At 47.5% G+C, this 57,671-nt stretch carries 48 protein-coding genes (2 of these 48 cut by a window edge); 39 read left to right on the forward strand and 9 right to left on the reverse strand.

The window, feature by feature from the left end; all coding sequences use genetic code 11:
• From ACDJ59_RS08430 to ACDJ59_RS08450, 5 genes are all read left to right on the forward strand, one after another.
• Nucleotides 1-572 carry the 3' portion of a hypothetical protein gene (locus ACDJ59_RS08430; RefSeq protein WP_413408347.1) on the forward strand. It extends 1,114 nt beyond the left edge of the window, so the window shows 572 of its 1,686 coding nt (coding positions 1,115-1,686); its start codon lies off the left edge, out of view; it ends in the stop codon at nucleotides 570-572.
• Between the two features lie 160 nt (nucleotides 573-732).
• The gene (locus ACDJ59_RS08435) at nucleotides 733-1,155 is read left to right on the forward strand and encodes a cell wall hydrolase (RefSeq protein WP_076217086.1); all 423 of its coding nucleotides are present in this window, start codon (nucleotides 733-735) and stop codon (nucleotides 1,153-1,155) included.
• A 75-nt stretch (nucleotides 1,156-1,230) separates the two neighbouring features.
• A complete protein-coding gene (gene gerQ, locus ACDJ59_RS08440) occupies nucleotides 1,231-1,689 on the forward strand; it encodes a spore coat protein GerQ (protein WP_036673979.1) in 459 nt (152 codons plus the stop codon).
• Between the two features lie 226 nt (nucleotides 1,690-1,915).
• Nucleotides 1,916-3,499, forward strand: coding sequence for a sigma-70 family RNA polymerase sigma factor (locus ACDJ59_RS08445; protein WP_413408348.1), 1,584 nt, complete (start codon nucleotides 1,916-1,918; stop codon nucleotides 3,497-3,499).
• A gap of 375 nt (nucleotides 3,500-3,874) precedes the next feature.
• Nucleotides 3,875-5,191 (forward strand): hemolysin family protein, encoded by a 1,317-nt coding sequence (locus tag ACDJ59_RS08450; RefSeq protein ID WP_036613746.1) that lies wholly within the window; start codon nucleotides 3,875-3,877, stop codon nucleotides 5,189-5,191.
• A 69-nt stretch (nucleotides 5,192-5,260) separates the two neighbouring features.
• On the opposite strand, the gene ACDJ59_RS08455 is transcribed toward ACDJ59_RS08450, so the two are convergent.
• On the reverse strand, nucleotides 5,261-5,911 hold the full coding sequence (locus tag ACDJ59_RS08455) for a hypothetical protein (protein WP_413408349.1): 651 nt from the start codon (nucleotides 5,909-5,911) through the stop codon (nucleotides 5,261-5,263).
• 232 nt (nucleotides 5,912-6,143) lie between these two features.
• Between ACDJ59_RS08455 and ACDJ59_RS08460 the strand changes: the two genes are divergently transcribed.
• A complete protein-coding gene (locus ACDJ59_RS08460; protein ID WP_413408351.1) occupies nucleotides 6,144-6,656 on the forward strand; it encodes a hypothetical protein in 513 nt (170 codons plus the stop codon).
• Nucleotides 6,657-6,658: 2 nt separating this feature from the next.
• Here ACDJ59_RS08460 and ACDJ59_RS08465 read toward each other — a convergent pair whose 3' ends face one another.
• The 4 genes from ACDJ59_RS08465 to ACDJ59_RS08480 all read right to left on the reverse strand — a co-directional run bounded on the left by ACDJ59_RS08465 (nucleotide 6,659) and on the right by ACDJ59_RS08480 (nucleotide 10,982).
• The gene (locus ACDJ59_RS08465; protein ID WP_413408352.1) at nucleotides 6,659-7,612 is read right to left on the reverse strand and encodes a hypothetical protein; all 954 of its coding nucleotides are present in this window, start codon (nucleotides 7,610-7,612) and stop codon (nucleotides 6,659-6,661) included.
• Nucleotides 7,590-8,180: an RNA polymerase sigma factor gene (locus ACDJ59_RS08470; RefSeq protein ID WP_017688141.1), complete on the reverse strand. Its 591-nt coding sequence runs from the start codon at nucleotides 8,178-8,180 to the stop codon at nucleotides 7,590-7,592. The genes ACDJ59_RS08465 and ACDJ59_RS08470 overlap by 23 nt, the downstream gene beginning before the upstream one ends.
• Before the next feature lie 246 nt (nucleotides 8,181-8,426).
• On the reverse strand, nucleotides 8,427-9,659 hold the full coding sequence (locus ACDJ59_RS08475; protein WP_413408353.1) for an aminopeptidase: 1,233 nt from the start codon (nucleotides 9,657-9,659) through the stop codon (nucleotides 8,427-8,429).
• Nucleotides 9,660-9,749: 90 nt separating this feature from the next.
• Complete coding sequence (locus ACDJ59_RS08480; protein ID WP_413408354.1) at nucleotides 9,750-10,982, reverse strand: aminopeptidase; 1,233 nt, start codon at nucleotides 10,980-10,982, stop codon at nucleotides 9,750-9,752.
• 244 nt (nucleotides 10,983-11,226) lie between these two features.
• On the opposite strand from ACDJ59_RS08480, the gene ACDJ59_RS08485 reads away from it, so the two are divergent.
• The 19 genes from ACDJ59_RS08485 to ACDJ59_RS08575 all read left to right on the forward strand — a co-directional run bounded on the left by ACDJ59_RS08485 (nucleotide 11,227) and on the right by ACDJ59_RS08575 (nucleotide 38,477).
• Entirely contained in the window at nucleotides 11,227-11,499 is a 273-nt protein-coding gene (locus ACDJ59_RS08485) for a hypothetical protein (RefSeq protein WP_047843332.1), read from the forward strand.
• Between the two features lie 180 nt (nucleotides 11,500-11,679).
• Nucleotides 11,680-12,489, forward strand: coding sequence for an MBL fold metallo-hydrolase (locus ACDJ59_RS08490; RefSeq protein ID WP_413408355.1), 810 nt, complete (start codon nucleotides 11,680-11,682; stop codon nucleotides 12,487-12,489).
• Nucleotides 12,490-12,683: 194 nt separating this feature from the next.
• The gene (locus tag ACDJ59_RS08495) at nucleotides 12,684-13,694 is read left to right on the forward strand and encodes an aldose 1-epimerase (protein ID WP_076250330.1); all 1,011 of its coding nucleotides are present in this window, start codon (nucleotides 12,684-12,686) and stop codon (nucleotides 13,692-13,694) included.
• A 132-nt stretch (nucleotides 13,695-13,826) separates the two neighbouring features.
• Nucleotides 13,827-15,215 (forward strand): class II fumarate hydratase, encoded by a 1,389-nt coding sequence (gene fumC, locus ACDJ59_RS08500; RefSeq protein ID WP_017688147.1) that lies wholly within the window; start codon nucleotides 13,827-13,829, stop codon nucleotides 15,213-15,215.
• 176 nt (nucleotides 15,216-15,391) lie between these two features.
• Nucleotides 15,392-18,136 carry a CHASE3 domain-containing protein gene (locus ACDJ59_RS08505; RefSeq protein WP_413408356.1) on the forward strand — a complete coding sequence of 915 codons (2,745 nt, stop codon included), beginning with the start codon at nucleotides 15,392-15,394 and terminating at the stop codon, nucleotides 18,134-18,136.
• Between the two features lie 427 nt (nucleotides 18,137-18,563).
• Entirely contained in the window at nucleotides 18,564-20,186 is a 1,623-nt protein-coding gene (locus ACDJ59_RS08510; protein WP_413408357.1) for a PucR family transcriptional regulator, read from the forward strand.
• Nucleotides 20,187-20,424: 238 nt separating this feature from the next.
• Nucleotides 20,425-21,930 carry a factor-independent urate hydroxylase gene (gene pucL, locus ACDJ59_RS08515; RefSeq protein WP_413408358.1) on the forward strand — a complete coding sequence of 502 codons (1,506 nt, stop codon included), beginning with the start codon at nucleotides 20,425-20,427 and terminating at the stop codon, nucleotides 21,928-21,930.
• Entirely contained in the window at nucleotides 21,930-22,307 is a 378-nt protein-coding gene (uraH, locus tag ACDJ59_RS08520; RefSeq protein WP_413408361.1) for a hydroxyisourate hydrolase, read from the forward strand. The genes pucL and uraH overlap by 1 nt, the downstream gene beginning before the upstream one ends.
• 43 nt (nucleotides 22,308-22,350) lie before the next feature.
• Entirely contained in the window at nucleotides 22,351-23,754 is a 1,404-nt protein-coding gene (allB, locus tag ACDJ59_RS08525; RefSeq protein WP_413408363.1) for an allantoinase AllB, read from the forward strand.
• Nucleotides 23,751-25,058 (forward strand): Zn-dependent hydrolase, encoded by a 1,308-nt coding sequence (locus tag ACDJ59_RS08530; RefSeq protein WP_413408365.1) that lies wholly within the window; start codon nucleotides 23,751-23,753, stop codon nucleotides 25,056-25,058. Before allB ends, ACDJ59_RS08530 begins: the two co-directional genes overlap by 4 nt.
• A 6-nt stretch (nucleotides 25,059-25,064) precedes the next feature.
• Nucleotides 25,065-26,306 (forward strand): pyridoxal-phosphate-dependent aminotransferase family protein, encoded by a 1,242-nt coding sequence (locus ACDJ59_RS08535; RefSeq protein WP_076250345.1) that lies wholly within the window; start codon nucleotides 25,065-25,067, stop codon nucleotides 26,304-26,306.
• A complete protein-coding gene (ggt, locus tag ACDJ59_RS08540) occupies nucleotides 26,300-27,895 on the forward strand; it encodes a gamma-glutamyltransferase (protein WP_413408367.1) in 1,596 nt (531 codons plus the stop codon). Before ACDJ59_RS08535 ends, ggt begins: the two co-directional genes overlap by 7 nt.
• A 95-nt stretch (nucleotides 27,896-27,990) precedes the next feature.
• Complete coding sequence (locus ACDJ59_RS08545) at nucleotides 27,991-29,313, forward strand: 5'-deoxyadenosine deaminase (RefSeq protein ID WP_413408369.1); 1,323 nt, start codon at nucleotides 27,991-27,993, stop codon at nucleotides 29,311-29,313.
• Nucleotides 29,314-29,343: 30 nt separating this feature from the next.
• Nucleotides 29,344-30,636: an XdhC family protein gene (locus ACDJ59_RS08550; protein WP_413408371.1), complete on the forward strand. Its 1,293-nt coding sequence runs from the start codon at nucleotides 29,344-29,346 to the stop codon at nucleotides 30,634-30,636.
• On the forward strand, nucleotides 30,608-31,249 hold the full coding sequence (locus tag ACDJ59_RS08555; RefSeq protein ID WP_413408372.1) for a nucleotidyltransferase family protein: 642 nt from the start codon (nucleotides 30,608-30,610) through the stop codon (nucleotides 31,247-31,249). The genes ACDJ59_RS08550 and ACDJ59_RS08555 overlap by 29 nt, the downstream gene beginning before the upstream one ends.
• Nucleotides 31,250-31,539: 290 nt before the next feature.
• On the forward strand, nucleotides 31,540-32,457 hold the full coding sequence (locus tag ACDJ59_RS08560; RefSeq protein ID WP_413408374.1) for an FAD binding domain-containing protein: 918 nt from the start codon (nucleotides 31,540-31,542) through the stop codon (nucleotides 32,455-32,457).
• A 33-nt stretch (nucleotides 32,458-32,490) separates the two neighbouring features.
• Nucleotides 32,491-35,016 (forward strand): molybdopterin cofactor-binding domain-containing protein, encoded by a 2,526-nt coding sequence (locus ACDJ59_RS08565; RefSeq protein WP_413408376.1) that lies wholly within the window; start codon nucleotides 32,491-32,493, stop codon nucleotides 35,014-35,016.
• On the forward strand, nucleotides 35,013-35,531 hold the full coding sequence (locus ACDJ59_RS08570) for a (2Fe-2S)-binding protein (RefSeq protein ID WP_413408377.1): 519 nt from the start codon (nucleotides 35,013-35,015) through the stop codon (nucleotides 35,529-35,531). Before ACDJ59_RS08565 ends, ACDJ59_RS08570 begins: the two co-directional genes overlap by 4 nt.
• Nucleotides 35,532-35,897: 366 nt before the next feature.
• The gene (locus ACDJ59_RS08575; RefSeq protein ID WP_413408378.1) at nucleotides 35,898-38,477 is read left to right on the forward strand and encodes a X2-like carbohydrate binding domain-containing protein; all 2,580 of its coding nucleotides are present in this window, start codon (nucleotides 35,898-35,900) and stop codon (nucleotides 38,475-38,477) included.
• An 82-nt stretch (nucleotides 38,478-38,559) separates the two neighbouring features.
• On the opposite strand, the gene ACDJ59_RS08580 is transcribed toward ACDJ59_RS08575, so the two are convergent.
• Nucleotides 38,560-39,204 carry a YczE/YyaS/YitT family protein gene (locus ACDJ59_RS08580; RefSeq protein ID WP_413408379.1) on the reverse strand — a complete coding sequence of 215 codons (645 nt, stop codon included), beginning with the start codon at nucleotides 39,202-39,204 and terminating at the stop codon, nucleotides 38,560-38,562.
• A 124-nt stretch (nucleotides 39,205-39,328) separates the two neighbouring features.
• On the opposite strand from ACDJ59_RS08580, the gene ACDJ59_RS08585 reads away from it, so the two are divergent.
• From ACDJ59_RS08585 to ACDJ59_RS08610, 6 genes are all read left to right on the forward strand, one after another.
• Nucleotides 39,329-39,847, forward strand: a complete 519-nt coding sequence (locus ACDJ59_RS08585; protein ID WP_413408380.1) for a GNAT family N-acetyltransferase — start codon at nucleotides 39,329-39,331, stop codon at nucleotides 39,845-39,847.
• Nucleotides 39,848-40,537: 690 nt separating this feature from the next.
• Nucleotides 40,538-41,614 carry a class II fructose-bisphosphatase gene (gene glpX / locus ACDJ59_RS08590; RefSeq protein WP_413408381.1) on the forward strand — a complete coding sequence of 359 codons (1,077 nt, stop codon included), beginning with the start codon at nucleotides 40,538-40,540 and terminating at the stop codon, nucleotides 41,612-41,614.
• A gap of 279 nt (nucleotides 41,615-41,893) precedes the next feature.
• Nucleotides 41,894-42,943, forward strand: coding sequence for a LacI family DNA-binding transcriptional regulator (locus tag ACDJ59_RS08595; RefSeq protein ID WP_413408383.1), 1,050 nt, complete (start codon nucleotides 41,894-41,896; stop codon nucleotides 42,941-42,943).
• A 54-nt stretch (nucleotides 42,944-42,997) separates the two neighbouring features.
• Nucleotides 42,998-44,170, forward strand: coding sequence for a Gfo/Idh/MocA family protein (locus tag ACDJ59_RS08600; protein ID WP_413408384.1), 1,173 nt, complete (start codon nucleotides 42,998-43,000; stop codon nucleotides 44,168-44,170).
• A 70-nt stretch (nucleotides 44,171-44,240) separates the two neighbouring features.
• Nucleotides 44,241-44,966 (forward strand): ThuA domain-containing protein, encoded by a 726-nt coding sequence (locus ACDJ59_RS08605; protein WP_047843313.1) that lies wholly within the window; start codon nucleotides 44,241-44,243, stop codon nucleotides 44,964-44,966.
• 96 nt (nucleotides 44,967-45,062) lie between these two features.
• On the forward strand, nucleotides 45,063-46,169 hold the full coding sequence (locus tag ACDJ59_RS08610; RefSeq protein ID WP_047843312.1) for a Gfo/Idh/MocA family protein: 1,107 nt from the start codon (nucleotides 45,063-45,065) through the stop codon (nucleotides 46,167-46,169).
• A gap of 168 nt (nucleotides 46,170-46,337) precedes the next feature.
• On the opposite strand, the gene ACDJ59_RS08615 is transcribed toward ACDJ59_RS08610, so the two are convergent.
• Together ACDJ59_RS08615 and ACDJ59_RS08620 are read right to left on the reverse strand one after the other, a co-directional pair.
• Nucleotides 46,338-47,156: a radical SAM protein gene (locus ACDJ59_RS08615; RefSeq protein WP_413408386.1), complete on the reverse strand. Its 819-nt coding sequence runs from the start codon at nucleotides 47,154-47,156 to the stop codon at nucleotides 46,338-46,340.
• Nucleotides 47,153-47,737 carry a bifunctional transcriptional activator/DNA repair enzyme AdaA gene (locus ACDJ59_RS08620; protein ID WP_413408388.1) on the reverse strand — a complete coding sequence of 195 codons (585 nt, stop codon included), beginning with the start codon at nucleotides 47,735-47,737 and terminating at the stop codon, nucleotides 47,153-47,155. The genes ACDJ59_RS08615 and ACDJ59_RS08620 overlap by 4 nt, the downstream gene beginning before the upstream one ends.
• Nucleotides 47,738-47,929: 192 nt before the next feature.
• Here ACDJ59_RS08620 and ACDJ59_RS08625 point away from each other — a divergent pair, with 192 nt between their 5' ends.
• From ACDJ59_RS08625 to ACDJ59_RS08635, 3 genes are read left to right on the forward strand one after another with little or no spacing between them, the layout of a single operon-like run.
• Entirely contained in the window at nucleotides 47,930-48,910 is a 981-nt protein-coding gene (locus ACDJ59_RS08625) for a Gfo/Idh/MocA family protein (protein ID WP_413408390.1), read from the forward strand.
• Between the two features lie 45 nt (nucleotides 48,911-48,955).
• On the forward strand, nucleotides 48,956-49,711 hold the full coding sequence (locus tag ACDJ59_RS08630; protein WP_413408391.1) for an SAM-dependent methyltransferase: 756 nt from the start codon (nucleotides 48,956-48,958) through the stop codon (nucleotides 49,709-49,711).
• Between the two features lie 12 nt (nucleotides 49,712-49,723).
• Nucleotides 49,724-50,617: an NAD-dependent epimerase/dehydratase family protein gene (locus ACDJ59_RS08635; RefSeq protein ID WP_413408392.1), complete on the forward strand. Its 894-nt coding sequence runs from the start codon at nucleotides 49,724-49,726 to the stop codon at nucleotides 50,615-50,617.
• 234 nt (nucleotides 50,618-50,851) lie between these two features.
• On the opposite strand, the gene ACDJ59_RS08640 is transcribed toward ACDJ59_RS08635, so the two are convergent.
• Nucleotides 50,852-51,868, reverse strand: a complete 1,017-nt coding sequence (locus ACDJ59_RS08640; RefSeq protein ID WP_413408393.1) for a LacI family DNA-binding transcriptional regulator — start codon at nucleotides 51,866-51,868, stop codon at nucleotides 50,852-50,854.
• Between the two features lie 412 nt (nucleotides 51,869-52,280).
• Between ACDJ59_RS08640 and ACDJ59_RS08645 the strand changes: the two genes are divergently transcribed.
• The 5 genes from ACDJ59_RS08645 to ACDJ59_RS08665 form a co-directional block, all read left to right on the forward strand.
• Nucleotides 52,281-54,071, forward strand: coding sequence for an L-fucose isomerase (locus ACDJ59_RS08645; protein ID WP_413408394.1), 1,791 nt, complete (start codon nucleotides 52,281-52,283; stop codon nucleotides 54,069-54,071).
• Nucleotides 54,072-54,196: 125 nt separating this feature from the next.
• On the forward strand, nucleotides 54,197-55,687 hold the full coding sequence (locus ACDJ59_RS08650) for a rhamnulokinase (RefSeq protein WP_413408395.1): 1,491 nt from the start codon (nucleotides 54,197-54,199) through the stop codon (nucleotides 55,685-55,687).
• 70 nt (nucleotides 55,688-55,757) lie between these two features.
• A complete protein-coding gene (locus ACDJ59_RS08655; RefSeq protein ID WP_413408396.1) occupies nucleotides 55,758-56,420 on the forward strand; it encodes a class II aldolase/adducin family protein in 663 nt (220 codons plus the stop codon).
• A 232-nt stretch (nucleotides 56,421-56,652) separates the two neighbouring features.
• On the forward strand, nucleotides 56,653-57,390 hold the full coding sequence (locus tag ACDJ59_RS08660; protein ID WP_413408398.1) for an FCD domain-containing protein: 738 nt from the start codon (nucleotides 56,653-56,655) through the stop codon (nucleotides 57,388-57,390).
• Between the two features lie 41 nt (nucleotides 57,391-57,431).
• Nucleotides 57,432-57,671: the beginning of a hydantoinase/oxoprolinase family protein gene (locus ACDJ59_RS08665; protein WP_413408400.1), read on the forward strand. Its footprint extends 1,809 nt past the window's final position; only the first 240 of its 2,049 coding nucleotides appear in the window; its start codon is at nucleotides 57,432-57,434; the stop codon falls past the right edge of the window.

Below are 57,671 nucleotides of genomic sequence, written 5' to 3' on the forward strand. Positions count from 1 at the left end.
CACGTATTAAGCGCTTGATTGATTATGTGAAAAACTATAATGCTGAATCCGAGCCGGATGAACGATTTGAAGGCATCCATCTGGATATTGAGCCTTACACATTGCCAGAGTGGGAGAATAGTCGGGACACCTTATTAACCGAATGGGCTGCCAACATTACATTTTTCCAGGAAGAAACAAAGAAGGACAGTGATCTCGAAACAAGCGCAGACCTTGCTGTATGGCTGGATAGCTTCGCGTTGCCAGGAAAGGATACATCTGTGGCTGAATTTATGATCCGTACACTCGATCATGTGTCGCTGATGGCTTTCCGTAACAACGCCGAAGGTTCCAATGGGATTGCTGCTATTGTGAGTCAGGAGATGGAGATCGCGGATCGTTTCGGTAAAAGGTTGATGATTTCGGTTGAAATGAAGCAGAACCACGAAGGTCCTCATATTTCTTTTTATGAAAAAGGGGCAGCGGAGATGGAACTTCAGCTTGCCAAGCTTCCGGATCTGCTGGCCGAATATCAGGCTTATCAAGGCAACATTGTTCATGCCTATGATTATTGGATTGAAGCCAAGCCTTAAACAGGCGAGTATTATAAGAAATGAGTTGCTTCGGGACTTCACCTTGGGTGAGGTTCCGGGCTTTTTTTTATGGAAAAAAGATGGAATCGTGTCACCGAATGGGCTCCTGCACAATACGATGTACGGTGATGAACAGCTGAAACAAGGGAGGAAACAGACTATGGCTGTTATTAAAGCCAACTCAGAGGACGTCAAGCTGCTGGCTAGGCTCATGAGGGCAGAGGCTGAAGGTGACGGCGAACAGGGTATGTTGCTTGTGGGCAATGTAAGTGTGAACCGGGTGCTGGTGGATTGTCTGGATTTTAAGGATATTCGCGATATCAATCGTATGGTATTCCAGAATCCAGGAGGCTACGAGTCAACACAGAAGGGGTACTTTTACCAACGGGCAAGACAGTCCGAGATTCGTCTCGCACAACGGGTGATCAATGGAGAGCGCTTCTGGCCTGCCAGCAATTCATTGTGGTTCTTCCGACCTGTGGCCGAGTGTCCGGCAACGTGGTATGACCAGCAAAATACAGGACGTTTCAAAGCGCATTGTTTCTTCAGTCCTTCAGGCGAAGACTGTCCGGAAGTATATTAAATTTTGGGAGGAATCATCATGATTAATCAGCCTTATCAACCAACAACTCAAACACTGGGTCAGCAAGCAAATTCTGTGATGGGTCAACAAGCCAATTCTCAGGTTCAAGGTACGTCTTACAAAATCGGTAACGGAATGCCTGCCATGTCACCAACGCCAGGGATGGTATCACCAAGCTCCACAAGTGTACCCCCACTCGTATCCAGTGGAAGCCCAATGACACCAACGGGTGCAGTGATTACAACAACAGCTCCACAGTTTGAGCAGTCATACATTGAGAATATTTTACGTCTGAACCTTGGTAAATTCGGTACGTTCTATATGACATATGAAGGCAACAAAGAATGGAACGCTCGCATATTTCAAGGTATTATTGAAGCAGCGGGCCGTGACCATATTATCATCAGTGATCCGAAGACAGGTAGACGAATCATGCTGTTGATGGTCAACTTCGACTATGCTACATTTGATGAGCCGTTGTTGTATCAATATCCGGGCGTAGTAGGCAATTACCCGCAAGCTCCAAGCAGATAATCATTGGCACCTCATGATTTTGATTGATAACTGACATGTCTAACACATACTGATTTACTTCGCTGTCCTGAATGTGGAGGTAATCCGCAGACAGGACAGCTTTTTACATAAACATATATACGAAGGTTACTATAGATTTAGAGTCATACGTAACCTTTTGGGGATAACATGGCACTTATACATGAACAGAACAAGCAGCATGCTTATATGAAGGGAGTCCATAGCATTGAATTCATGGATTGAAGGAGCGATGAAGGGCGAAACCGAAGCTTACGCACAACTGATGTCTCAATATCGCGGGATGGCTCTTGCTGTTGCCTACAATCGTTTAGGAGATACATTTTGGGCTGAAGATGTCGTACAGGAGGCATTTACTGAAGCCTTTGGCAATCTGTCCAAGCTGGAAGCTCCTGAGGCTTTTCCCGGGTGGTTCAAGGTAATCGTGGAGAGGCAGTGTTATCGCTGGCTAAGACGCAAGCAACATACCATGATCCCAGTTCAGGAGCTGGATCATGTATTCCATGAAGAGGATCAGGCGCATAATCCGGAAAAACAAGCGGTGCAAAATGAAATGCATCGTACGCTTCGTGATTCTATTGCAATACTGCCATCATCGATGCGGATTGCTGTTGAACTGTTTTATTTGGAAGGATACTCGCTCAAGGAAATATCGGATTTCCTCGGGGTCAAAGTACCTGCATTAAAGAAAAGATTGTTCGATGCCCGATCCAAACTCAAGCGCTCTATGCCAGTGAGGGATCTGGTCTCTGTATTCAGTGACTTGTATGAAGGGGGAAAAGGATTGTTACACATTATGAATGGGGATCACGCTGCCAATCGTTTAAGAGAGAGTGGAATTCAAGGAGACATCCTGGTATGGAGAGAGTTGTACACGTTCGGCCCGGTAGCCAAAGAGATGGGAGATACAAAGGAGCGGCAGAATCGGGCATCTGTGTTAGAGCAGCAGTTGGGCATTCCACAGGCGGAATACTTGAAGATTAAGGAACTTGAACGCAAGTTGCATTCGTTTCAACAATACAAGGAAATTGTCTTATGGTTCGAATACGATCTCTATGATCAGACGATGTTATCGTATCTGTTACATTATTTCAAAGGACAAGCACTCCAGAATACAAAACTGAATCTGCTCTGTATTGACTCGTATCCAGAGATTGAGCATTTTAGAGGACTGGGACAGCTTACCTCCACACAGATTGAACGTCTGTCCGGTAGTTGGCATGTGATTGAGAAAAACGAGTTACAAGCTGGTGCACAGTTCTGGGAAGCCTATACGTCGACTGATTTCCGGCATCATCTGGATTACTTGCAGGCAGACACTTCTGCGCTACCCTTTGCGAAAGCTGCCTTTAAGGCACATTTGTCCCGTCTGCCATCTGTATCGAACGGTCTGGGACTCATTGAGCAGGCAACACTGGAGACTATTAGAGCAGGTGTGGAGCATCCGTATCCATTATTTCGTGAGGTAGGAGACAAGCTGCATATTCTGGGGATGGGTGATCTTGAATACTGGGCACATCTGAAGCGGATGACAGAAGGACCTCATGCTCTTCTTCAGATGAGCGGTGCAACCACTTTCCCTAATTTCAAGCAGCATGATGAAAAATTCCGTGACGGAGTCCTGTCGCTAACGGCACTCGGAATTCAGGTGTTGAATGGTGAAGTCGATTGGGCACTGCTGAAGCAGGATGAATTCTGGATCGGTGGATTGCATAACGAAAGCGGGGAACGAGCGAAGTGGCGCTGGAATCCCGCTTCGGAAACCTTAGTGGAGATTGAGTCCACATCGTAATCGGCGGATAGAATTTAAGAAAGTAACAGTATTGCAAAAAGAGTATCCAGCCATGCGGAAGCATGAGCGAGGATACTCTCTTTGGTTTGGTTCTGGTAGATCATTGTTTGTGAAATGTTAAAAAAACAGCGTAATCGAGACTTTTGTTAAAGAAAAAAGGCGTTTGTGCCATTTCGTTGTCATAGGACACGGATTGACTGTGTAGTTTAGAATTATATAATAAAAGAAGCATATCTTTTTTATTCGACAGAACAAGGTGGAGGTGGAAGCATTGGGAAGTTGAAATTGCATATGAACGGCAGAATGGCAAATATCCTACATTTTCGAAGGAGGTGGACCTATTTGCCGAAGAATGACGGCGAATAGGATGAAAATTTGAGTGACCCCTTACCGAGTATTTTAAATTTAGTAATCATTGGTTTACTTGTATTGATGAATGGTTTCTTTGTGTCGGCGGAATTTGCGATGGTGAAAGTTCGTGGAAGCCGGATTGAGGCTTTGGTGGAAACAGGCAACAAAAATGCCATCTATGCTTCCAATATCGTACGTAATCTGGATGCATATCTATCAGCTTGCCAACTAGGTATAACTTTGGCTTCACTGGGACTCGGGTGGCTGGGAGAACCGGCAATTGCACATCTGTTAGAGCCCATGTTTACCGCATTTGGACTGGGACCAGTCTACGTTCATGGAATCTCTATTGCCATTGCATTTGTGATTATTACGATCTTGCACATTGTACTGGGAGAACTTGCTCCCAAAACGATGGCAATTCGAAAGTCTGAGACGATCACGTTGTGGTCTGCGGCTTTGCTAACGTTCTTCTACAAGTTAATGTATCCATTCATATGGGCACTGAACGGTATGGCTAACGGCTTGTTGAGACTGTTCCGAATGGCACCAGCTTCGGAGATGGACTCCGCACATAGCGAAGATGAAATACGCATTCTGATGAAAGAAAGCAATAAGAGCGGTTTAATTGATAACACTGAATTAGCACTTGTTGATAATATATTTGATTTTACGGATACAACCGCCCGTGAAATTATGATTCCACGGACGGAGATGATCTGTCTGAATGCCAATGAGTCCATGCTGGAGAATCTGGAGATTGCCAGCGAGAGTATGCGAACAAGGTATCCGGTATATAACGGAGACAAGGATCATATTATCGGCTTTATTCACATTAAGGATCTAATGCGATCCCAACTCACGGATACCATCTCCGTGATCCGGCCCATCCTGGCTGTGCCAGATACCACGCTGATCAGTGATCTGCTCAAGCGTATGCAGCGTAGCAAGACACAGATTGCGATTCTGATTGATGAATACGGGGGAACCTCCGGGCTTGTCACACTTGAAGATATCATGGAAGAGATCGTAGGCGAGATTCAGGATGAATTCGACCATGAGCGTCCTGTCATTGAACAAGTGGATGAGATGGAATACTCTATTGATGGATTGATGCTGATTGAAGAAGTCAGCGAACGATTCGGACTGGAGATGGATCGAGCCGATTACGATACCATCGGGGGCTGGCTGTACTCCAGAGTAGATGCCATTCCACCTGAGGTTGGTCAATCGGTTGAGTATGGGGGTTATGTATTTGTCATTCAAGAGACAGAGCATAAGCGGATTTCCCGAGTAAATGTGATTAAGCTGGAACTGTTGGTTGAAGAAGAAGGCGCGTAGCCGGATCGAAATTGTAACAAATGAAGCTGTATGGTGACGTAATGGTCATCGTACAGCTTTTTTGCATGCTCATGATTCTTTGGGTGCATGAATGACAATATCGGCGTAACGATTCTCCGTGACCAAGCAATTCTCGATAGAAATTCGCTTATAAGTGACGTAAGCATTCTCTCCCGGAGCGAGATCATACTGGATATTCAGCTTTTTTCGAGTGGATTGGGTTGTTGTCGGTGTCTTAATGGTGATGATGGCGTACATAGGCGTATCGACAAAAGTAACCTCGTAAGAATTGTAGTCCCCCACCTTAGTGGTAGATAACACGGGATTTTTCTTAAACTGGGTCAGGTGATCATTCACCATGCCAAGTGTTACGGGTAACACATAAAACAGAAGTACCAGAGGCAGAAGGCAGAAAGCAATCCCGAAAACACGTAAAAATTTGACATGGGAAAGGGTTCGTCCGCTCTGCTTGAGGAAAAGAAAAGCAAGGATGGGGGACAGTACAAGTCCCCAGATCATAAAGGGCAATACATAGCGGTCAATCCCCATGCTTATCCAGCTTTCCCGAGCTGTAGCCAAGAAATATATTAAGGTCCCTGCGGTAAGTGCACTCACCAAGATAACAAGCCAACGTTTGAACGAGCCGGAAACTTCGATATGTAGTTCATTCGGATTGGAGCTGTGACGATGCCTCCTGGATTTAAATTGAAATTTACTCAAGTTATACACCTCATTTGCAAATCTGTTGGTTAATATGGTTTCGTGTATCCATTACCCAATCCATACGGGCTGGAATAATTTAGGTTTCAACCATGCTGGAGATGCATACAAAGACAAAAGACGCTGCCGACAGAAACATCGGAGCGTCTAATTTCTTTTTGAAACCTGTCACCCGATCCGTCCGTTTATACCCTTACACAAAATCAAATATGGAAGCGGAGGATGGATCAATATGCGGAAAATGAAAACGAAGAGTGCAGCATCTATGCTAAAAATAACCCTTGTTGCCTTGTTAATGGTGCCAACAATCCTGGCTATACCTACGTCCGAACCAGCCGTTGCAAGCCCGATGATCAACGTGTCCTCTGGTGCCCTTACAGCTCCGCCACCGCCAGAACCATCCATCCATTCGCTTGCTACCACTCGAGAACTTGGACATATCTATCAAGCGGTCGGTGCAGTTATTCCTGGGGGTGGACTATCAGCTATCGTCAATACCAAGACCATGACATATACAGCAATGAAGACACTTTCCGTAGATTATCGACTTGAGCGCTGGACAGGAACAGCATGGGTAACTTTTAAAACGAATTCCAACAATGCAACGAATACAAACTTACTGAATGCCACATCGGATTGGACCGTTATGCCAGGATATTATTATCGCGTTACCAGTATTCATACAGCGTATGATGGAAGCACCACGGATACAAGCAAACATGTCTCTGGCACCGTGTTATTCTGATCTTATCGGCGGGTGCTGCCGGGGAACTTCTGCTCTTGAAAATCGTTGGCAATAGCAGTCATTTCTTCTTCCGAAAGGGTGCCAAACAGACTCATATTGTTGGAACCCATCATCCACTGAAAGGAGTTATAGGGTGGGCCGATATACATCAGTGCTTCCGAGCCATCCGCCAGCTTTACGGTGCTCATATCACGAAGCATGGCCCCTTCGATTTTCTCACCAGGCATGACATGGACATAATCAAACTGGATAATCTCATCCTCTATGCTCTTGCCTTCACTGGTATATTGAACTCTCATTTGTGTGGACTCATAATAATCGTCTGGATTCACAGGGTTTTCAGTATCGATCACGAGTTCGAATTTGACCTTGTTGAATCGCTCGGGAATGGCCTTGGATAACAGAAAGTCACCCATGAACCCATCGCGTGCAATCTCTTCCGTAACAAGTACTGGACGAAACAGATGGCTCGATAACTCATACGAAGGTGTATTAAGAGCCTCTTCTTCCTGTACTTTAAGAATGTCGTCTAAGCTGGTTTCCGGTGGTGGAGGCGTTTTGGCTGTTGACGGATCAGCCCCCAGATGGGTCGTGCGATCCTCGATGACAATGGATTTCATGCCATTACCCCAATCCTTGATGGATTGCACAAAAGGGGATACCGCTTGCGTACCGGACGGCAGGCTGAAAATAACGGCTCCGATGGTCACGGACGCAGCTACGACGACTGAAAGTCGCAAGGTACGTATTCTTTTTTTACGTAAACCGATTCTGTTAATTTCCCTGTTTACCTTCTGCCAGGATTGCTGCATGGATTCGGTATGGGAGGCGGAAGGGGCAGAGACGGCCTGATGGAAAGCTTCATCAAAAGCCAGGTCAAACGCAGCGTCGAAATATTCGTCTTCCAGCTCTGAATCGAATCGCTCCACGTTTTTATCGGACTTGCCTTTGCTCAATGCTTCCACCCCATTCCTTATGTAATTTCTTCTTGATACTGCCACGGGCTCTGAACAAACGTTGCTTCACAATGTCTTCCGAGGTATCCAGCAGTTCGGCCATCTCTCGGTAGGAGAGACCTTTTTTCCACCGTAACTCGACCAATACACGATATTCCGGTTTGAGCTGTCTGAGATAATATTCAATGGACTCTTCCATCATCTGCGTTTCTACCATGCTTTCCACGGAAGCCGCGGTCTGATTCATCGTCTCCATATCTATAAAAACACTATCCGTATCCAATTGGTTACGGTTATTTTTATTTTTTCTCAGATAATTAATAGCTGTGTTCCGTGTGACGACCTTGAGCCAGGCTTTCAGTTTGACCTCGTCTTCAAAGATGGGTTTGTTTTTAATGATTTTGATAAAAGCTTCCTGAATAATATCTTCTGCTGCAGCACGCTCCTTGATGATATAAACGATAAGACCATGTACCATATTATAATATTCATAATACACTTCTTCTTGAAGTGCAGAGCCTAAATTATGGAAATCTGAGGCTAGTAATAACTGGAGCCGATTGGCCATGATGTTCTCCTTTCTGGTGAACAATCCACAAACATTGGTATCATTACATTTTACAACATAATATGGAAACGATACAATGGGAGGTTGGTCCGGGAAAAACCAGATGAGGGAAGTATGTATAACATGCGGGAAAGTTGGCTGAAAATTAATAAAAGGCCGTCTCGCCAACCATGATACATGGTTGCAAGACAGCCTTTTCGACTGTTCAGAGAACATACATTACGGGAGATAACTCTCCGTGATCAGCTAAAACGCCCAGTCTCCCTTAAGGAAGATGGCTTCACGTTCGCCGTTTGCCGTGATACCGTAGATGTCCGTCTCGGGAGAGCCCATCATGAAGTCCACATGGGTGATGCTGGTGTTCATGCCACGGGCTGCAAGCTCTTCAGGAGACATCGTTTTGCCACCTTCGATATTAAATGCATAGGAACTGCCAATCGCAAGATGGCACGACGCATTCTCATCATACAGTGTAGTGTAATACAGGATACCACTCTCAGAGATCGGTGAATGGAAGGGAACCAAAGCGACTTCGCCGAGGTAATGAGATCCTTCATCCATGGAAATGAGTCTTTCCAGCGTATCTTGACCTTCTTCAGCATGAAAATCAATGATACGTCCGTTCTCAAATGTGAGTGAAAAACGATCAATGATACTGCCGCCATAGCTGAGTGGTTTGGTGCTGGACACCTTGCCATTAACGCCATGTTTGGCTGGAGCGGTGAATACTTCCTCTGTCGGGATATTCGCGACAAAAGGGGTACCTTGCTCATTCACGCTACCTGCCTGCGCCCAGATATGACCTTCTGGAAGCTCGACAGTAAGATCCGTCCCTAGGGAGAGGAAGTGCAATGCTTGATACTTCTTGTTGTTCAGGGCAACGGCTTTGGTCTCCAGTCGTTCAATATGCTGTTCCCAAGCCGCTACAGGGTCCTCCAGATCGGCTCTCACTGCAGCAAAAATGGCTTCCCACAGCTGGCTAACCTGCTCGGCTGCCGGGAGATCCGGGAATACTTTGGCTGCCCAATCGGGGGAAGGACAAGCCACACCAGTCCAGCTCATTTTATCCGCCTGTTGATACTGACGGTACTTGGCCATCGCCTGACCATTTGTACGCTGATGGGTGGAAATCCGCTCCGGGTCAATACCTTTCATCAGGTCTGGGCTGGATGACAATACGGTCAGAAAGGCTGCATTATTGGCCGCAAGTTCTTCAAGCTCCGCTGCATGCCATTTCGGCGGCTCTTGGAAGGATTCCTCAGGGGCCATCTCAAACCGCAATCGATTGACAGTTTCATCTCCGTATTTTACAATCACCTGCTTGGCTCCAGCTTCATATCCCTTACGTACCAGCAAACGTACAAATTCAGCGGTATCAATCATCGCAGAGATGACAAATACTTGCCCTGGCTGCACGTTAGCACCTACTTTTACAGCGAGTTCTGCGTAACGATCCAGTTTTTGTTCAAAACTTAACATATGAGTTCCCTCCAATTGTTGAATTTTTGACCTGTTGACGCAGGAAAAGAGAGGAGTAATCTCCTCTCTCCTAAATCACATCAAACGGGATTAATATGCCCAGTTTCCTTGCAGGAAGATTGGCTCTTCCGCACCTTCGGAGGTCACACCGTGGATGTTCATTTCTCCGGATCCAATCATGAAGTCTACATGAGTGAGACTGGAATTCATGCCACGTTCAATCAGCTCTTCTTTGGACATCGTTTTACCACCTTCCAGACAGAAGGCATAGGCATTACCAATCGCCAAATGGTTGGAGGCATTTTCATCAAATAGAGTATTGTAGAACAAAATATTCGTATCCGAAATTGGGGACTGATGTGGAACGAGGGCTACTTCACCCAGATAGTGTGCGCCTTCATCCATCTCGATCAGGTTTTTGAGTGCATCGAGACCTTGATCGGCGGTATAGTCAACAATTCGGCCGTTCTCGAATGTTAGTGAGAAACCGTCAATCAGGTTGCCGCCGTAGCTCAGTGGTTTCGTGCTTCGCACTGTACCGTTAACACCCGTTTTCAGCGGAGCCGTGAATACTTCTTCCGTAGGCATATTGGCAATAAAGACATGTCCTTGCTCATTCACACTTCCACCGGATACCCAGATGTGGCCTTCTGGAAGTTCAATGGTCAAGTCTGTGCCTGGAGCTGTATAGTGAAGCTTCTTGTATTTTTTGTTGTTCAACAGATCAGCGCGGGAATCCAGGTTTTGCAAATGGGTTTTCCATTCGGCAACAGCATCCTGCTCACCGATCCGTACTGTTTTGAAAATGACATCCCACAGGCGGTCCACTTGTTGTGCTTCCGGCAGATCCGGAAACACTTTAGCTGCCCATTCCGGAGAAGGAACGGCCACGATAGACCAGCTGAATTTGTCAGCCATCTGATAAGAACGATATTTTTCGAGCGCTTTGCCGCGCACTTTTTGGCTGGTAATAATGCGTTCCTGCGCTACACCGTTCAGCAGATCCGGATTTTCAGCGATGACGTGCAGAATAGCGGCACCTTCTTCAACGAGTTCAGTCATTTCAGCTGCAAACCATTTCGGTTCAATGGAGAAGGCTTCATCAGGTGCAAGATCGTAATGAAGACGTGTAACAGTTTCATCACTCCAGTTTACTTTGACCAATTTCGCACCTTTACCGTAAGCTGCTTTGACAATCAGTCGTACAAAATGTGCTGCCGAGATTGGAGCATTAACCACGAGTGTCTGTCCAGGATGGACATTGACACCGACTTGTACAGCCAGTTCAGCATATTGCTGCAGATTCGTTTCAAAATTATTCATGCTATTTTTTCCTCCAATGTGATAATAATATCGTAGCTTGTTGGCTATTATGGTACTGAAAACGGACCTTTTGAACACGTATTATAATCCTCATTACAACTATGTAAGGACTCAGAATGGTTCCTTCATTGAATAAGGTATACGTTGCTACGTTATATATTGTACAATTAACCAATAATAATTACCAAACTAGGTTTACCAGAAATGTTGGAGACCGACTGTAGATGAAAGATTAAAGGAGAGAATGATTGTGAATATTGAAATTATAAGTGCTGAAATGCGCCGTGAAGGTGAAAAAGGATACGTGGGAAATACCGTTTACCGCACAGAAGGCGAAAAGTCAGTATATGAGATTACCTTCATGAGCAAGAACGGAAAAGATTGGGACTATAGCTTGCATTTCACGGAGCAATCCGGTGATGAAGAAGAGTTACTGCGTATGGACGAGTTGCTTGAAAATGATGACGATCTCTACAATCAATTGCTCGATGCTGCTTTGGAGGCATTTCCGGCTTAACTGGCCGAGATGTTCTTGTTCTATTGTGTTGTGTCGATGACTATACTAGACGGTGTATGCCCGAAACAGGGTGTATACCGTCTATTTTATTGGAAATGTTGAATAGATGATCCAGAAAAGGGAAGTCTACGAGATGAATGGAACCAGAGAGACAATCCGCCTAATGGGAGGTAACCGTGAATGGCATCTGACAATCTGATTACAGAAGGGTTGACGGGACTTGAAGAAGTCGCGCCCGATATTCTCAGTCTACGTACACTATTCGTTAATGTCGTGTTCATCGGAGTGCCAGGAAGCAGGAACTGGGTCCTCGTGGACACCGGAATGGCGAGGTTCACAGATCATATTGTTCAGCTTGCAACAGAACGATTTCAAGGTCCGCCGTCTGCGATCATTTTGACGCATGGTCACTTCGACCATGTAGGAACCGTTATTGAGCTGGAACAATTCTGGGGTGTGCCAGTGTATGCTCATCCACTTGAAATTCCGTATTTAACGGGATTAAAAGATTACCCGCCAGCGGACCCTTCTGTAGGTGGGGGTTTAATGTCCAGGTTGTCATTCGCTTATCCCAATGAGGCAATCAATCTGGATGATCGGATATTCAGTTTACCCAAAGATCATTCCGTTCCAGGTCTATCAGGATGGGAGTGGGTGCACACGCCAGGTCATACGCCTGGACATGTGTCGCTGTTTCGAGAAGCAGACCGTTTGTTAATTGCGGGAGACGCGATCATCACAGTGAAGCAGGAGTCGCTGTGGAGTGTGTTGCTTCAGGACAAACAGTTGCATGGCCCACCTTCCTATTTTACAACCGATTGGCAGGCCGCTCATCAATCTGTACAGCATATAAGGCATCTGGAGCCGAAACTTGCGATTACCGGGCATGGGCATGCCTTGAGCGGAGATATGCTGAGTGAATCCTTGAAGCGGCTTGATTTGGACTTTGAAGAGAGCACTGTGCCGGATCACGGCAAATATGTGGATTAATTGAACCATCATATGAAAGACAGCCCTATGAAAGACAGTAGAGACAGCCGTAACGTATTACAGCTGTCTTTTTCCTGTCTTTTTTGTCTTTCTATTATGAATTTGTTCTCTATCATAGATTGGTATTTTGCGCTCGGGCATGATATAGTCGAGCCGTATAATATAACCTAGGTATGCAGGAGGTACATATAACGATGACACAGCAAAATGCAGCATTTGAAGAACAATTTGGAGGGATTCCGGCCGTTTGGCTTCGTTTTAATCAGTTTGAAGCGGCAGTTATTCCAAGCGTGGGTGCCAACCTCGTTGCTTTCCGTGATACAGAAAAGGGTTTCCGTTACTTGAGAGAGCCGAATCAGGATCAAATGGATGAGTTTATGGCTGCACCTGCGGTCTATGGAATTCCGATTCTTTCTCCACCGAACCGTTATGAGGATGGACGTTTCCCCTGGAATGGTAAAGTCTATCAGTTGCCTGTGAACGAACCGGCTACGGGTAACCATTTGCATGGATTTTTGCATGATGCCGAGTGGAAGGTCGAGGGATACGGTTCTGATCAGCTGGAGAGCTATGTGTTGCTTAGCCAAGACGTGAAAGAAGGGCATACATTCCATCAGTACCTGCCGTTTACGTTTACGGTGACGCTTCGTTACTCTTTGAGCAGCCAAGGACTTCAGCAACAATTGATCGTTCGCAACAACGGGACTGAATACATGCCGAATTTGTTTGCATTCCACACGGCGATTGCTGTACCTTTTGCACCGGACAGTCAGGCCTCGGATTACACGGCCAAAGTTACGATTGGACAACGTCGTGAATTGAATGAGCGTTCCCTGCCAACAGGACAATTTCAACCGCTTACACCTGAGGAAGAACAATTGAAGAAAGACGGGGTTAGTCCGTTCTTTGCTGCCATGGATAATCATTACACTGCGGAACCGCAGAATGGACGTAACTATATGGAACTTACGGACAACCGTACTGGAGACAAACTGGTATATGATGTGGGTACATCCTACAAGCACTGGATGATCTGGAATAATAACATGGGTGGCGAATTCTTCTGTCCTGAACCACAGATGAACCTGGTTAACGCTCCTAATGTTGAAGGCATACCTGCAGAAGAAATCGGATTGATCGGTTTGGAACCAGGTGAACTATTCGAACAGAGCAGCCGATTGTATCCAATTGCGTCACAAAAATAATTCACGTTCATTTTGCGCTACGCTTACAATTTTGTCGAAAAGGTGAAAACCTGCTCGTAAATCATGTATAATATGACGAGATACACAAGCTTTGTAGAGACCCAAACCATCTTTTTGGAGGAGGACAAGCAAGTGGAATACCGCATTGAGAGAGATACGTTAGGCGAAATGAAAGTACCAGCCGACAGGCTGTGGGGAGCTCAGACGCAGCGCAGCAAGGAGAACTTCCCGATTGGCAATGAACATATGCCGATGGAAGTTATCCGTGCCCTTGCCATTTTGAAAAAAAGTGCTGCGGCCAGTAACCATAAATTAGGTAAATTATCTGCGGCTAAGTCCGATGCTATTGCTTATGCAGCAGACGAGATTATTGCAGGCCGAATTGATGACCATTTCCCATTGGTAGTATGGCAGACGGGAAGCGGAACACAATCTAATATGAACGTGAACGAAGTGATTGCCAATCTGGGGAACCAACTGCTGGAGCAAAAGGGCAAGGAAGAGCGTCTGCATCCAAATGATGACGTGAACATGTCCCAGAGCTCCAACGATACATTCCCAACGGCTCTGCATGTCGCAGGTGTTCTGGCTGTTGAGGATCAGCTTTTGCCAGCAATCGCGGTATTGAAAGCCACTTTTGCAGACAAGTCGGAGGCATTCAAGGATATTATCAAGATTGGACGTACCCACCTCCAGGATGCAACACCAATTACGCTTGGTCAGGAGATCAGTGGTTGGGAAGCCATGCTGGGCAAGAGTGAGCGTATGATCCGTGAAAGTGTACAGTATCTGAAGGAGCTTGCGATCGGCGGTACAGCTGTCGGAACGGGCATTAATGCACATCCGGACTTTGGGGACTTCACTGCCAAGGAGATTGGCAAACATACGGGGAAAGATTTTGTATCTGCACCAAACAAATTCCACGCACTTACAAGTCATGATGAAGTTGTATATGCGCACGGTGCCGTTAAAGCGCTTGCAGCTGATTTGATGAAAATTGCCAATGATGTCCGCTGGTTGGCCAGTGGCCCTCGTAGTGGATTGGGCGAGATCCGTATTCCTGAGAATGAGCCAGGCAGCTCCATTATGCCGGGTAAAGTCAACCCAACTCAGAGCGAGGCCATTACTATGGTGGTTACGCAGGTCATGGGTAATGATGCAGCGATTGGTTTCGCGGCAAGTCAGGGTAATTTTGAACTGAATGTATTCAAACCGGTTATCATCTATAACTTCCTGCAATCCGTGCAACTCCTGGCGGACTCCATTATTGCGTTTAATGACAAGTGTGCCGTAGGCATCGAGCCTAACCTGGATCAGATTGAACATAATCTGAACAACTCGCTTATGCTGGTTACAGCGCTCAATCCGCATATTGGTTATGAGAATGCAGCCAAAATCGCGAAGCTCGCTCATAAAGAAGGTTTGTCCTTGAAACAGGCGACGTTACAAACAGGCCTGCTTACCGAAGAGCAATTTGATCAATATGTCGATCCGGCCAAAATGATCGCTCCAAAGGCCTAAAATCAGCCAAAATGAGCAATATAGATCAATGAAGAGGACGACCTGCACAAGCAGGTCGTTTTTCTTATGATTATCGATGAACTTAAAGCTTGTCAGACTATACGTATACATATAAACTACATATGCACCAGTTTTAATTTAATTATGGGATTCGTATATATTTGGAGGTTTCCGCGTTGTCAAAAACGAGAAGATTTACGATACGCTCCAAAATTTTATTGGGCTATCTTGTGGTTGTGCTTTTGTTTGGAGCTGTTCTGTTAGTGCTTACGGCCCAAATTAATGTGTTACAGAAGGAAAATGATTTTATCTCCCATCATGATCTGGAAGTGCATAATCTGACCAACGCGATTGAAAAAAATGTCTTGAACATGGAGACAGGACAGCGTGGATTCATGATTACAGGCAATGAAAGTTACTTGGAGCCTTATTCCCAAGGTCTATCCCAGTGGAGTTCCAACTATGATCAGTTGAATGCTCTTATTAGCGACAATCCTTCCCAGCAGCAGAGTTTGCAAAGTATCAAAGCTCATATTACACGCTGGATTGAGATAGCTGGGGAGCCGTCGGTAGACTTGAAAAAGCAAGGGGATCAAGCGAAAGTAGTTGCATTCTTTCAATCTGATCCGGGTAAAACCGAAATTGATCTACTGCGCTCTCAACTTACAACCTTCCGTAACACAGAGATTGCTCTGACCGAGGCGAGGGTTACTGAACTTGCCAGACGCAGCTCCACACTCCTGACGATTATGTACACGCTGTGGGGTATTATTGCAGCATTATCCATTGCAGCCGCGATTGTGATATCAGGAAATATCGTCAAAACGTTGCGAGATGTTATGCAAACCATTAGTGATATCTCCAAAGGTGGAAACCTGAAGCAGCGAATTCAGGTGCGCACACATGATGAAGTGGGAGACCTGGGCCACGAAACCAACAAATTACTGGATGAAGTACAGGAACAGAATCGGGTCAAGGACCAGATCACAGGCATTGCCACACTCTTACAGAACCCGACCAATCTGGAAGGATTGTCCCGCTTGTTCCTGAACGAGCTTGCCATGTTGTTTGAAGTTCCCTATAGCGTCTTATATTACTGGAAAGACAATCGACTGCTGCGCGTGGCTGCATATGCTGGGGATGGAGAGAAAGAACGTTCGCTCGGTAAAGTGTCGCTTGCCCCGGGTGAGGGGCTTGTAGGTCAAAGTGCTGTCGAGAAGCGAGTTCTACGCATGAATGATCTGCCCCAGAACTATATCCGAATCTCTTCGGGTCTCGGGTATACATCTGCCACATCACTTACTGTAGTCCCGGTCCTCTTCGAAGGCAGAACGATTGCGGTAATCGAGCTTGCTTCAATGAAGCCGTTGCAAGAGAATGATATGAAGCTGATGCAAGAACTGACGGATATTTTTGGTGTTTCACTACACTCGACCGTCACTCGCATGGAATTACAGCAATTATATGATGAGTCACAAGTTCTGAATGAAGAATTACAGGCACAATCGGAGAAACTTCAGGCTCAGACCGAAGAGATGCTGTCTCAGACGGAGGAACTGCAGATGCAGACCGAAGAGCTTCATATGCTGAACGATCGTCTGGAAGTACAGAAGAGTGCTGCAGAGACATCAGCCAATGAACTTTCGGTTGTGGCGGATCAGTTACGAACGAGCTCGGGGTACAAATCCGAATTCTTGGCGAACATGTCCCATGAACTGCGGACACCGCTCAACAGCATGTTGATTTTATCTGAGATATTGTCTGAAAATAAAAATCAACACTTGAATAGTGAAGAGCAGAACTATGCTTCAGTCATTCACAAATCAGGAAAAGACCTGCTGAATCTGATCAATGATATTCTGGATCTATCCAAGGTGGAAGCCGGACAGATGGAAGTGGATTTCGATGATGTCTATCTGGGCAGTGTTCCTGAAGTTATGAACCAGTATTTCCTGAAAACAGCGGAACAGAAAAAAATAGATTTTCGGATTCAACTCCAAAGTCCTTTACCGGAAACGATCGTGACGGATGAGATGAGATTGCATCAGATTCTCCGAAACCTGCTCTCGAACGCATTCAAGTTCACCAGTGAGGGTGAAGTTGCCTTAACCATCTCCAAAATGAGTCTGGCTCATCCTGAATTGAAAGACCAAGAGACCGACGTGATTGCTTTCTCCGTCAGTGATACAGGGATCGGAATTGCGGATAACAAACTCGTGCAGATCTTCGATGCTTTCAAACAGGCGGATGGAGCTACAGCACGTAAATACGGGGGAACCGGACTTGGCCTGTCTATCTCTCAATCGCTTGCGAATTTGCTGGGTGGTTCAATCTCGGCAACAAGTCGTGAGGGGCAGGGCAGCGTGTTCACGCTATTCCTGCCACTGCGAAGAGATGAACCTGAGACTATGAATGCATCGCGGTTGTTCCTGAATGAGGTGGCTACCACTACACCTGAGATCAATAAGCTTCCTTCAATGACTTCCGGACAATCGGATGTTTTATTGACACCTTTGGAAGAAGCGTTGCTCAGCGGACGCCAAGTACTTGTCGTTGATGATGATATACGTAATGTATATGCCCTGGCTAACGCCCTTGAGCAATACGGTATGAATGTCATTTCAGCGCAGAACGGGTACGAGTGTCTGGAATTGTTGGAGCGTGGAGGAGTCAAGCCTGATATCATCATGATGGATATTATGATGCCGGAACTGGATGGATATGAGACGACTCGCCAGATCCGTGAACGGCTTGGCATGACCCAGCTTCCGATTATTGCACTGACAGCCAAGGCCATGAAAGAGGATCGGGAGAAATGTATTGCAGCAGGTGCTTCGGACTATCTCAGCAAACCGCTGAATATCAAAGACGTATTATCCCGTATGAAATTATGGATGAATCACGAAACCATGGAAATCTGATCGTAGTTGAACTAAAAGTTATTTACACTAACACTACGATGACAGAACAACCCTCCAATCGCTGTTATCCCCAGATTTTTTCGATTCCCTTTTTTAAAGGGGAAAATCCGGGGATAAAGGCGAACGCTTCGCTTTTTCAGGTTTTTTCTGCCCTCTCCGTTATCGTGTAAATGGATTACTTCAACTTATGTGGATCATAATAATTTTAATAAAACCTATGCCCATTACAGGGAAGTGCGCTGTAATTAGGTCATAGGTTTTATTTTTTTGTCGTGTAAGCTTTATCGGAAAGAATGATGTTATAATACTTAACAACAAACAAAATTAAATGGATGAATATAGATTTAATTAGGAATGTAATCCAGAATAAATTCTGTGGAAACGAAAATAACACGATTATGTGTTAGATATATGGGAGGTAGTGTCCATGCAACTTACGGTTAAAGAGGCTTTACAGGTATACCCGTTGTCCGAGGCCAAACTGGTTGCGGGTGGAGAAGGGACTTCACGGATGATGAAATCCGTTAATGTCATGGACGCTCCTGATATCGCGGATTGGATCAAATCCGGAGAAATGTTGTTCACCACCGCTTTTATTATGAAAGACAGTGAGACGGATGCGCTACGTTTGATGCGACGTTTGAATGAACGCGGCTGTGCAGGACTCGGCATCAAGCTGGGACGTTTCTGGCAGTCCATTCCCCAAGGCATTGTCGAGGAAGCCGATCGGCTTCGTTTGCCGCTGCTTGAGCTCCCCTTTCAATTCACCTTCTCCGACCAGATGAATGCCTTGTTCAAGGCTGAACATGAACGTAGCAACCGATTGCTGCATGAGGTTGTGCAAAAGCAGAAAAAATTAATGCAGTTTGCACTGCAACAGCAGCCACATCGGAATGTGTTTGCCGAACTTGCCACGGTGCTGAACTATCCGCTTGCTGTCATTGGTTCACGTGGGCATGTGCTGTATGGTAGTGAAGGCATTGCAGGGGATGCGGTAACCCAAGGCTGGCCTTGGAAATCCGTCATGCACCGAGTGAAATGGAATCAGGGAAGTTGTCATCGCGTACCCATCAAGCAAAATGATGAAGAATACGGATCGTTGCTTGTGTTTACCGATTCAGCCTTATCCCTTCGAGCGGAGGAAGAACTGTTCCAGCAGGCTGCCGATGTACTGGCATTTTATATGGATATGACTTATCGCGAGCATATTAATCCGACCGTGCAAGATGAGATGCGTACACTGCTTTCACAGTATCTGGATAACAAAATGACTGTTCAGGAATTGACCACCTTGAGTGAGAACAAAGGTGTACATCTATTCCAGGGAACTTATCAGTGCGTATTGATTACACTTGAGCCGACTCTGTTTGCCGAGGGAAAGTTGCTTAAACAGATTCATCGCGAGTTGCAATACAATCCGCTGATGCAATTCACGGCCTCACAGCATTTTCAGATTGAGGATGGCATTCTGTCCATCTACACCTGTCCAACAGGGCGAGATTATGGAGAGGAGCTGTCAAGTTTTCTCTTGAGCCGTTTCGGTGATGTTCTGGCAGCGCAAGAAGCAAAAGGAGCACCGGCTCCGCGTTTCTGGATCAGCAAAATGAAACATGAGCCCAAATCGCTCCGTGAAGCATACCAGGAGTGTCTGGATACTCGACAACTGGCTCGTCGATTCGGCATGAAAGACCGTGCGTTGCAATTTGAAATGCTCGAATTTGCCTATGTGTTTCAACACGTACCGGATAACATCATGGAGAACTACTGTAATAAAGTACTTGAACCGTTACTTGCCAGGGACGGTGACCCCAATCAGGTGCTGATGAATACATTGGAGTCTTTTATCGAAAATGATGGACTGATCAATGAAGCTGCCAAACAGCTGTTTGTGCATCGCAACACGGTCACTTATCGGATGGAGAAAGTTGGCAGCTTGCTGCAAATGGACTTTAAGAAAACGAATGATCTGCTTAAATTAAAGCTGGTATTCACCTTCCGCAAGTTTGTGCGGGACAAAGCAGCTACTAGACCACACAATGTTCAACTTTAGACCACACATTGTGCAACATGACAATGCTACCGGGTTAGACCCCAAGAACCGCATTCCGTTGATGGAGTGCGGTTTTTTCATGTTTGAGGACCACAAAAGCTGATCTTCCCGTGCACAGCAAACAAATCACAACTCTGATGTTATGTTATATTACAAAATTGCGTAAATATTGTTGTCGCGACATTGAACGGCACTTAGAATGAAGAACAATAATCCATAACAGACCGGAGGTTCTAACATGAGCGACTTAATTAAACTTGTTAACAACTGGTCTATCACACAGTTTGTGCATACGTTTGGCGGCTTATTTGAGGAATCACCATGGGTGGCTGAGCGTGCCGGGCTTTCACGACCTTTTGATTCATTTGAACAGATGATGAAAGTGATGAAAAACGAGGTTCAGGCATCGGATGACCAGGTGAAGTTGCAGTTGCTTCGAAATCACCCGGATCTTGGAGCACGAATCAGCATGAGCAGCAACTCCGTTCAGGAGCAGGCTGGTGCAGGGCTGGATTCACTCTCACAGGAGCAATACAACGAACTTCAACAATTAAACAAAGTATATACAAGCCAATTTGGCTTTCCTTTCATATTGGCCGTTAAAGGCCATACCGCAAGCTCCATCCTCGAATCCATGAGGCAACGTCATCGCCGAGGCAGGGAAGAAGAATTCGAGACTGCATTGAAGGAAGTATTCAAGATAGCGGGCATTCGTTTGGAGCAGTGGCTTGCACAGATCGGTCATGAACATGAGTTTGTGAGCAAGCCAGCCGCAGTGCAGCAGCGGACCATGTATTACGGCAAAGGGGATGTGTGGATGTACCGTTCCTACGCCAAACCGTTGACGGGTATACAGTCCATTCCGGAATCTCCTTTTATCGGACGCAGCAATATTCTGTTTGGATTGAACATCAAGGTGGCTGTGCAGGGAGATGAATTCTTGCCTTCTTTTGCAGAAGGGGATAATTCGCTGGTGGTCGCAACCGATTCGATGAAAAATTTCATTCTCAAACATGCAGCGGATTACACAGGAGCGACGGTGGAAGGATTTCTTGCGCTGGTAAGTCGGCGTTTTCTGGAGACGTATCCGCAGATGAGCAAGGTTCAGATGACAGCGGACCAGATTCCGTTTGAAGATATACCCATTGGATTAGAAGGAAGTTATCGACCGAGTGCGCTCGTATTTCGCTATTCGCAGAATGATCGGGCGACAGCTGCCGTGGAAGCAGAACGATCAGGAGACTCGATTGAACTCAGCAACCATTTCAGTGGTGTAGCCGATCTGAGACTGATCAAGGTCAAAGGCAGTGAATTTGCCGGATTCATGCAGGATGAATATACCACTCTTCCAGAGACATGGGATCGACCGTTATTTATTTTTCTGAACATCAATTGGCGTTATGAAGATCCGAGAGATGGCATGGACGATCAGCGTGGACGGTATGTAGCGGCGGAACAGGTCAGAGATTTGGCTGCTGCGGTATTTCATGAGTGTCGATCCGCTTCCATTCAACATCTGATCTACCAGATTGGACGAAGGTTGTTAAGTCGATTTGAGCAACTGAGTGAGGTTTCATTTGAGTCCAACAATCGGACATGGGAGACAGTGCTGGAGGAAGTGAAAGAGGGGGAAGGCAAAGTGTTTACCGAGCCGAGACCGCCATATGGATTCCAGGGTTTCTCGATGACAAGGGATGATCTGGGAACAGACGGCCGTGACTCCGGGAAAGCAGGTGACGTCTAATGGCGCTGTCTGATGGACAAATTACAACTCATGTGCTGGATACATCCAAAGGCGTGCCTGCTGCGGGTGTTCAGATCGAGCTGTATACCCTGAAGAGGGATGGGGAGCAGGAAAGCAAGACAAAAGTGGCTGAATCGGTTACCAATGCGGATGGACGTTTGGATGCACCGCTGTTGGATGGAGGCAAGTTGGAGCCAGCCATATATGAGCTTCAATTCCATGTCGAGAGTTATTACGCACAGCGTTCGTTGGAGGAGCTAGGCCAGGCATTATGGACGATTGTTCCGATTCGTTTTGCCGTATCAGATGCATCAAGACATTATCATATTCCGTTATTGATTGCTCCAGGAGGTTACAGTACATACCGGGGAAGTTGAACATGCACATATCCGGTTCTGATTCAGGGGGAGGGTCATCCACATGACAACATTTGATACCATCATCCGGGGGGCCCGGGTGGTGCTGAGAGATCGGGTAGAGCAACTGGATATTGGCATTACTGGTGAAAAAATAACAGACATATCCACACGGCTGGCCGCTGGCGAAGCGACTAGAATTATAGAAGCTGAAGGCCTTACAGTGATGCCGGGAGTGGTGGACATTCATGTACACTTCAATGAACCCGGACTCGCCAGTTGGGAGGGATTTCGATCGGGTTCGGCAGCTCTTGCCGCAGGGGGAATCACAACCTATGTCGATATGCCACTCAACGGCGTTCCACCAACAACGAGACCAGAAGCATGGAAAATGAAAATGAAAGCAGCCGCAGACCAATCCTATGTTGATTATGCCTTCTGGGGAGGTTTGGTTCCCGGCAATCGTGAGGAACTTGCTCCACTGGCAGGGTTGGGTGCTGCCGGATTCAAGGCATTTATGTCTGAGCCGGGTGGAGATGGGGAAGATATCTTTGCCAGGGCCGATGACCACACGCTATTGGACGGGATGAATGAAATTGCAACATTAAACCGTGTGCTGGCACTTCATGCAGAGGACGAGGGCATAGTTGCCGAACTCGGTGCAAAAAGCATTGCAGCGGGAAAGAATGAACCGATGGATTATATCCGGTCCCGTCCTGTTGAAGCCGAAGTCGTTGCGGTTGCCCGGGCGTTGCAATATGGCAAACAGACCGGTTGTGCGCTGCATTTTGTGCATATTAGCACCCGGGAAGCACTGGATATGATTGCAGAAGCCAAGCGGCGTGGGCAGGATGTCACTTCGGAGACATGCCCTCATTATCTGACGCTGATTGATCAGGATGTGGTCCGATTGGGTGCAGTGGCGAAATGTGCTCCACCGCTTCGCAGCTCTTCCGAGCAGGAGCAGTTATGGGATGCACTGACCTCAGGATTAATTGATGTTATTGCCTCAGACCACTCTCCATGTCCGCCATCCATGAAACAATCCGATAACTTTTTTGAAATCTGGGGCGGTATATCCGGTGCACAAAGCACACTGCTAATCATGCTGGAGGATGGACATCTTCAGCGTAATATCGACCTCCCGTTGCTCGGAAGAGTGCTCTCCCTTCAGCCTGCCAGAAGGCTTGGTCTGGAGAACAAAGGAGAGATTGCGATTGGCAAGGATGCAGATCTGGTCCTGATTGACTGGGAGAAAAGCACAAGCCTGAACACAGAGGATCTGCTCTATACGCATAAACAGAGCCCTTATGTGGGACGTACATTTAACTGTCAGATTGCAGACGTATTTTGCCGTGGGCAGCGTGTTTACAACTCGGAATCCGGATTATCTCCTGTGCCTCTCGGGCAACACATTACGGCTTACTCTTCTAGTCCCATCGAAGCGGGAACGGAGGAGACGCCATGACGGAGTCTGGAGTATACCGGTCATCCGGTACCAATAATGCACCACTTCCTTTGCCGGATGTGGAACAGGTGGAGCTGCAAGCCATGCTTGACTGGCTGTCGACATATGGTGCGGATACACAAGGTGGCGTTACAAGACTGTTGTATGACTCGGCTTGGTGTGAAGCACAAGGTGTCCTTGCAGCCAAAATGCAGGAGAAAGGGCTGTCTCCCGAATTTGACCAGTCCGGTAATCTGTATGGCACACTCCAGGGCGAGGGTAAGGAATCAGCGACTGGTGCTGAAGAATTACCGATTGTTACCGGATCACATATTGATACGGTGGTGTATGGCGGCAAATATGATGGTGCTTACGGTGTGGTGGCGGGTGTCCTTGCTTTGGAGTATTTGCAGAAGCATTTCGGAGCACCGAAGCGCACACTTCAAGTGGTATCGTTATGCGAAGAAGAGGGAAGTCGCTTTCCTTTTGCGTATTGGGGTTCACGCAGTATAACTGGAATAACGTCTCTGGAAGATGTAGAGCATTTGAAGGATCAAGACGGCGTTACATTTGCACAAGCGATCCGGGATGCGGGTTTTGGACCTGATAGTGCATATAGACCTGCCGCGAAAAATTACGGTGCCTTTATTGAGCTTCACATTGAGCAAGGTCAGGTTCTGGAACGTCTTGGACATTCGATTGGAGTCGTATCCGACATTGTAGGTCAGAAGCGGTTCAGTATTACCGTAAGCGGAGAAGCGAATCACGCGGGGACGACGCCGATGTCCTGGCGCAAGGATGCACTTGCCGGAGCAGCCGAGATGATTGCTGCAGTAAGGAATATCGCATTGGAAGCAGGAGAACCGTTGGTAGCCACAGTTGGGCGAATCACAGCTGATCCGGGTGTTGGAAATGTGGTTGCAGCACGGGCGGTATTTTCACTGGATATCCGCCATATTCGGCAGGAAAGTATTGATCGCTGCTGGCAGGATATGCTTCAGGCTTTTAGTCGGATTGCAGCCGAGCAGCAGCTTGGACTGGACTGGGAAGAACATCTGTCAGTGACACCCATTCCTATGAATGCAGAGATGATCTCAGACATTCAGGATACCTGTGAGCAGGAGCTGTTGTCCTATTGGCTAATGCCAAGCGGCGCGGGACATGATTCGCAGATTTTTCAGCCGGCTTGTCCAACAGCCATGATTTTTGTGCCGAGTCAGGACGGTATCAGTCATAATCCACTTGAATATACAGCTGAGGCAGACCTGATGCACGGTTTTCGGGTTCTGGTCCGGCTACTCTATAAATACGGTTACGGGAGTTGAATGAAGATGTCCAACTATAAAGAATTATCTCCGTCCTTGCGGACCATTATGACCCCGGGACCGGTTGAAGTTGATCCACGCGTACTCAGAGCATTATCCTTTCCGATCCTGGGTCAGTTTGACCCGGAGTTCACATCCTTAATGAACGAGACGATGGCAATGCTGCGAGAGTTATATATGACAGATAACGAGTGGTGTTATCCAGTCGATGGTACATCCCGTTCAGGGATTGAAGCTGTGTTGGTCAGTCTGATCCAGCCCGGTGACAAAGTTCTCGTCCCGATCTACGGACGATTCGGACATCTGCTGGTTGAAATCTCGGAACGCTGTGGTGCCGAGGTTGTCTTTTTTGAAACGGAATGGGGAACGGTATTTGATCCGGAAGAGGTCATCAAGGCGATTCATACCCATAAACCGAGTCTGGTTGCGATGGTTCACGGTGAGACTTCCACCGGGCAGATGCAGCCTCTTGCCGAGATTGGCAAAGCCTGTCGCGACCTTGATATTTTACTCGTTGTGGATGCTGTGGCTACCATTGGTGGAACTCCGGTAGAGACGGATGCTTGGCATCTGGATGCGGTGATGGGCGGAACGCAGAAATGCCTGTCCGTTCCTTCAGGGATGGCACCTCTCACGTACAACAGTCGTGTGGAACAGAAACTGATGAGCCGCAAAACAGTTGAACGCGGATTGCGAGATGCAACCAGTGCGCGGGCAGAAGGCCGCACCATTGCCAGTAATTATTTTGACCTGAGCCAATTGCAGGATTACTGGAGTTCAGCACGGTTGAACCACCATACGGAGGCCACCTCCATGCTCTACGGTCTTCACGAAGGTTTACGCATTCTGCTGCAAGAAGGATTGGAGGCCAGGTTCCAGAGACATCTGGTAAATGAACGTGCGTTGGTTGCTGGAATTCAGGGAATGGGACTACAGTTGTATGGGGATATGTCCAGTAAACTTCCGGTGGTCACTTGTATCACGATTCCGGAGGGGATCGATGGTGAGTCGGTGCGCAGCATGTTACTGAACGATTTCAGCATTGAGATTGCGAGTTCATTTGGACCGTTGAAAGGGCAGATCTGGCGGATCGGTACAATGGGATTCAGCTGCCAGCGCAAGAACGTACTTCATGTGCTTGGAGCGCTGGAAGCTGTTCTATTACGTCATCGTCACGTACTACCTGCCGGTGAAGCAGTGCAGGCCGCATTGGATGTGTATGCAGGGAAGGAGGGTGCCTTATGTTAAACCAGATGCCAATCTCCAGAGAGGTTATGGTCACCTCTCCTCATTATCTAGCGAGTGCAGTTGGAAGTTCTATCCTCCAGCAGGGCGGGAATGCTTATGATGCCGCTGTTGCGGTCAGTGCAGCTCTGGGTGTGGTATATCCGCATATGACCGGACTTGGCGGGGATGCCTTCTTCCTGATTCATGACGGAGCCAGCGGTGAGATTACCGCCTATAACGGAAGTGGCCGCTCAGCCGCAGGCATTCATGCGGATACGTTCAAAGCGATGGGCATGAATGCCATCCCTCAACGTGGTGTGCTTAGTGCCATCACGGTTCCGGGAATGGTGGATGCCTGGTGGGAAGTCTGGTCTCGGTACGGTAAGTTACCGTGGGAGCAGTTGCTTGAACCTGCCGCACAGTATGCGGAAAAAGGATGCCCTTTATCCCGGAATCTCCGCCTGTGGATGGAAAGGGATGAAGATTTCATTATGGGCCATACACCGCTGCGAGCGGTATTTGCGCCTTTGGGTACACTTTTGCAGGAAGGTGAGCTGCTGATCCAGCCTGATCTTGCTGCCTCCATTCGTCTGATTCAGACGGAAGGTCGAGATACTTTTTATACAGGAGAACTCGCGGATCGTCTGACTTCAGCTATTCGTGAGGATGGGGGCATGCTTGCCCCAGCAGACTTTGCAGGCCATCGGGGCGAGTGGGTGAATCCGGTCAGTACGGGGTATCGTGGCTATGAAGTTCATCAGATGCCGCCCAACTCGCAGGGATTCTCGATGCTGATGATGTTAAATATGCTGGAGCATACGGATCTGTCCTCTGTAGCACGTACCTCACCGGAATTCTATCATCTTATGGCGGAAGTGGTGAAAAAGGCGTTTCGAGATCGTGACCGTTATCTGACTGACCCGGATTTCAGGGATATTCCGCTGGATCTTCTGTTGTCCAAAAGTTACGGAGACCAATTGTGGAATGAGATTCAGTCTGCTCCACCTGTGGCACAGCCGTTTTTGTCTAAAACGATAGGTCAGGACACGGCGTATGCAGCGGTTGTGGATAGCGAAGGCAATGCCGTTTCATTCATTCAAAGCCTGTATTTTGACTTCGGTGCAGCGTATGTACCGGGGGATACGGGAGTTATCATGCAGAACCGGGGGGCTTTTTTCTCCTTAGATCCGAGAGATGCCAACGTACTGGAACCGAACAAACGCTCATTCCATACCCTCATGCCGGGCCTCGTTACACGAGATGGCAAACCTTATATGCTCGTGGGTACACAGGGGGGAGAAGGGCAGCCGCAGACACAATTATCGGTGCTTACCGGAGTGCTTGATTACGGGCTGAACATTCAGGAAGCAATTAGCCTGCCACGTTGGGTGTACGGACGTACCTGGGGCGAAGAAGGCGATACGATGCGTGTGGAGAACCGATATCATGATGACGTATGTGCAACCCTTGCCCAGTGGGGACATAACGTTGAAGCCAGAGCGCCATGGGACGGTATTATGGGACAGTCGCAAGGCATTGTCATTCGTGAGGACGGCATGATTAGCGGAGCAGCAGACCCTAGGGGCGATGGGATGGCTATTGGATGGTAATAGACAGCGATCAGAAGGTTGGTCTGTCATTAGAGTGAAAGTGTAAATATGTATGAGTTGTACTATATAGACAGACACAGATAGGGGAGATTGGCATGGGAACGATCCTGCTGAAAGGCGCACAGCTTGTGACGATGAATGCAGAAGAGGAGGTGTTCATCGGAGATCTGTTGATCGAGGATAACAAAATCAAGGAGATTGCAGCGCACATCGACGTTCAGGCTGACCAAGTCATTGATGCTCGCGGTAAAGTGCTGTTGCCAGGTTTCATCCAGACGCATATTCATCTGTGTCAGACCTTGTTCCGTGGACGTGCGGATGATCTGGAACTGATGGATTGGCTCCGTCAACGTATCTGGCCGCTGGAAGCAGCGCATGATGAGGAGTCCGTGTATTATTCGGCAATGCTCGGATTGGGCGAATTGATCTCCAGCGGAACCACAACCATTCTGGATATGGAGACGGTACATCACACAGACTCGGCGTTTCAGGCGATGGCACAGAGCGGCATCCGGGTCATTTCTGGCAAGGTGATGATGGATCATGGAGACGAGGTTCCGGAACCCCTGCGTGAGGATACAGCAACTTCGCTGCAACAAAGTGTGGATCTGCTGGAGAAATGGAACGGGTTTGGCGGAGGTCGCATTCAATATGCTTTCTGTCCACGCTTCGTTGTATCGTGTACCGAAGAATTGCTGGTAGAGGTGCGCGACTTGTCCAATAAATATCATGTCAAAGTTCACACCCATGCCTCTGAGAATCGTGGAGAGATCGAACTGGTAGAACACGAACGCGGAATGCGCAACATCGTATACCTTGATCATATCGGTCTGGCTACCCCGAGATTGGTGCTTGCTCATTGTGTATGGCTAAGTGAGGAAGAGAAAGAGATCATCCGCAAGCGCGGTGTCAAAGTCACTCACTGTCCTGGATCAAATATGAAACTATCCTCCGGGGTAGCGGATATTCCAGATCTGCTTAATCGTCAGATCGCGGTTGGGATTGGGGCAGATGGTGCCGCATGCAACAACAATCTGGATATGTTTCAGGAGATGCGCCTCACGGCCCTGATGCAGAAGATTCCTCATGGCCCAACAGTGATGGATGCCCGGACTGTATTACGTATGGCTACCATGGGTGGTGCAGAGGTGCTTGGCATGTCGAAGGAAATTGGCAGTCTCGAAGTGGGCAAAAAGGCAGATATGCTGCTGCTGGATCTGGATGATTTCCACACGTACCCTTCCTATGAGACGGATGTCTATTCCCGTGTGGTCTATTCTGCAACACGTAGTTGTGTGGACACCGTAATTATCGATGGTAGCATTGTACTCAAGAATCGTAAGATTCAGACGATTGATCGTGGCATTGTGCTGCGTGAGTCGGATAAAAGTATTGCGAGATTGATGAAACGTATCTGATCGAAGGAAGTTTATGCAATTCCAGAAAGGATGGAGACCGCTATGGAAATGCATGATCTGTGTGCAATTGCAGCCCGTGAAACGCGCTGTGTGCTCGCAACAGCGATTAAGGTAGAGGGTCATGCTTACCGTAAGCAGGGAGTCTCTATGCTGTTGACCGAGGATGGCAAAATGTATGGTAGTATCAGTCCGGGATGTCTGGAGAGTGATCTTCAGGCCCGGGTGAGCCATGTGCTGGATACGAAGCAGATGGAATTCGCGGAATACGACATGCGTCCCGAGGATGATCTGTCCTGGGGTGAGACGATTGGCTGCGGCGGACTCGTTGTTGTGTTGCTTGAACCTGTGTGTGGTGAACTCCGATATACGTTACAGAAGATGCATGAGTGTTTTCAATCCGGCGTTACAACAGCGTTAACCCGAACGTTCCAAGATGATTACACAAGGGTTCAATATGGATGTAAACGGATTGAACCAAAGGGTACTCGGCGCCAGCCAATCTTACGTCCTTCGCTCGTCCCTCCTCATGATCGCGTGGCGAATTATAATCCATCTTCATTGCAGGTTGATGTACAACACAGCAGTGGTAATATCAAGCATGAATATTCGGCATCAAAACAACATTCTCCCGATATACCTCGCCTTACGCTTGTGCCTGAAATGGTAATTGCTACGTCAAACGAATCTCACTCTTCCCATCTATCCGGTGATTCACAACATATCTCTGATACTGATGCTGAAATACCGACAAATGACGGGATTTCAACGAATCCCTGGGATCTTCCGCAGCAACTTACTTCGCTGTATACGCCTAAACCTCGCCTGATTATCATCGGAGCCGGGAATGATGTTATTCCTGTTGCAAGACTCGCCCAATCCGCAGGATTCCGTGTTGTGGTAGCCGATTGGCGAGAGTCCTTGTGCACCTCGGAAAGGTTCCCAGAAACTGAACTTGTACTTGGTTTCCCATGTGAGATCATGCCTCAGTTAAACGTAAACAACGGAGATTATTTGATTTTAATGAGTCACAATTTTCCCCGCGAACGTGAACTGTTAGAGATGGTAGTGGACTGTGAGTACGCGTATCTTGGCATCATGGGTTCCAAAACACGAACAGCCCGTCTGCTGGATGGCTTACCACCGTTGAAATATGTGCATTCTCCCGTTGGTTTGAGCATCGGAGCAGACGGTCCCGAACAGATCGCCATCAGCATTGCAGCGGAATTGATCGCATGTAAACATAAGGTTTCTTCCTTGAGTTCTGAGTTGCAGAAGGGAAGCGTTGCACATGCGAATGACGGGCATAGTTCTGGCAGCAGGTAAGAGTCGTCGGCTTGGTCGGGATAAACTCTCGGTTGTCATGCCTGACGGGAGGTCCCTGGCTGCATGGTCACTGGAAGCTGCGCTGAATTCGGAGTTGGATCAAGTGGTCTGTGTGGTCAAACCGGAAGATTCGCTGACATGGCTGCCTGTAAAATGGTTTGATTCTGCCGCGTATGCCTACCATCCCACAGCAAGACTTCGAATTGTGGTCTGTGCTGACTATGCCTGCGGTATGGCCAATTCTCTTCATTCTGGCGTATTGTCGGCAATGGAGTACAAACCGGAGGGCATTCTCATGTTGCTGGGCGATCAGCCTTTATTACAAGCACAGGATATCAATCGGGTGACCACAGCACTGGCTACCCACAAGCTGAGTGACTATGTCGCAGCTACCGACGGTGAGGGAGGCAAGCCGCCCGTTGCTTTTCGCTCCCATATGTTCGGACCTCTGTTGTCTTTGCATGGAGATGAGGGGGCACGCAAGATTATGCGCAGCGCTAACTATTCAGGTGTACATGTACCACTGTCTGAGACTAGCTTCTGGGATGCGGATACAGAACCGGAATTGGAACGCATTCTGAGTCATGTATATGAATCGCAGCAGACAGACTAAATAACAGGAGAAGATTAATGACTATGTATAATTTAATTACATGATCAGGTCAGCCAGGCAGTCTGGTTGGCCTGTTTGTCTTCTTTTCACGTATGGTGAAAGAGAGCCAATGTTAGCTTTCGATAGATCGTGATGCATCAAGCACAAATAAAACACAGGTTTTATACATTTATCCAAAACGATGTAAAGGTAATTGACGTTGCTGCTGAACTCTCATATGATTTGAAGAATTATCTGGATCAGACGGTTGAATTTCCTGCCCAAGGAAGAGAGAGAAAGGGGATGCAGCGATGGTAACACCGGCATACGGTTCTGGAGCATTGCCATCGGTATGGCAACCTGAGAACCTGCAAGAACTGCAAACGTTGAGAAGTAGACTGAAAGGGATATGTTGTTTCACGGCAGGTGGAACATTGCTACGAACCCAGTGGGAGGGCGGCTTGATTCCTGCGCCTGAACACATGATTAGTCTGGTTCGTATTCCTGAAATGAGCGGTATATCTATTCGTGGAGATGAGATAGTCATTGGAGCAATGAACCGATTAAAGGAATGTGCATCAGACGACGTGTTGCTGCAACAACTGCCGATTCTGCAAGAAGCGGTGAATGCAATTGCGGCTCCTTCCATTCGTAATGTGGCAACCATTGGCGGGAACATTGTATCCGGAGTAGGGGATACGCTGCCTGCTTTGCTTGTATATGATGCGAAGCTGCACTGGTTGACGGATAGCGGAATCGAGATCCGCAGTGCGTCTTCCTGGCTTCAGGGTGGACGGGATGGTAGCCGTAATCCAGGGGATGTATTAATCTCGATTCATATTCCGATAAGACCGTCCTCTCTGGTTGATGTAGACGATGAGCAGAGACATGCAGCACGAGAAGTTTCCTTTTACCGCAAGTTGGGTCGACGGGAGACGTTCAGCGCATCGCTGGTGACGGTTGCGTTATACGGTGAGATTGATTTGGATAACCGCTGGACCAAGATTGCGATTGCGGCTGGTGGAGGCTCAGGCATGGCGATACGACTTCTGGAGTCGGAACGACAGCTTCTTGGTAGCGAAGCTACTGTCATGCAAGCGGCCAATCTCGCAGCTACTGTGGTTGACGAGTTTACGACGTATGGCGATGCATTTGCAACAGAACAATATCGCAAACAGACCGCAGGCAACATGCTTGGTGCCGGGTTATGGGAGGCACTTCACGAATAGAAGAATTCGATCACACAAAGGGGGAGAGGCATCATGCTACTGAATCGGAAACAGAGCGGGAAACGCTGGCACCTGCGGCCAGATGGGACACCCAAAGTAACAGGTCAGCTTCAATATCTGACGGATATGACGCTACCTGACATGATTCATGGCAGAGTATTGCGAAGCGAATATCCTCATGCTCGTATACTGTCTATAGATACTTCGGAAGCTGAGGCGTTGGAAGGTGTCTATGCGGTTTTGACCTCCAAAGATGTGCCTGGTCTGAATCGTTTTGGCATAGCGACCCCGGATCAGCCTGTGTTCTGCGAGGATATTGTACGTTATGTCGGTGACGCCATTGCAGCGGTTGCTGCGGACTCCCCGGAACGTGCGGCGCTTGCACTGGATGCGATCCGTGTAGTGTATGAGGAACTCACACCTTTGAATAGTACAGACGCAGCTCTGGCTCCCGGCGCACCAGAGCTGCATGAGCATGGTCCAGGTAATGTGCTGCATCGCACGGAGATCAAACGTGGAGACGCCAAGCAAGCCTTTGCCACGTGTGATCATATCGTGACAGAGACGTATTATACGCCACGCCAGATGCATGCGTACATGGAGACAGAAGGTGGCTTGTTTGTCCCGGATGAAGAGGGGCGGCTGAATGTATACGCGGCAACGCAACATGGATATAAAGACCGGATGCAGCTTGCACGCATTATTGGCTGTCCTGAAGAAGATATCCGGGTGGTGTCTTCACCGATTGGTGGTTCGTTTGGCGGAAAAGATGAACTAAACGTACAGCCCTATGGTGCACTACTGGCCTTGAGATGCGGACGTCCTGTGAAAATGCATAATTCTCGTAAAGAATCCGTGCGTGCAGGGCTGAAACGGCACCCAATGAAGATTGAAATGCAGACTGGCATGAGTCGAGAAGGCATCATACAGGCGCACCGTGTCCGCATTACAGCAGATACGGGAGCGTATGCCACACTTGGCGCACCGGTGCTGAACTTCTGTACCGAGCATTGCCTTGGACCCTACGCCATTCCAAATGTGGATGTGGAAGGTGTATCTGTCTATACGAATAACGGGCTGTCAGGTGAGTTTCGCGGATTTGGCGGGAATCAGGCGATTTTTGCCATGGAAGGCCAGATGGATCGGCTTGCAGCAATCATGAACATGGACCCTTGGGAGTTCCGCAGACGTAATATGCGGGAAAAGAATGATCCTGGACCGCTGAATCAACGGATTCTGGTTACGGATGGACTGTCCCAAGTATGGGAGGCAGTGGATCGCTCCGAACTTTGGCAAAGACATCAGAGTCCCCCGGCAGATCCTGCTCTGCCGCCGTGGATCAAGCGCGGAGTCGGAGCAGCCATCGCCATGCACGGTGCAGGGCTGGGTTATGGCATTCCAGATCCTGCGGGAGGCCGCCTGTCCCTGAACAACGAAGGCAAGATTGAGGTGGCGTTCAGCTACGAGGAATTTGGTCAGGGGCTCATTGCAACGCTGGAAATTATGTTGGGTGATCTGTTCCAATGCAGTACGTCGGATCTCAGTATCATCATTGGAGATACGGATCGTGTGCCACACAGCGGATCAAGCACAGCTTCACGTTCAACAACGATGGCTTGGATGGCTCTTCAACGCTTGCAGACTCCATTTCGTTCCCATGTTCTCACTGTTGCCTCTGCCTTGTCAGGCGTTCCGGCAGATGAACTGGTAACAGGACCTGGTGGTGTATGGCGCAAAGACCAGCTTCCTGCCGGAAGTTCAGAAGCGGAAACAGATTTGCAAAGAACAGGAAAGAGCGAGAAGGAAATAGTATTGGCTCTGGAAGACGTAAATCAAACGTCTGAAGAAGCAGGAAAACTAGAGAAGGCTGAAAAATATGAACTGGCTGAGAACGTTGCTGGAGGGACTGAAAGTGATCAAACTGTTGAAATTCATTTAGGTGCATCTCCATACCTGGCGAAAGAGGGAGTTTCATCAGGCTTATTGATCTCGTATGCTGAACTCGCAACGCAGGGCGAAGCCGATGAATGGATTTTCGATACAAAGTTTGATTACCCAACTACGCCAGATAATGTGGTAGGCGGGCATTATTTGTATACGTATGCGGCGGTTGCGGCAGAGGTGGAAGTGAATACTTTGACCGGAGAAACCAAGCTTCTTGATACACGCCATGTTGTTGCGGCAGGCCCAGTTATCAACCCTATGGGTTATATCGGACAGATTGAAGGCGGTAGTGTCATGGCGCTTGGATTCACGTTAACCGAGGATGCGGTCATGCAGGACAGCCGTTATGTAACCACCAACCTCGACACGTATCTGATCCCAACCATTCAGGATATTCATACCAATCTGGAGGTTGAGGCTATTGAAGACTTACCAGAAGGTGATGCGTTTGGCCCTAGGGGGATCGGTGAGATAGGCTCCGTTGCGCTTGCGCCGGCCATCACAGCCGCAATTCACCAGGCGACAGGCGTATGGGTTAACCGTCTTCCTGTACCGAGGGAACAACTGGTCAGACCTTTAAATGTACCTTTGCAGGAAGGGGTGAGTCCATCATGAGTAAACCACTTGAGAATCACTGGACAGCTGTTGTGAATGGCGAACAGAAATATCTGGAGATCGCGCAAACGACTCGACTTGTCGATGTGCTTCGGACTCATTTGCAACTGACGGGTACCAAAGTATCTTGCGAAGTTGGTCGCTGCGGCGCATGTATGGTTCTGATGGATGGAGAGCCTGTGAATTCCTGTCTTATCATGGCTTATCAATGTGAAGGCAGTGACATTATGACGATTGAAGGTCTGCACGGCGAGGAGAAAGGCACTCTACATCCGATTCAACAGGCTTTTGTGGAGGAAGGTGGCTTTCAGTGCGGCTACTGTACTCCGGGCATGGTGATCTCAACCAAGGCATTACTGGATGCACATCCTGAGCCTTCTCAAGAACAGATTGAAACGGGATTATGCGGGAATCTGTGTCGTTGTACCGGCTACGGTGGCATTATTCGGGCGGTACGCAAGGCAGGGGAACGCTGTGTGGTAAAAGAAACGTCTGCCGAGGAAACCGTAAGTTGAGCCGGGACCTAGGCCGAAGATATAAGCAAGGGCAATTGAAGAAACATACGTGAAAAAAAGCATCCGAATAGGAATGCTTTTTTTTTGTTGTTTATCAGGTTTTCTTTCAAGTACACATCTAATGTGAGATGAAGTTTCATACGCTAAATTGATTAGATTATGAACCGTTTTCGTCAATTATCAAGTCGGAAGAGAGAAAGGAGATATAATGTTCAAAGTACTGGTACAAAAGAATTTAAAACATTCTCATTCACCATATATTTACAAAAATTGATGCACATGCTATGTTTAAAATGAAAGCGCCATCATGAATGGGTTCATTGACATTTCATTATCATATTTCACTTGGGAAGGAAGATGGAATTGATGAAAAATTTGCTCAAAAAGGCAACCGCAATGATGCTGGCATTGGCCCTACTGCTTGGATTAATGACAGCGCCCGTTCATGCAGACACACCATTGTTCACCATCGAAAGCGAAGATGCGCAGCTCACCCCGGATCTTCAAGTGGTTACTTCAATCTATGGACAACCCAAGCCCGGATTCTCAGGGGCCGGATTTGTCTGGATGCAGAACTCTGGCACATTAACCTTCACAGTTACTGTCCCGGAAACCGGCATGTACGCAATCTCCACACGATATATGCAGGAGCTTAGTGCAGATGGTAGGTCACAAAATTTAATCGTGAATGGTGTTACGAAAGGGGCGTATATGCTGCCTTACACGACAGCATGGTCAGACTTCGATTTTGGCTTTCACAAGTTGAATCAGGGTGCCAACACGATTGAGCTGAAGGCTGGCTGGGGCTTCGCGTATTTTGATACTTTTACAGTGGATCATGCGGATTTGGACCCTTTGAATGTACAACCAGTTCTCACTGATCCTGAAGCTACACCGGAAACTCAAATTTTGATGAATTATTTAACGGAGGTATACGGAAACAACATTATTTCTGGTCAGCAAGAGATCTACGGAGGAGGGAATGACGGAGACTCGGAGCTTGAATTCGAATGGATTCATGAGCTGACCGGAAAGTATCCGGCTATCCGTGGCTTTGATCTGATGAATTATAATCCGTTGTATGGCTGGGAGGACGGTACAACCGATCGTATGATTGATTGGGTGAATAACCGTGAAGGTATTGCAACAGCTTCCTGGCATATTAATGTGCCTCGTAATTTCAATACGTATGAGCTTGGGGACTTTGTGGATTGGAAAGAGGCGACCTACAAGCCAACAGAAACGAATTTTAATACAGCAAATGCGGTAATTCCCGGTACCAAAGAGTATCAATACGTGATGATGACCATCGAGGATCTGGCAGAACAATTGCTGATTTTGCAAGATAACGATGTGCCAGTGCTTTTCCGTCCGTATCATGAAGCAGAAGGCAACGGCGGGCTGAACGGGGAAGGTGCATGGTTCTGGTGGGCTTCGGCAGGTGCAGAAGTGTACAAAGAGCTATGGGATCTGCTATATACCGAACTGACCGAGACGTATGGCTTGCACAATCTGATCTGGACCTACAACAGCTACGTATACAGCACTTCTCCTGCTTGGTATCCGGGCGATGATCAGGTAGATCTTGTTGGATATGATAAATACAATACGATCTACAACCGTTATGACGGTTTGTCCGGCGTACCGAATGAAGATGCAATTACCTCGATTTTCTATAAGCTTGTTGAGTTGACGAATGGTACGAAAATGGTAGCCATGACGGAGAACGATACGATCCCAAGTGTGAAAAATCTGACAGAGGAGAAATCAGGATGGCTGTACTTCTGTCCTTGGTATGGTGAGCATCTGATGAGTTCTGCTTTTAATTATCCGGCAACATTGAAAACGCTCTATCAAAGTGATTATGTCATTACGTTGGATGAGCTGCCAAATCTAAAGGTTAACAATCCCAACCCCAGTGCATCCATCACACCCGGAAACGTCGAATTTGACAAATACACGCCCAATCAAAGCGATAAAACCGTAACCGTGAATGCAAACGGCAATACGCTAACTGCTCTCCGGGCAGGCAACAATGCGTTGACCACAACGACAGACTATACCTTGAACGGAAGCACATTGCTGTTGAAAAAAGCTTATCTGGCAACCCTGCCAGTTGGTGAGCATTCGATTGTTCTGGATTTTAATCAAGGCCAGGACCCTGTGTTAAAAGTCAAAATTGTGGATTCAACACCGGGTACAAATGCTGTGATTTCTCCTGTGCATGCAACATTTGATAAAGCGACGAATCCCGCGCAGGATATTACCGTATCTCTCACCTTAAACGGCCGTCAGCTCACAAGCATCACAAAGGGGGATGTTACGCTTGTATCAGGTCAGAATTATACAGCATCCAGCTCTGCTGTTGTTCTGAACAAATCCTATCTTGCGACGCTTCCCCTGGGCCAGAACGTATTGACCTTTCACTTCAATGGAGGAAATGACGCTGTGCTAACGGTGAACGTCGTAGATAGCACGGTTACTGTGCCAGCGGGGGATTTGACGATTCAATCTTTTAACGGCAATACAAGTGCATCCACTAACGGCGTCTCACCCAAGTTCAAATTGATCAACTCAGGCAATTCGGCTATTCCGTTGAGTGATGTAAAACTCCGGTATTACTATACAATTGACGGGGAGGATGCTCAGAGTTTCTGGTCCGACTGGGCCAGTATGGGCAGTGCGAATGTAACGAGCAATTTCGTTAAACTGGCGACTCCAGTTGCCGGAGCGGATCATTATCTTGAAGTGGGCTTTACAAGTGCGGCGGGATCACTGAATGCGGGCCAGAGCGCAGAGGTTCAAACACGCTTTTCCAAAAACAATTGGACAAATTACACACAGACTAATGATTACTCGTTCAAGGCATCCGGTAGTCAGTTCGCAGACCATGATAAGGTTACCGGGTATGTGAATGGTCAGCTGGTATGGGGAATTGAGCCGTAAAGGTAGGTAGCACGTTTAATGGGCTGGATCAGGGGTTGAACCTCTGATCCAGCCTTTTTATGGTGTAGAAGGTGTACACCGATTAGACGGAATGTTCTTTTTCACTTTTAGTATGTGACGATATATCCATGTCTGTTAATATGCGATCTATTATCTTTTTCGTATGGCCCATGATGAACTGAAGAAGTACACCTGCACAACATACGGTTATCAACGTTCCAAGCCCGATCGGCCCACTGAGCAGGAATGCCAGAATTAGAAATACAAAGTAAATCAATGTTCTCGATACAAATAAGGGAGTTCGAGTGATTTCATGCAAGATTAATGTTAAGCGGTCAATCGGAATGGGTGCAAAATTGGTCTGTAAATAAATTGCCGTGCCGATACTGATGATCATTAAACCAATGACAAAAGTCATTAATTTGCTGTACCAAACTTCGGGTGTGATCAAGGAATCAGATACATAAAGCCAGATATCAATCCCCACACCAGTAATGAATGCAGTGACGAGACCCAGGAACTCGGGTTTTTGCTGCTTCAAAAGCGAATTACATCCAATTAATAGGAAAGCAATGATGACCTCCCAGCTTCCTACACTTAGCCCTACATGATGTGACAGCCCTACCAGAAGTGCATCAAACGGTGAGGTGCCCAGTTCAGATTGGATGGTAAGGGAAATGCCAAGTGTTAAGATTAGAATACCTGCGACAAAAAGTACATATTTCAAATTCATTCACCCTCTTTTTTTGATATTATGTTGCAAATACAACAAAATTGAGTTAAATTCAATGTAACCCTTTTTTATTGCATTTGCAACAAACGATTAACTTGTTAAAGGAATGTGAATATAGATGACGATTCGTATAGAGATATGTACCATTGAACATGTATGTGAACTGCAGGAGATTAGTTATGAGACGTTTAATGAAACGTTTAAAGCGCAAAATTCACCCGAAAATATGAAAGCTTATCTGGAAAAGGCGTTTAATCGGGAGCAATTAGAAACGGAACTGTCCATGGCGGATTCGCAATTTCTTTTTATTTATGTCAACAATCAAGTTGCTGGGTACATGAAGGTGAATATCAATGATACTCAGACGGAGAATATGGGCTTGGAATCTCTCGAGATCGAGCGTGTGTACATCAAAAAAGAGTTCCAAAAACATGGCCTTGGTAAAGTGCTGCTCTATAAAGCCATAGAGATGGCAAAAGAACATCACAAAACGAATATTTGGTTAGGGGTGTGGGAGAAAAATGAAAATGCCATCGCATTTTATGAAAAGATGGGGTTTGTACAGACAGGAGCCCATGCGTTTTACATGGGAGATGAGGAACAGATTGATTTTATAATGAAAAAAACGATACTGTAACTGGATCATCGAGGGAAAAGCTTGGGAGAAAAATGCTATTGAGCAGAATTCTTTCGGGCTTTTTTATGTTTTACCAGAACCGTTGAATAATAAAATGAAGAAATTGACGAAGTTTAAAACATAATAAATATTATGTAAACTTATTATTTTCGATGACCTTCATAAGCTGCATCTATGGCTTTAGCAAAAGTTAAAGGCCTGATTAATACATAATTAACAGGAATATTTTGCTCAATAATCGTGAAGGTAATAGGCTGATCTAAGGATCATCAATACAATTTATTAGTTTATTTCTACGTTTGGACAGTCAGCCGAAAATCGTTTTCGTTCGTATTATGTTAGATAGAGTTACGTTCTTAATAATCAGTATATAAGTTGTATATACCTCATGTTAAAAGAACTTTTTACGCAGGAAACGGACGTGATAATCCACCATGTTGAATTATTTAGTTTTAGAGCGGAAAATGGAAACTAAAATTAATATTTCAAGTGAGAAATCAGGAGGATTGGACTCTTAAAACCAGCCGAAAAAAGGAGCGAAATCGATCAATATATTAATTGGATAAATAAGGAATACATCGTTAAAAAGGCGCTACTACGCCGATTATAGATCAATTTCATATGGATTTGCGATGGATTTAGTACCGCTTTCACGTTATGCTTTTGGAAATTGGAAAGGAAGTGGGAAAAATGGAACGCGAACTGGCGTTGGAAATTGTCAGAGTAACAGAATTGGCTGCGTTAGCTTCAGCACCCTGGATGGGACGAGGCGACAAGAACAGTGCAGATGAAGCGGCTACTTTGGCCATGCGCGCCATGTTCGATTCCGTGTCCATTCGCGGCACGGTGGTAATCGGTGAAGGAGAAATGGATGAAGCACCCATGTTGTACATCGGCGAGGAAGTGGGCAACGCTGAGGGGCCTGAGGTTGACGTGGCTGTAGACCCGCTCGAAGGTACAGAAATCGTGGCCAAAGGACTAAACAACGCTCTATCGGTTATTGCAGTGGCGGGAAAAGGTAACCTGCTCCACGCACCGGACATGTACATGGAGAAACTGGCGGTAGGTCCTGCGCTTGTAGGCAAGGTCAGCATTGAAGACCCAGTTGAAGTCACACTGGAGAAAGCCGCTGCCGCATTGAACAAAAACATCTCGGACCTCACTGTGATGATTCTGGATCGTGTACGACATGAGAGCACAATCAAGACGCTACGCAAGGTTGGCGTGCGGATCAAGTTCCTCAGTGACGGTGATGTTGCAGGTGCAATGGCACCTGCCTTCCCGGAGGCAGGCATTGATCTCTATGTCGGATCTGGAGGAGCGCCAGAAGGTGTGCTGGCTGCCGCAGCGCTGTCTTGCCTTGGGGGCGAGATTCAAGGTCGCCTGATGCCTGCCAACGCGGACGAATTTCAGCGCTGCTTGCAGATGGGGATTGATAATCCTTACAAAGTGTTAACGATGCAGGATATGATCGGCACAGAGGATGTCATTTTTGCTGCAACAGGTGTGACGCCAGGTGAGATCTTGGGAGGGGTACGATATCTTGCGGATGATCGTGCCGAGACGGATTCGATTGTTATGCGTGCCAAAACCAAAACAATTCGATTCATTCGTTCCCAACACTTCCTGCCTAACAAAGAAGTGCTGCACAAAGTAAGACAGCTCCAATCCACGCCAGAACCCTCGGATCGCATTCATGCGAAAACAATGGAACAGGCTGAGTTTAGTCAATCCTCCGTTGATCTTGGCGTTACAACGACGTTGTGAGCTGCACTCCCCATAATTGAACAAACAGGATCAACTGAAATCCTTGTAGTGAGTTTGATAAGTAACTTGGACCCCTAAGATTACAGAACATGAAGTTAATGAAAATACCATCTCTGGCAAGATAATAATGAGGGCTTGGATTAATCCAAACCCTCATTATTTTTTTGTGTTAAAAGCATTGACAACGGTTACATGGCATGAGAAAATGTACGCGCGTACATAAATATCGATTTTTAATTACTACATCATTAATAGGTGAGCTAGAAGGGGGTGAAATTCATGGCATCTCGTAAAGAAGTGGCTGATCTTGCGGGTGTTTCCGAGGCGACGGTCTCCCGGGTGCTTAATGGGGTAGGTCCAATTAAAGAAGAGACACGCCGCAAGGTTCTTGAAGCTTCCGAACAGTTAGGCTATGTGCCCAGCGCTCTTGCTCGCAGTTTTGCCAGAAGTAAAAGCGGGAACCTTGGCGTGGTATTACCTTATGTTCCGAAGGCGCATCTGTTCTCGGCGTATTTTTTCTCGGAAATGCTGAGTGGGATTGGAAGCAAAGCCAGAGACAATAGCATGGACCTGTTGGTTATGTTCCGAACACCCGGTGAAGTGATGAATTATACGGATCTGTTCCGGCGTCAGAAAGTGGACGCCTGCATTATCCTTGGTGCCAGAGATGATCATGAAGAACTGGCGGCCATGCAGCAACTTCATCAGGAAGGACACCCATTCTGTGTCATGAATCAGCATTTTGAGGGCCAATCGTTCACGGAAGTGGATGCGGATCATGTGGAAGGAAGCAGACTTGCCATACGTCATCTTACGGATCAGGGGTATCGCAAAATCGCTTTTCTCAATGGTCCGGACAGCTATTCTAACAGCCAGGAGCGAATGGAAGGCGTTCGTCTTGGCCTGCAAGAAGCAGGTATGGAGCTGGACCCGAGTCTATTGCTTAAAGGGAATTATAGTAGACGAAGTGGCATTGAGGCGGCAGCGATTGTAGCAGATCGCCTACATGAGATTGATGCTGTATTTGCGGCCAATGACCGGATGGCCATTGGTGTCATGCATGGTTTGCGTGAGCGGGGAATAAGGCCTGCGGATTTTCCGGCATTTGTGGGTTATGACGACTCCGATGCCGCCGAGATGGCGGTTCCGCCGCTGAGCAGCGTCAGGGTTCCATTTTTTGCGATGGGTGAACTTGCAGTATCGAAGCTTATGCATGGGTCTGTGGGTGATACACATAAAGCGAATAACTCTGTTGTAGCGGTAACCGAATCAGCGAGAGCGTTGTTGCCTACCGAACTGATCATCCGTGCTTCTTCTATCCGTCAATAGTTAATTGGTACACATATTGAAAGACTTTTTATTATTCCAAAGGAGGAAATGACCATGTCAAATCGTCTTCGTGTCGGAATGGTTGGATACAAGTTTATGGGGAAGGCCCACAGTAATGCCTATCGCAGTCTGCCGATGTTTTTCCCGTCTGCTCCGTTGCAGCCTGAGATGTCTGTGATCTGTGGACGTAACGAGCAGGGAGTGCAGGAGGCAGCGAATCAGTTCGGTTGGTCCGAAAGTGTAACTGATTGGCGTGAACTGGTGAAGCGGGATGATATCGATCTGATTGATATTAATGCGCCAAGTGATGCCCATAAGGAAATTGCGTTGGAAGCAGCTCGTCAGGGCAAACATCTGTTTTGTGAGAAACCACTGGCCTTGTCACTTGCGGATTCGCGTGAGATGCTTCAGGCAGCAGAGGATGCTGGAGTCGCACATATGGTGGGGTTCAACTACCGTTTCTCACCTGCGGTGCAATTAGCGAAGGATCTGGTGGAGAGCGGACGATTAGGTAAAATCTATCATTTCCGTGCTTTTTTCTTGCAGGACTGGATCATGGACCCTTCGTTCCCGCTGGTATGGCGTTTGCAAAAAGAAGTGGCTGGCTCCGGTTCCCATGGGGATCTGGGCGCGCATTTAATCGATCTGGCTCGTTTCCTTGTTGGTGAATTCCAGGAAGTCATCGGCATGAGCGAAACATTCATCAAAGAACGACCACTTGCAGCCGAGATGACCGGACTAAGTGCCAAGGGCAGTTCCAATGCAGATGCACCGATGGGAGAAGTAACTGTTGATGATGCCACACTATTCCTGGCACGATTCGCAGGAGGTGCACTGGGTAGCTTCGAGGCTACACGCTTTGCAGCGGGGCATCGTAGTACGAACTCGTTTGAGATTAACGGCAGTCTCGGTAGCGTACGATTTGATTTTGAACGGATGAACGAACTGGAAGTGTATTTTACAAAGGATGAAGAGGACGTACAAGGATTCCGCCGAGTACTGGCAACCGATCCTGCACACAAATATGCCGAAGCCTGGTGGCCTGCCGGACATACGATTGGATTCGAGCACACGTTCACGCATGAAATGCTGGAGCTGGTGACAGCGATCTCTGAAGGACGCCAACCATCACCGAGTTTCCACGATGGGGTCGCTTGTCAGGCTGTACTGGAAGCGGTAGAACGTTCGGTAACAGAACGGCGCTGGGTGACGCTTGAAGAGATGTGAGCAAGCAAAACAGTGACGTCAGAAATAAGGTTGAACACAACTAAACTAGGCGAAAGCGAGTGAATAAACGATGAGTAAAGCACTGATTGTATGGGGCGGCTGGGATGGACATGAACCGGAGCAGGTAGCAGCGATTTTTGAGCGTATTTTGAAGGAAGAACAGTTTGAGGTTGAAGTCTCAAATACGTTGGAGTCTTATGCGGATGCCGAGAAGCTGCTAGGTCTGGATCTGATCGTGCCGTTGTGGACAATGGGACAGATTGAGCAAGAACTCGTCAATAACGTATCAGCGGCTGTTCAGAGCGGTGTTGGCTTGGCTGGTCTTCATGGGGGGATGTGTGATGCCTTCCGAAATAACGTAGACTGGCAGTTTATGACGGGTGGACAATGGGTTGCTCATCCAGGCAATGATGGTGTGGAGTATATGGTAAACATGAAGCGTGGCTCTAGCCCGTTATTGGATCATATTGAAGATTTTCAGGTGAAAAGTGAACAGTACTACCTGCACGTAGACCCGGCAGTGGAAGTGCTGGCAACAACTCGTTTTCCAGTGGTGGCTGGTCCGCATGCGGCGAATGGTCCTGTAGATATGCCTGTTGTCTGGACGAAACGCTGGGGCGCAGGACGGGTATTCTATAACTCCCTGGGACATCATGCAGACATTGTAGACATGAAACCCGTGACTGAAATGATGCGCAGTGGATTCAAATGGACAGCAGCAGGCAAAGAACTTGCCAAGAGTCGAGTAAGTTCAGCAACCGAAGTGTACACAGGTATGGCGGACAACCAGAACTAATGAGATTGTAGTTGGATTGCAAACGTAACTTCAGTGTTAACCATTCATCCTCAATGGATAAACCATTTCTGATCCACGGCGAAGGGAGCCCCAGGTATGAAAACAATGAAAGTAGGCATTATTGGCTGCGGTAAAATCAGCGGTATTTATATGGAAAACTGTCACCGGTTCGAGGTGCTGGAACTTGTTGCTGTTGCGGATCTCGACCGGAAACGTGCCGAGGAGCAGGCAGCAGCCTATAACGTGCCTAACGTATACAGCGTCGACGAAATCTTGGCTGATCCCGAGATTGAGCTTATTATCAACCTGACGATTCCTTCCGTTCATGCGGATGTATGCTTGCGGGCACTTGAATCTGGCAAACATGTGTATGTAGAAAAACCGCTCGCGGTTACCCGTGAAGAAGGGCAGGCCGTGCTCGAAACAGCGAAGCGTAAAGGATTGCTTGTGGGCTGTGCACCAGAAACGTTCTTTGGTTCAGGTATCCAGACTTCACTTCAATTGGTGGAAGAAGGGGTAATCGGCAAGCCGGTGGCGGCGACCGCATTTATGATGAGTCGTGGTCATGAGCACTGGCACCCAGATCCGGAGTTTTATTACGCGTCAGGCGGTGGGCCAATGTTTGACATGGGTCCGTACTACCTCACGGCATTGGTCCAACTAATGGGCCCGATCAAGTCGATCGCAGGCATGACAGGTAAAGCCATGGAAGAGCGCACGATTACGAGTGAGAAAAAGAGAGGTCAGACGGTTCCCGTCGAAATTCCAACTCACGTTACCGGTCTGTTACAGTTTGAACAGGGGGCCATTGGCACACTGATTACAAGTTTTGACGTATTTGGCGGAAGTGCACTGCCACCGATTGAGATATATGGCACGCATGGTACATTGCAAGTACCTGACCCTAACACCTTTGGTGGTCCGGTTCGTTATCGCTTGCTGGGTGAACATGAATGGACGGAAGTTCCGCTTCTCCCAGGATATCAGGAAAATACACGCGGCATCGGTGTGGCAGATATGGCCTATGCAGCACATAGTGGACGTGCACACCGTGCGAGTGGGGAGCTGGCATACCACGTACTTGAGGCCATGTGGGCATTCCACGATTCATCAGATGAACAGACGTTCTACCAGATGAAAAGCTCGTGTCAGCGCCCGGCTGCATTGCCGGTGGATCTGCCATTGTATACATTGGATAAATAAGATAGCCATTATGACTTATATCATGATAAACAGCCCCTTTTCCTTCGAACAAGGAAAGGGGCTGTTTTTTATTAAATCAAAAAAATCTGGGAATAACAGCGATCGGAAGGTTGTTCTGTCATTGGAGTGTCCAGTGTAAATATTCTTTAGTTCAACTTATATAGCCATTTATGGCTCAAATCCCGCCTGACTGATCCAGATCTCATCCTCGGCAAAACAGTCTTTCATCCGCTGAACTACAGTCTGATACGCATCTGGATGATACCAATGCTCCATCCCCACTTGCTGATAGAGCGACTCCATGCCGAGTCGACGGGTGCGCTTGCCCTCACTGCCGTCGCCCATGAAGTAATCGTCAATGCATACACGTTGAACCAGAGGTCTCAATATGGCTGCAAACTGTTCACTGCTGGGTAATACGGGAGCAATCGCAACCTGCGTGGGTATTCCGGCATCCCGCAACTGTTCCAATGCACGTAATCGGCCCGCAATTGGGGGAGCGGAAGGACTGAAATGCTTGCGCATATCGTCCAGATCCGTCTCCACCGTCATGCTGACCCGAACCCGGTCACCTAACTGCTGTAGCAGATCTATATCCCGGGTAACGAGTGGACTGCGGGTTTGGACTAATACAAAATCGGGCGGATGCTGTACCATCGTTTCAAGTAATGAACGCGTGATACACTCCTTGTATTCGGCGGGTTGATACGGGTCGGTACTGGATGACATGAACAGAGTAACTTTCCCTTTGGTCAGGGCACGCTGCAACTCTTTGGCGAACACCCGGGAGGCCTCTTGTTTTACATCCACCCAGCTCCCCCAATCCTCTTTACGAAATAGGGAGACAGGCATCTGTCTGACATAACAATAAGAACAACCGAAGGCGCAGCCTGTGTAAGGATTCAGTGTATGTGTATATCCATTAAGAAACCCTGTCCCCTTGTTGAGTAACGTTTTGGGTACTTTGTAAGTAAGATTTGTCTTCATAAGTTCTCATGCCTTTCGCGGTAGTGTGCAGGTGTGAGACCTGTGTGTTTGCGAAATACAGTAATGAAATAAGCTGAGTTAGGTATACCGACATGGCGGCCAATATCGGTGACGGTAAGTCCGGTATGCTCAAGCAACTTCCGGGCTTCGGTAATTCGTTTATCCTGAATATATTGAACCGGTGTGCGGCCTGTAATCCGCTTGAACACACGATGTAGATGATAAGGACTGCCATGACTTACAGTGGCAAGGACCTCTAACGATAGAGGTTCGGCGTAATGATGTTCGATGTAATCCGTGATCCCGTATATCCACTCCTGATCAGGTACCCGCTCGCCTGTAGGTTTACAACGTTTGCAGGGTCTGAACTTTCGTGCCAATGCTTCTTCAACATGTTGGAATATCAGCACGTTTTCAGCTTTGGGTGCTCTGGACTTACAGGAAGGTCGGCAAAAGATACCCGTTGTCTGCACACCATAAAAGAACGTTCCATCATAAGAATTATCGTTGTTGATGATGGCATGCCAGTATTTTTCATCTATAGATTTGGGCAGTATGCGATCTTGATCTGGACTTTCCACGGTGATCACCTCATCTCTAATTATACCCCTGATTCCAAGGGATTGACGAAGTTTCAACTTAAAAAGCAAGATATCAATATTTGGGGATATGGCTCCTTCCTTCAATCTGAACGAAATATGAGCTACAATATACAAGATGGTATACAGGTTTAGAACTCAAATGAAATTTATAGATGAAAGAGGTAGGTAAGCATGGTTCGTTTTGGCGTAGTGGGTACCAACTGGATTACAGAAAGGCTTCTTGAAGCCGCAGCACAGGTTGAAGGGTTCAAATTAACCGCCGTGTATTCAAGAACTGAAGATAAGGCTAATGCATTTGCAGATAAATATGATGTGGAACACCGATTCACCGATCTGGAAAAGTTGGCGGCAAGTGATGTGATTGATGCAGTCTACATCGCAACACCGAATACGGTTCATGCGGAGCAGGCTGAGCTTTTTCTGAGAAACGGTAAACATGTATTGTGCGAGAAACCTCTGGCTGCGAATAGCGCGGAAGTTCGGAGTATGATCGATACAGCACGAAAACATCAGGTTCTGCTCATGGAAGCGATGAAATCGACTCTTGTTCCCCAGTTCAAAATGGTGCAGAAGAGCCTGCATAAAATCGGTCCTGTCCGCAAATACGTAGCAGGATACTCTCAATATTCTTCGCGTTACGACAAGTACAAAGAGGGGATTGTCCTGAACGCGTTCAAGCCTGAACTCGCTAATGGGGCATTAATGGATCTCGGTGTGTATTGTCTCTATCCATTGATTACGTTGTTCGGTGAACCTAACCGGGTTCAATCCCAAGCGATGATGCTGGAATCTGGCGTGGATGGACAAGGTAGTGTGCTGCTGGACTATGATGGGATGGATGCGGTCGTTACATACTCCAAAATCTCCAACTCTCATCTACCAAGCGAAATCATGGGTGAGCTGGGCAGCATCATCATTGACAAGATTGGCTCACCGGAACATGCAGAGATACGTTACAATGACGGTACGGTGGAGCAGCTCACAGTCGAACAAAACCATCCGGCGATGTATTATGAAGTGGAGGAGTTCGTGAATCTGGTTCAGCAAGGACAAAAGGAGTCCGACATGAACACGTATGAACGTTCCTATGTGACGATGCAGGTCATGGATCAGATTCGGAAGCAGATTGGGCTTGTGTTCCCTAACGATTGATTCAAGCGCAGGAAAGGAAGCTGAGACGAGACGAGACGAGATGAGATGAGCAACAATGGAGAGCGTCAGAAGAACAGCCGAGAAGATCAGCAGTCCAATGAATCTGGAGGTTTGGAACTGACACAGATCGTTTTCATAGGAAGAACCTTCGAGGAGTATATGAAAATGTTCAACCTGACGGTGGAGGATCTTACAGGCAAGTCCATTCTGGATTGTCCAGGCGGTGCCTGTTCGTTTAGTAGCCAAGCGCGCAAATTAGGTGCCAACCCCATGGCCGTGGATATGGCCTACAAATATGAGATCGACGAACTTGAAGTAAAGGGATTCCAGGATATTGAGCATACGATGAAACAGATGGAACCGGTGCAAAGCATATATGTGTGGGATCAATTTGGATCAATCCAGGGGTTAAAGGAAGAGCGAACTCGTGCCATCACAGATTGCGTCGCAGATATGAGAATGTTTCCTGACCGTTATGTGACGTCTGTGCTCCCGGATCTACCCTTTGCCGATGAACAATTCGATCTGACGTTATCCGCCCATTTCCTGTTTACGTATGCGGATCGATTGGATGTTGATTTTCATGTTGTAACCGTAATGGAACTGTTGCGTGTGAGCAAACGAGAGGTTCGTATTTTTCCAACTGTGGATCTGTCTGGTGAACGTTACAAGCACATGGATGAATTAAAATTAATACTCGAAGAGCTTGGGTACACGGTATCCGAAGAACCAACTTCATATGAGTTTCAACGGAATGCTCACACCATGCTTCAAATTGTTAAACATAATCGAACGAGATAGGAGGTTTTTTGGATGAATAAAGTACTTATACTTGGGGGTACACGTTTTTTCGGTAAACGTCTTGTGGATCACTTGCTGTGGGAAGGGAAGTCTCAGATCACAGTCGCAACTCGTGGTAAAACGGATGTTGACTTCGGACCCGAAGTAAACCGAATCAAGATGGATCGTGAAGACCCGGAATCTCTGGCACAGGTTGCGCAGACAGACATGTGGGATGTTGTGTACGACAATATCTGTTATTCCCCAGATGCGGCGAAAGCGGCATGTGACGCTTTTGCAGGACGCACCAAAAGATACGTTCTGACATCCACACTTTCGGTGTACGGTGATCCCAGACCTGGATTTAAGGAAACGGATTTTGACCCGTATACATATCCATTACAGTATGGAAGTGCAGAGGATTTTTCGTATGGAGAAGGCAAACGGCTTGCGGAGGCTGTATTTTTCCAGGAAGCGGATTTCCCGGTTGTGGCGATGCGCATTCCCATTGTACTCGGGATTGATGATTATACGAGAAGACTTCATTTTCATATTGAACATGTGCAAAAAGGAAAACCGATCGGCATGCCAAATCCGAATGCGGAGATTGGATTTATCAATTCCACCGAAGCGGCAAGATTTCTCGCTTGGCTTGGACATTCGTCCAATACCGGTCCGGTGAATGCAGCTTCCAAGGGTGCGATTACGCTGTCAGCCATGATACATCTGATCGAGACGGTCACAGGCATGCAGTCACAGATCCTCACGGAAACGGTGAAAGAGGACATGTCACCCTTCGGAATTGAGCAATCATGGACGATGGAGACGACCAAAGCTGAACAAGCGGGATATACGTTCGAACCTCTGATGGACTGGTTCCCGGGACTCGTTCGTGAGGTCGCTCTTGCATTACAGTCGGAGCGGTAGAATATCGGCATGGATGGAACTGAAGGAAACGACGAGCCTGAATGAAACAGACGCACCAAACGGCTCGAACGACGGATTATTTCAGCGAATGAACTTCAAACAGGGTGCAACGAGAGCGAATCTCCGGTGCACCCTGTTTATGTTGTACATTTTTGGAATTTGAACGGGACCTAATCCAGATAAGTGGGACTAATCATTTACACGATATTATTTAGTCAATTCTTGCGCTTAACTCTATTTTTGCTCACGTGGAGTAGTGGCTGAAGCCCGTATGCGCAGTTCTGATGGTAGAATGACGGTTTGGGCTTCGGAAGGGGACTTACCCTCAATTCGGTCAATCAGCATCTGTACGCCCTGAAACCCAAAGTCATATGCTGGTTGTACAGCTACAGTTAGGAAAGGATCAAAAGCAGAAGCCAGATCCAGATCGTCAAAGCACACAACAGAAATGTCTTCTGGTACACGCAGTCCTCGTTTGCGCAAAAGCCGAATGACCCCAATTGCCAGCATGTTGTTGGCGGCAAAAATGGCTGTTGGTTGATCCGGTTGAGAGAGTAGGCGATCCAGTCCCTCTTCATCGCTGAAATCCCGGTACCCGGTTCGAAGCACAAGCTCGGGATCGATATCAGCTCCGGCCTCACGTAAACCCGCTACATAACCTTCCTCCCGCAGTCTGGCGGTAGAAACCTCCGACGAACCATTGACCAGTGCAATGCGCCGGTGCCCCAATTGCACCAGGTATCGAATCAGCTCAATCGCGCCTTCCAGGCTATCTCCAGCAATGATATCTGACGTAATGCCAGGTACGGTGCGGTCCAGAAAAACAAACGGAATGTGACGTTCCTGCAGTTGTTTTAGATGAGGAAGAGAACGATCTCCCGCCGGAGCATAGAGGACACCATCCACACGAGTAGACAGAATCGCATCCACGTAATCCTTTTCCTTATTGTAATCCTCGTCACTATTGCCGAATAAAAGACGGTACCCACGAAGATGGGCTGCATCTTCAGCACCACGGGCCAGTGTTGTATAAAAAGGGTTGGTAATATCCGTAATAAGCAGGGAGAGCATCTGGGTTCGTTGAAGCACAAGGCTGCGTGCATTGGAGTTCGGGATGTAACCCAGTTCGTCGATCACCTGTTGCACACGTTCACGTGTCGCGGAACTTATGCGGCCTGTATGATTAATGACCTTGGAGACCGTCATGGCGGAGACGTTGGCTTTTTTGGCAATATCGTAAATGGTAATCATTAGAATCTAACCTTTCCGCAACATAGTCTTACCATTCTATAGGATAATGCCAATTGACAGCAAGATAGGCTCATGCTATGTTAGGGTTACCGATAACCCTAAAGGGTTCTGAACGTCTTTACTACATAAACCATTTTGTTGAATTCGCTCATGCACGTTCCATTTTCTTGAATAGAGGAACTACATACATAGCTAATTAATGAAGTGGTTTATTGTTATTTTTTAAAACATGTAAACGCATTCAATCTCAAGCAAGGCTCTTGGTAATCTGTGTATGTAGTTCTTGCGTGCAACTCGGGTATCGGTTATATCTCCGTCATTATCTTATTCCAATCAATGCATATGGATCAGACAGAAGGTTTCTCAATTCAACCCAAATTCTATGAAACGAATTGAAGGAGGACATTCCAGTATGACACATCAGGATTATCGTTATAAGCAGGCTTTTCCCAAGATTGGTATTCGTCCCACGATTGATGGAAGACGCAAAGGTGTTCGGGAGTCACTGGAAGAGCAAACGATGCGGATGGCGACATCTGTGGCGGAACTGCTTGCAGCCGAACTGCGTTATCCTGACGGGTCCGCGGTGGAATGTGTTGTGGCCGAGACCTGTATCGGCGGAGTGGCCGAAGCGGCCGCAGCATCAGAACTATTCAGCCGTTCCAACGTGGGCGTAACGATCACCGTGACACCATGCTGGTGTTATGGTACGGAAACGATGGATATGTCACCATCCATTCCTACAGCTATTTGGGGTTTTAACGGGACTGAACGTCCGGGTGCTGTATATCTGGCGGCAGTTCTATCTGCCCATGCACAGAAGGGGATTCCGGCCTTTGGGATCTATGGAGAGGATGTACAGGACGGCGGGGATATAACAATTCCCGATGACGTGCGTGAGAAATTGCTCCGGTTCAGCCGTGCGGGTCTTGCAGCCGCAACCTTGAAAGGGCAAGCGTATCTGTCCATTGGATCGGTATCCATGGGGATTGCAGGTTCGATTGTGAACGATTCATTTTTCCAGGAGTATCTGGGCATGCGAAACGAATATGTGGATATGAGTGAACTCACTCGTCGTATTGAAGAAGAGATCTATGACCCCGAGGAGTATAAACTCGCACTGGCCTGGGTGAAGGAGAACTGTAGCGAAGGTCCAGACAACAACGCTGCCCATCTGCAAACAGATCGCAAACGCAAAGAGTACGAATGGGAAACCGTTGTGAAAATGACCCAAATCGTGCGTGACTTGATGGCTGGCAACCCAAGATTGGCAGAGCTTGGTTTTACAGAGGAATCGATGGGTCACCATGCGATTGTATCCGGCTTTCAGGGACAACGGCAGTGGACGGATCATTCTCCGAACGGAGATTTTCTGGAGTCGATATTAAACTCTTCCTTTGACTGGAACGGCAAACGTGCGCCTTATCTGGTTGCAACGGAGAATGACAGCCTGAACGGGGTATCGATGTTATTCGGTTCGCTGCTCACACATACGGCTCAGATCTTCGCTGATGTGCGTACGTATTGGAGTCCGGATTCAGTACAGCGTGTGACGGGGCACCAGTTGGAAGGAAACGCGAAGGATGGCATCCTGCATCTGATTAACTCCGGTTCCGCAGCCTTGGATGGCACTGGGCAACAGTCCAGAGAGGGTAAGCCTGTACTCAAGCCATTCTGGGAAATTACAGATGAGGAAGTTCAGGACTGCCTAAAAGCAACATCGTGGAGACCGGCATCCGTAGAGTATTTCCGCGGGGGCGGCTATTCAGCGGATTTCCTGACCAAAGGTGGCATGCCTGTAACGATGACACGTCTGAATCTGGTCAAAGGACTGGGACCAGTGTTGCAAATCGCTCAGGGTTACACAGTCGATTTGCCTGAAGATGTGCATGATACGCTGGATCAGCGGACAGACCCAACCTGGCCATCCACCTGGTTTGCACCTGTTCTAACCGGATTGGGAGCGTTTACTTCCGTATACGAGGTCATGAATCAATGGGGCGCTAACCATGGCTCCATCTCGTATGGACACATCGGTGCAGATCTGATTACGCTCGCTTCCATGCTTCGCATTCCGGTAAATATGCATAATGTACCTGAAACGGAAATTTTCCGTCCGCGTGCATGGGGATTGTTCGGCACAAGTGAGCCGGAGAGTGCAGACTACCGTGCTTGCAGTGTATTTGGCCCGTTATATCGTTAAAATAAAGTTCCATTCCTGTCAAACGCCATGTTCCTTATGAAATGAAGGTAACATGGCGTTCTCTTGAAAGCTGTGTTCAGAACTCGAATATGGCTTATCGCGTAGAGTTAAGGAGGCTTGAAAGAATGGGCAATCAAGCAACACATGTGCTTGCTGCCGATTACGGTGCCGGTAGTGGACGCGTAGTCCGGGGTTCTTTTGATGGAAGCAGACTCTCATTACAAGAAGTGCATCGATTCAACAACGAACCCGTGCAGCTGGGGGACGGATTGTATTGGGATTTCTTGCGACTTTTTCATGAATTAAAACAAGGCATTGTGAAAGGGACGCAAGGCGTCTCTCCATCGGTCCGTTCTATAGCTGTGGATACGTGGGGAGTGGACTATGGACTGGTGGATGGTGCGGGAAGGTTGTGCTCGAACCCACGTCACTATCGGGAAGCACGCAATGCACAGTGGATGGAAGAAGTTCTGCACATGGTGAAAGAAGAAGAACTGTATGCCATGTCCGGCGTTTTGCCGCAGCAGATCAATACAGTATTTCAACTGCTAGGCAGTGTACGAGAGCAGGCCGAAGTTTTGCGTCCGGATGTGCGCATGTTATTTATGCCGGATTTATTTCACTATTATCTATCTGGTCAGCAGGCTTGTGAGTATACGATTGCAAGTACCAGTGGGCTGTTGCATGCAGGCGAGGCGCGTTGGAATGAACATCTGATCGGGCGTCTCGGTATACCGGAATCATTATTTCCAAAACTCGTTCAACCGGGTACCGTGCTGGGCGATTTAACAAATGAGTTGTTCGCCGAGTTACGGACTGGACCGATGCAGGTAGTCTCTGTGGGCTCACATGATACGGCATCTGCCTTGGCAGTAATCCCTGCGATGGATTCGGATTTTGCTTTTATCAGCTGTGGCACCTGGTCTCTTATGGGGGTGGAGCGTGATACACCTGTATTGGATGACCGAAGTCGTGCATTAGGATTCACCAATGAAGGGGCGGTAAGTGGAAAAGTACGCACCCTGAAAAATCGTTCAGGCTTGTGGCTGCTACAGGAAAGCAAACGGCAATGGGAGCGGGAGAATCAACCTTTTACACATGAAGAACTGATTCAACTGGCTAGCTTGGCAGCGCCGCATCAAAGTTATGTATCGCCGGGAGATGGCGTGTATTTGGCTCCAGGGAATATGGCTGAACGAATACGGCAACAATGCAGTGCCAGCGGACAGACAGTGCCCGAAACGACTGGAGCGATTGTACGCTGCATTCTGGAAAGTCTTGCACTGGAATTCAGACAGACGCTGGATGAATTGCAGTTGATTACAGGTATAAGACCTCGTGTCATTCATATGGTTGGTGGTGGTGTACACAATCGACTATTATGCCAGTTTACAGCCAATGCAGCCGGTGTCCCGGTGGTGGCAGGCCCGGCTGAGGCGACTTCAGCCGGTAATTGCATGCTGCAATTCCTTGCGCATGGAGAAGTGAGTAGCTTGGCCGAGGTACGGGAGGTCATGGCTGCTTCCTTTTCCCCCGAGACCTATGAGCCTGAGGATACAGAGCTGTGGCAGGAAGCTTATGAAAACTACCAAAGTCTGAATCAAATCAAAAGGTAATGAACAGATTCAATGCAATGAGCATTGACGCAAAATGCTAAAAAGAAAAGTATGAGGAGTGGTGAGCAACATGTCTGAACAGCAAGTAAGGGAAGAGTTGACGAAATATGCTCGCAGAGCAGTTGCCCAAGGGTTGGTGGTAGGACCCGGTGGGAATCTGAGCGCTCGCTCTGGGGGAACGATGTTGTTGTCTCCGAGTGGTTATGCACTTGAGGATCTGGAGCCTGACGAATGGATCGCTATTGATATCGAGACAGGGGCGACTAGCGCGGGAGCAACACGCCCTTCTTCCGAAGTATTGATGCATCTGTACAGTTATCGTGTGAACCCTAATATCCAAGCCATTGTGCATACGCATCCGGCATATACAATCGCACTCAGTCTCGTTTTCGATGAATTGCCACACTTGTTTCCTGATCAGTCGGCATTGGTGGGCGATATCGGATTCGTTCCATATGTTCTACCAACGACGAAACAACTTGCCGATGCAGTCTCAGCAAAGGTAGAAGAACATACGGCACTCATTCTCGTCAATCACGGATTGGTCACAACGGGTAAAAACCTCCGCGAAGCCTATTACCGCACCCAAGTGGTGGAAGAAAGTGCGAAAGTATATATGATCGCCAAGGCAGCGGGGGAACCCAAAGTGTTAACTGCTGAAGAATATAAGGAAATTCAATCCCTTGAAAGTGAAGCCTACCGTGTGCAGTTATTGCAACAACTCAAGTCCTGATACCTTAAGGGCAGATTGCATCCTCCAGATAAACGCTGGAATAAAGGATGTGAAATGCTCTTTTTTAATTTTAATTTTGAATTGAAAAGGCGAACAGTATAGCTGAGGGAATAATTCACACTATTTTGATGAGAATTGTTGAAATTGTGATGTCTGCAAGGTATACTAACGTTAATCATCAGTGAGTAACAACTACGAAGAAGATTAAAAAACAATTAAGTATCTAAGAGGGGTGAAAACAGTGGGTCCTGAGCTAAACGAAATGGAGTTGGAATACGAACTGCTAAAGCAGCTTCGAGACGCTAACGCTCCCATCGGGGCCAGTACGTTGGTTCATACTTTGGGCAAAACGTATGGTCTGAGTCAGGCAACCATCGGAAGAAGACTTATGGAGATGGATGTTGAAGGTTTTACGGTTCTGAAAGGTCGCAAGGGAAGAACTTTGACCGAACAGGGTCTGGATCGAATGAAGACGTTGGAAAGAGATTTGCAGCAACAAAGCGTGAACTCACAGTTAATTCAGATGCTGAACCATTCCGGTGAAAAGGCTCTGCTAGATGTTCTCGTTGCCAGAAGGGCTCTTGAACGGGAGATCGCTTCCCTGGCAGCACAACGTGCCTCGAAAGAATACATAGTACTGTTGCAAGCATCTATTGCCAACCAACATGAATTGCTTTCCAAGAATATTATACCATACGAGGAGGACCGGGAGTTTCACAGATTGCTGGCTTATGCTGCGCAAAACCAAATTCTTCTGCATGCGGTTGAACTGGTGTGGGAGACAAGCCGCGATTTTCTGGAAACAGCATATATTCGCCGGAGAGTAGGAAGTGAATTAGTTGTAGATCATCAGCAGATTCTGGATGCTATTGTAGCGGGCTCTCCGGAGCAGGCTGAAGCGGCAATGGTGAATCATATCAACCAAATGATCGATGATGTCAAACGTTATTTCGCCATGCAAAACCAATAACATTCCTTAGAAACAGACCCGGTGATAAAGGAGTTGAGCTTGTGGACACAATCTACCGTTTAGGCATAGATATCGGAGGTACTTTCACGGATGCGCTGGTGATGGACCATCAGGGCAGGGTGATTGCGGCGCTGAAGACGCCATCGATTGCAGTAGCTCCGGAACAGGCGATTTTTAACGCACTTGATCAGTTGAAGGAGACTGGCGTGAATATTCATGAGATTGATCTGTTTGTGCATGGAACAACGCTTGGCGTTAACACGTTGATTGAGCGAAATGGC

It is taken from the genome of Paenibacillus amylolyticus (assembly GCF_047302515.1).
Lineage (GTDB): Bacteria > Bacillota > Bacilli > Paenibacillales > Paenibacillaceae > Paenibacillus > Paenibacillus amylolyticus_G.

Excerpts from the sequence above, each read along its gene's own strand:
- ACDJ59_RS08435 (WP_076217086.1), top strand. The coding sequence starts at position 733 with ATGGCTGTTATTAAAGCCAACTCAGAGGACGTCAAGCTGCTGGCTAGG.
- ACDJ59_RS08460 (WP_413408351.1), top strand. The coding sequence starts at position 6,144 with ATGCGGAAAATGAAAACGAAGAGTGCAGCATCTATGCTAAAAATAACC.
- ACDJ59_RS08470 (WP_017688141.1), bottom strand. The coding sequence starts at position 8,180 with ATGGCCAATCGGCTCCAGTTATTACTAGCCTCAGATTTCCATAATTTA.
- ACDJ59_RS08475 (WP_413408353.1), bottom strand. The coding sequence starts at position 9,659 with ATGTTAAGTTTTGAACAAAAACTGGATCGTTACGCAGAACTCGCTGTA.
- ACDJ59_RS08480 (WP_413408354.1), bottom strand. The coding sequence starts at position 10,982 with ATGAATAATTTTGAAACGAATCTGCAGCAATATGCTGAACTGGCTGTA.
- ACDJ59_RS08485 (WP_047843332.1), top strand. The coding sequence starts at position 11,227 with ATGATTGTGAATATTGAAATTATAAGTGCTGAAATGCGCCGTGAAGGT.
- ACDJ59_RS08490 (WP_413408355.1), top strand. The coding sequence starts at position 11,680 with ATGGCATCTGACAATCTGATTACAGAAGGGTTGACGGGACTTGAAGAA.
- ACDJ59_RS08495 (WP_076250330.1), top strand. The coding sequence starts at position 12,684 with ATGACACAGCAAAATGCAGCATTTGAAGAACAATTTGGAGGGATTCCG.
- ACDJ59_RS08510 (WP_413408357.1), top strand. The coding sequence starts at position 18,564 with ATGCAACTTACGGTTAAAGAGGCTTTACAGGTATACCCGTTGTCCGAG.
- pucL (WP_413408358.1), top strand. The coding sequence starts at position 20,425 with ATGAGCGACTTAATTAAACTTGTTAACAACTGGTCTATCACACAGTTT.
- uraH (WP_413408361.1), top strand. The coding sequence starts at position 21,930 with ATGGCGCTGTCTGATGGACAAATTACAACTCATGTGCTGGATACATCC.
- allB (WP_413408363.1), top strand. The coding sequence starts at position 22,351 with ATGACAACATTTGATACCATCATCCGGGGGGCCCGGGTGGTGCTGAGA.
- ACDJ59_RS08530 (WP_413408365.1), top strand. The coding sequence starts at position 23,751 with ATGACGGAGTCTGGAGTATACCGGTCATCCGGTACCAATAATGCACCA.
- ACDJ59_RS08535 (WP_076250345.1), top strand. The coding sequence starts at position 25,065 with ATGTCCAACTATAAAGAATTATCTCCGTCCTTGCGGACCATTATGACC.
- ggt (WP_413408367.1), top strand. The coding sequence starts at position 26,300 with ATGTTAAACCAGATGCCAATCTCCAGAGAGGTTATGGTCACCTCTCCT.
- ACDJ59_RS08545 (WP_413408369.1), top strand. The coding sequence starts at position 27,991 with ATGGGAACGATCCTGCTGAAAGGCGCACAGCTTGTGACGATGAATGCA.
- ACDJ59_RS08550 (WP_413408371.1), top strand. The coding sequence starts at position 29,344 with ATGGAGACCGCTATGGAAATGCATGATCTGTGTGCAATTGCAGCCCGT.
- ACDJ59_RS08555 (WP_413408372.1), top strand. The coding sequence starts at position 30,608 with ATGACGGGCATAGTTCTGGCAGCAGGTAAGAGTCGTCGGCTTGGTCGG.
- ACDJ59_RS08560 (WP_413408374.1), top strand. The coding sequence starts at position 31,540 with ATGGTAACACCGGCATACGGTTCTGGAGCATTGCCATCGGTATGGCAA.
- ACDJ59_RS08565 (WP_413408376.1), top strand. The coding sequence starts at position 32,491 with ATGCTACTGAATCGGAAACAGAGCGGGAAACGCTGGCACCTGCGGCCA.
- ACDJ59_RS08570 (WP_413408377.1), top strand. The coding sequence starts at position 35,013 with ATGAGTAAACCACTTGAGAATCACTGGACAGCTGTTGTGAATGGCGAA.
- ACDJ59_RS08575 (WP_413408378.1), top strand. The coding sequence starts at position 35,898 with ATGAAAAATTTGCTCAAAAAGGCAACCGCAATGATGCTGGCATTGGCC.
- ACDJ59_RS08585 (WP_413408380.1), top strand. The coding sequence starts at position 39,329 with ATGACGATTCGTATAGAGATATGTACCATTGAACATGTATGTGAACTG.
- glpX (WP_413408381.1), top strand. The coding sequence starts at position 40,538 with ATGGAACGCGAACTGGCGTTGGAAATTGTCAGAGTAACAGAATTGGCT.
- ACDJ59_RS08595 (WP_413408383.1), top strand. The coding sequence starts at position 41,894 with ATGGCATCTCGTAAAGAAGTGGCTGATCTTGCGGGTGTTTCCGAGGCG.
- ACDJ59_RS08600 (WP_413408384.1), top strand. The coding sequence starts at position 42,998 with ATGTCAAATCGTCTTCGTGTCGGAATGGTTGGATACAAGTTTATGGGG.
- ACDJ59_RS08605 (WP_047843313.1), top strand. The coding sequence starts at position 44,241 with ATGAGTAAAGCACTGATTGTATGGGGCGGCTGGGATGGACATGAACCG.
- ACDJ59_RS08610 (WP_047843312.1), top strand. The coding sequence starts at position 45,063 with ATGAAAACAATGAAAGTAGGCATTATTGGCTGCGGTAAAATCAGCGGT.
- ACDJ59_RS08615 (WP_413408386.1), bottom strand. The coding sequence starts at position 47,156 with ATGAAGACAAATCTTACTTACAAAGTACCCAAAACGTTACTCAACAAG.
- ACDJ59_RS08625 (WP_413408390.1), top strand. The coding sequence starts at position 47,930 with ATGGTTCGTTTTGGCGTAGTGGGTACCAACTGGATTACAGAAAGGCTT.
- ACDJ59_RS08630 (WP_413408391.1), top strand. The coding sequence starts at position 48,956 with ATGAGCAACAATGGAGAGCGTCAGAAGAACAGCCGAGAAGATCAGCAG.
- ACDJ59_RS08635 (WP_413408392.1), top strand. The coding sequence starts at position 49,724 with ATGAATAAAGTACTTATACTTGGGGGTACACGTTTTTTCGGTAAACGT.
- ACDJ59_RS08640 (WP_413408393.1), bottom strand. The coding sequence starts at position 51,868 with ATGATTACCATTTACGATATTGCCAAAAAAGCCAACGTCTCCGCCATG.
- ACDJ59_RS08645 (WP_413408394.1), top strand. The coding sequence starts at position 52,281 with ATGACACATCAGGATTATCGTTATAAGCAGGCTTTTCCCAAGATTGGT.
- ACDJ59_RS08650 (WP_413408395.1), top strand. The coding sequence starts at position 54,197 with ATGGGCAATCAAGCAACACATGTGCTTGCTGCCGATTACGGTGCCGGT.
- ACDJ59_RS08655 (WP_413408396.1), top strand. The coding sequence starts at position 55,758 with ATGTCTGAACAGCAAGTAAGGGAAGAGTTGACGAAATATGCTCGCAGA.